This is a genomic window from Paraburkholderia sp. A3BS-1L (assembly GCF_051125215.1).
Classification (GTDB): domain Bacteria; phylum Pseudomonadota; class Gammaproteobacteria; order Burkholderiales; family Burkholderiaceae; genus Paraburkholderia.
Genome location: NZ_CP120446.1, coordinates 227,767 through 283,292, shown reverse-complemented (window position 1 = coordinate 283,292; position 55,526 = coordinate 227,767). Strand labels below are relative to the sequence as shown.

At 60.2% G+C, this 55,526-nt stretch carries 59 protein-coding genes and 2 pseudogenes (2 of these 61 only partly in view); 21 read left to right on the top strand and 40 right to left on the bottom strand.

Annotated features, from left to right (window positions below; translation table 11 throughout):
* The 7 genes from P5W99_RS36855 to P5W99_RS36825 all read right to left on the bottom strand — a co-directional run.
* On the bottom strand, window positions 1-1,000 hold the 5' portion of the coding sequence (locus tag P5W99_RS36855) for an FAD-dependent oxidoreductase (RefSeq protein ID WP_434668127.1). The gene continues 632 nt to the left of window position 1, outside the view; only the first 1,000 of its 1,632 coding nucleotides appear in the window; it begins with the start codon at window positions 998-1,000; its stop codon lies off the left edge, out of view.
* A gap of 46 nt (window positions 1,001-1,046) precedes the next feature.
* Window positions 1,047-2,105 (bottom strand): cupin domain-containing protein, encoded by a 1,059-nt coding sequence (locus P5W99_RS36850; protein WP_434668125.1) that lies wholly within the window; start codon window positions 2,103-2,105, stop codon window positions 1,047-1,049.
* The gene (locus P5W99_RS36845) at window positions 2,102-3,058 is read right to left on the bottom strand and encodes an electron transfer flavoprotein subunit alpha/FixB family protein (protein WP_434668122.1); all 957 of its coding nucleotides are present in this window, start codon (window positions 3,056-3,058) and stop codon (window positions 2,102-2,104) included. The genes P5W99_RS36850 and P5W99_RS36845 overlap by 4 nt, the downstream gene beginning before the upstream one ends.
* 14 nt (window positions 3,059-3,072) lie before the next feature.
* Complete coding sequence (locus P5W99_RS36840; RefSeq protein WP_434668119.1) at window positions 3,073-3,822, bottom strand: electron transfer flavoprotein subunit beta/FixA family protein; 750 nt, start codon at window positions 3,820-3,822, stop codon at window positions 3,073-3,075.
* Window positions 3,823-3,862: 40 nt separating this feature from the next.
* Window positions 3,863-5,005, bottom strand: a complete 1,143-nt coding sequence (locus tag P5W99_RS36835) for an acyl-CoA dehydrogenase family protein (protein ID WP_434668116.1) — start codon at window positions 5,003-5,005, stop codon at window positions 3,863-3,865.
* Between the two features lie 31 nt (window positions 5,006-5,036).
* Window positions 5,037-5,831 carry an SDR family NAD(P)-dependent oxidoreductase gene (locus P5W99_RS36830; protein WP_434668113.1) on the bottom strand — a complete coding sequence of 265 codons (795 nt, stop codon included), beginning with the start codon at window positions 5,829-5,831 and terminating at the stop codon, window positions 5,037-5,039.
* Between the two features lie 69 nt (window positions 5,832-5,900).
* On the bottom strand, window positions 5,901-6,779 hold the full coding sequence (locus P5W99_RS36825) for an enoyl-CoA hydratase/isomerase family protein (protein ID WP_434668110.1): 879 nt from the start codon (window positions 6,777-6,779) through the stop codon (window positions 5,901-5,903).
* Window positions 6,780-7,011: 232 nt separating this feature from the next.
* Between P5W99_RS36825 and P5W99_RS36820 the strand changes: the two genes are divergently transcribed.
* The gene (locus P5W99_RS36820) at window positions 7,012-7,815 is read left to right on the top strand and encodes a FadR/GntR family transcriptional regulator (RefSeq protein ID WP_434668106.1); all 804 of its coding nucleotides are present in this window, start codon (window positions 7,012-7,014) and stop codon (window positions 7,813-7,815) included.
* A 12-nt stretch (window positions 7,816-7,827) separates the two neighbouring features.
* On the opposite strand, the gene P5W99_RS36815 is transcribed toward P5W99_RS36820, so the two are convergent.
* The 6 genes from P5W99_RS36815 to P5W99_RS36790 all read right to left on the bottom strand — a co-directional run bounded on the left by P5W99_RS36815 (window position 7,828) and on the right by P5W99_RS36790 (window position 14,038).
* Window positions 7,828-9,279, bottom strand: coding sequence for an FAD-dependent oxidoreductase (locus P5W99_RS36815; RefSeq protein ID WP_434668104.1), 1,452 nt, complete (start codon window positions 9,277-9,279; stop codon window positions 7,828-7,830).
* Window positions 9,280-9,305: 26 nt separating this feature from the next.
* Complete coding sequence (locus tag P5W99_RS36810) at window positions 9,306-10,016, bottom strand: ABC transporter ATP-binding protein (RefSeq protein WP_434668101.1); 711 nt, start codon at window positions 10,014-10,016, stop codon at window positions 9,306-9,308.
* On the bottom strand, window positions 10,003-10,818 hold the full coding sequence (locus tag P5W99_RS36805) for an ABC transporter ATP-binding protein (RefSeq protein WP_434668098.1): 816 nt from the start codon (window positions 10,816-10,818) through the stop codon (window positions 10,003-10,005). Before P5W99_RS36805 ends, P5W99_RS36810 begins: the two co-directional genes overlap by 14 nt.
* Window positions 10,815-11,858 (bottom strand): branched-chain amino acid ABC transporter permease, encoded by a 1,044-nt coding sequence (locus tag P5W99_RS36800; protein WP_434668096.1) that lies wholly within the window; start codon window positions 11,856-11,858, stop codon window positions 10,815-10,817. Before P5W99_RS36800 ends, P5W99_RS36805 begins: the two co-directional genes overlap by 4 nt.
* Window positions 11,855-12,736 (bottom strand): branched-chain amino acid ABC transporter permease, encoded by an 882-nt coding sequence (locus tag P5W99_RS36795; protein WP_434668093.1) that lies wholly within the window; start codon window positions 12,734-12,736, stop codon window positions 11,855-11,857. Before P5W99_RS36795 ends, P5W99_RS36800 begins: the two co-directional genes overlap by 4 nt.
* 69 nt (window positions 12,737-12,805) lie before the next feature.
* Window positions 12,806-14,038, bottom strand: a complete 1,233-nt coding sequence (locus P5W99_RS36790; RefSeq protein WP_434668090.1) for an ABC transporter substrate-binding protein — start codon at window positions 14,036-14,038, stop codon at window positions 12,806-12,808.
* Between the two features lie 208 nt (window positions 14,039-14,246).
* Here P5W99_RS36790 and P5W99_RS36785 point away from each other — a divergent pair, with 208 nt between their 5' ends.
* Window positions 14,247-15,323 (top strand): alcohol dehydrogenase catalytic domain-containing protein, encoded by a 1,077-nt coding sequence (locus P5W99_RS36785; RefSeq protein WP_434668087.1) that lies wholly within the window; start codon window positions 14,247-14,249, stop codon window positions 15,321-15,323.
* A 45-nt stretch (window positions 15,324-15,368) separates the two neighbouring features.
* On the opposite strand, the gene P5W99_RS36780 is transcribed toward P5W99_RS36785, so the two are convergent.
* From P5W99_RS36780 to P5W99_RS36740, 9 genes are all read right to left on the bottom strand, one after another.
* Complete coding sequence (locus P5W99_RS36780) at window positions 15,369-17,096, bottom strand: GMC family oxidoreductase (protein WP_434668084.1); 1,728 nt, start codon at window positions 17,094-17,096, stop codon at window positions 15,369-15,371.
* A gap of 53 nt (window positions 17,097-17,149) precedes the next feature.
* Window positions 17,150-18,658, bottom strand: coding sequence for an aldehyde dehydrogenase family protein (locus tag P5W99_RS36775; protein WP_434668081.1), 1,509 nt, complete (start codon window positions 18,656-18,658; stop codon window positions 17,150-17,152).
* A gap of 11 nt (window positions 18,659-18,669) precedes the next feature.
* Entirely contained in the window at window positions 18,670-19,920 is a 1,251-nt protein-coding gene (locus P5W99_RS36770; protein WP_434668078.1) for an NAD(P)/FAD-dependent oxidoreductase, read from the bottom strand.
* A 19-nt stretch (window positions 19,921-19,939) separates the two neighbouring features.
* Window positions 19,940-20,137, bottom strand: coding sequence for a ferredoxin (locus P5W99_RS36765; RefSeq protein WP_322057007.1), 198 nt, complete (start codon window positions 20,135-20,137; stop codon window positions 19,940-19,942).
* Window positions 20,138-20,216: 79 nt separating this feature from the next.
* Window positions 20,217-21,431, bottom strand: coding sequence for a cytochrome P450 (locus P5W99_RS36760; protein WP_434668075.1), 1,215 nt, complete (start codon window positions 21,429-21,431; stop codon window positions 20,217-20,219).
* Window positions 21,432-21,440: 9 nt separating this feature from the next.
* Window positions 21,441-22,697 (bottom strand): CaiB/BaiF CoA transferase family protein, encoded by a 1,257-nt coding sequence (locus P5W99_RS36755; RefSeq protein WP_434668072.1) that lies wholly within the window; start codon window positions 22,695-22,697, stop codon window positions 21,441-21,443.
* Window positions 22,694-23,881: a CaiB/BaiF CoA transferase family protein gene (locus P5W99_RS36750; RefSeq protein WP_434668069.1), complete on the bottom strand. Its 1,188-nt coding sequence runs from the start codon at window positions 23,879-23,881 to the stop codon at window positions 22,694-22,696. Before P5W99_RS36750 ends, P5W99_RS36755 begins: the two co-directional genes overlap by 4 nt.
* Window positions 23,882-24,051: 170 nt before the next feature.
* Window positions 24,052-24,258: a hypothetical protein gene (locus tag P5W99_RS36745; protein ID WP_434668066.1), complete on the bottom strand. Its 207-nt coding sequence runs from the start codon at window positions 24,256-24,258 to the stop codon at window positions 24,052-24,054.
* A 28-nt stretch (window positions 24,259-24,286) separates the two neighbouring features.
* On the bottom strand, window positions 24,287-24,523 hold the full coding sequence (locus tag P5W99_RS36740; RefSeq protein WP_434668064.1) for a hypothetical protein: 237 nt from the start codon (window positions 24,521-24,523) through the stop codon (window positions 24,287-24,289).
* Window positions 24,524-24,740: 217 nt separating this feature from the next.
* On the opposite strand from P5W99_RS36740, the gene P5W99_RS36735 reads away from it, so the two are divergent.
* Together P5W99_RS36735 and P5W99_RS36730 are read left to right on the top strand one after the other, a co-directional pair.
* Window positions 24,741-25,397, top strand: a complete 657-nt coding sequence (locus P5W99_RS36735) for a TetR/AcrR family transcriptional regulator (RefSeq protein WP_434668061.1) — start codon at window positions 24,741-24,743, stop codon at window positions 25,395-25,397.
* Window positions 25,398-25,493: 96 nt separating this feature from the next.
* Window positions 25,494-25,601: pseudogene (locus P5W99_RS36730) on the top strand (IS481 family transposase); the annotation flags it as partial.
* Window positions 25,602-26,052: 451 nt separating this feature from the next.
* Here P5W99_RS36730 and P5W99_RS36725 read toward each other — a convergent pair.
* Together P5W99_RS36725 and P5W99_RS36720 are read right to left on the bottom strand one after the other, a co-directional pair.
* Complete coding sequence (locus P5W99_RS36725; RefSeq protein ID WP_434668058.1) at window positions 26,053-27,252, bottom strand: IS91 family transposase; 1,200 nt, start codon at window positions 27,250-27,252, stop codon at window positions 26,053-26,055.
* A gap of 6 nt (window positions 27,253-27,258) precedes the next feature.
* Window positions 27,259-27,420 (bottom strand): hypothetical protein, encoded by a 162-nt coding sequence (locus P5W99_RS36720; protein WP_434668056.1) that lies wholly within the window; start codon window positions 27,418-27,420, stop codon window positions 27,259-27,261.
* 64 nt (window positions 27,421-27,484) lie between these two features.
* On the opposite strand from P5W99_RS36720, the pseudogene P5W99_RS36715 reads away from it, so the two are divergent.
* Both P5W99_RS36715 and P5W99_RS36710 read left to right on the top strand, forming a co-directional pair.
* Window positions 27,485-27,646 (top strand): annotated as a pseudogene (locus tag P5W99_RS36715) (tyrosine-type recombinase/integrase); the annotation flags it as partial.
* A gap of 440 nt (window positions 27,647-28,086) precedes the next feature.
* Window positions 28,087-29,253 (top strand): PDDEXK nuclease domain-containing protein, encoded by a 1,167-nt coding sequence (locus P5W99_RS36710; RefSeq protein ID WP_434668053.1) that lies wholly within the window; start codon window positions 28,087-28,089, stop codon window positions 29,251-29,253.
* Window positions 29,254-29,521: 268 nt separating this feature from the next.
* Here the strand turns inward: P5W99_RS36710 and P5W99_RS36705 are convergent, their stop codons facing one another.
* A complete protein-coding gene (locus P5W99_RS36705; protein ID WP_434668050.1) occupies window positions 29,522-30,220 on the bottom strand; it encodes a hypothetical protein in 699 nt (232 codons plus the stop codon).
* 622 nt (window positions 30,221-30,842) lie between these two features.
* Here P5W99_RS36705 and P5W99_RS36700 point away from each other — a divergent pair.
* From P5W99_RS36700 to P5W99_RS36660, 9 genes are all read left to right on the top strand, one after another.
* A complete protein-coding gene (locus P5W99_RS36700) occupies window positions 30,843-31,352 on the top strand; it encodes an RNA polymerase sigma factor (protein WP_434668047.1) in 510 nt (169 codons plus the stop codon).
* A gap of 1 nt (window position 31,353) precedes the next feature.
* Complete coding sequence (locus P5W99_RS36695; protein WP_434668044.1) at window positions 31,354-31,890, top strand: hypothetical protein; 537 nt, start codon at window positions 31,354-31,356, stop codon at window positions 31,888-31,890.
* 82 nt (window positions 31,891-31,972) lie between these two features.
* Window positions 31,973-32,749, top strand: coding sequence for a sigma-70 family RNA polymerase sigma factor (locus tag P5W99_RS36690; protein WP_434668041.1), 777 nt, complete (start codon window positions 31,973-31,975; stop codon window positions 32,747-32,749).
* Window positions 32,746-33,372 (top strand): hypothetical protein, encoded by a 627-nt coding sequence (locus tag P5W99_RS36685; RefSeq protein WP_434668039.1) that lies wholly within the window; start codon window positions 32,746-32,748, stop codon window positions 33,370-33,372. The genes P5W99_RS36690 and P5W99_RS36685 overlap by 4 nt, the downstream gene beginning before the upstream one ends.
* A 74-nt stretch (window positions 33,373-33,446) precedes the next feature.
* A complete protein-coding gene (locus tag P5W99_RS36680) occupies window positions 33,447-36,812 on the top strand; it encodes a UvrD-helicase domain-containing protein (protein WP_434668036.1) in 3,366 nt (1,121 codons plus the stop codon).
* A gap of 103 nt (window positions 36,813-36,915) precedes the next feature.
* Window positions 36,916-37,395: a hypothetical protein gene (locus tag P5W99_RS36675; protein WP_434668033.1), complete on the top strand. Its 480-nt coding sequence runs from the start codon at window positions 36,916-36,918 to the stop codon at window positions 37,393-37,395.
* A gap of 16 nt (window positions 37,396-37,411) precedes the next feature.
* Window positions 37,412-37,885: a DUF7665 family protein gene (locus tag P5W99_RS36670; RefSeq protein WP_434668030.1), complete on the top strand. Its 474-nt coding sequence runs from the start codon at window positions 37,412-37,414 to the stop codon at window positions 37,883-37,885.
* Window positions 37,839-38,354 (top strand): hypothetical protein, encoded by a 516-nt coding sequence (locus P5W99_RS36665; protein ID WP_434668027.1) that lies wholly within the window; start codon window positions 37,839-37,841, stop codon window positions 38,352-38,354. The genes P5W99_RS36670 and P5W99_RS36665 overlap by 47 nt, the downstream gene beginning before the upstream one ends.
* 5 nt (window positions 38,355-38,359) lie before the next feature.
* Window positions 38,360-39,736 (top strand): hypothetical protein, encoded by a 1,377-nt coding sequence (locus tag P5W99_RS36660; RefSeq protein ID WP_434668025.1) that lies wholly within the window; start codon window positions 38,360-38,362, stop codon window positions 39,734-39,736.
* A gap of 331 nt (window positions 39,737-40,067) precedes the next feature.
* Here the strand turns inward: P5W99_RS36660 and P5W99_RS36655 are convergent, their stop codons facing one another.
* Window positions 40,068-40,598: a hypothetical protein gene (locus P5W99_RS36655; RefSeq protein ID WP_434668023.1), complete on the bottom strand. Its 531-nt coding sequence runs from the start codon at window positions 40,596-40,598 to the stop codon at window positions 40,068-40,070.
* A gap of 16 nt (window positions 40,599-40,614) precedes the next feature.
* A complete protein-coding gene (locus P5W99_RS36650) occupies window positions 40,615-41,403 on the bottom strand; it encodes a hypothetical protein (RefSeq protein WP_434668021.1) in 789 nt (262 codons plus the stop codon).
* Between the two features lie 166 nt (window positions 41,404-41,569).
* Between P5W99_RS36650 and P5W99_RS36645 the strand changes: the two genes are divergently transcribed.
* Window positions 41,570-41,989, top strand: a complete 420-nt coding sequence (locus tag P5W99_RS36645) for an HNH endonuclease (protein WP_434668019.1) — start codon at window positions 41,570-41,572, stop codon at window positions 41,987-41,989.
* Here the strand turns inward: P5W99_RS36645 and P5W99_RS36640 are convergent.
* Both P5W99_RS36640 and P5W99_RS36635 read right to left on the bottom strand, forming a co-directional pair.
* Entirely contained in the window at window positions 41,952-42,431 is a 480-nt protein-coding gene (locus tag P5W99_RS36640) for a hypothetical protein (RefSeq protein WP_434668016.1), read from the bottom strand. The two genes, P5W99_RS36645 and P5W99_RS36640, sit on opposite strands and share 38 nt — an antisense overlap.
* Before the next feature lie 49 nt (window positions 42,432-42,480).
* The gene (locus tag P5W99_RS36635; protein WP_434668014.1) at window positions 42,481-43,188 is read right to left on the bottom strand and encodes a hypothetical protein; all 708 of its coding nucleotides are present in this window, start codon (window positions 43,186-43,188) and stop codon (window positions 42,481-42,483) included.
* Between the two features lie 265 nt (window positions 43,189-43,453).
* Here P5W99_RS36635 and P5W99_RS36630 point away from each other — a divergent pair, with 265 nt between their 5' ends.
* Window positions 43,454-43,975: a hypothetical protein gene (locus P5W99_RS36630; RefSeq protein ID WP_434668011.1), complete on the top strand. Its 522-nt coding sequence runs from the start codon at window positions 43,454-43,456 to the stop codon at window positions 43,973-43,975.
* A 266-nt stretch (window positions 43,976-44,241) separates the two neighbouring features.
* On the opposite strand, the gene P5W99_RS36625 is transcribed toward P5W99_RS36630, so the two are convergent.
* The 7 genes from P5W99_RS36625 to P5W99_RS36595 form a co-directional block, all read right to left on the bottom strand.
* Window positions 44,242-44,757, bottom strand: coding sequence for a hypothetical protein (locus tag P5W99_RS36625; RefSeq protein ID WP_434668008.1), 516 nt, complete (start codon window positions 44,755-44,757; stop codon window positions 44,242-44,244).
* A 519-nt stretch (window positions 44,758-45,276) separates the two neighbouring features.
* Window positions 45,277-46,269 (bottom strand): DUF4238 domain-containing protein, encoded by a 993-nt coding sequence (locus P5W99_RS36620; RefSeq protein WP_434668005.1) that lies wholly within the window; start codon window positions 46,267-46,269, stop codon window positions 45,277-45,279.
* Window positions 46,270-46,932: 663 nt separating this feature from the next.
* On the bottom strand, window positions 46,933-47,115 hold the full coding sequence (locus tag P5W99_RS36615) for a helix-turn-helix domain-containing protein (RefSeq protein WP_154671437.1): 183 nt from the start codon (window positions 47,113-47,115) through the stop codon (window positions 46,933-46,935).
* 204 nt (window positions 47,116-47,319) lie between these two features.
* Window positions 47,320-47,496: a hypothetical protein gene (locus P5W99_RS36610; RefSeq protein ID WP_434668001.1), complete on the bottom strand. Its 177-nt coding sequence runs from the start codon at window positions 47,494-47,496 to the stop codon at window positions 47,320-47,322.
* A 33-nt stretch (window positions 47,497-47,529) separates the two neighbouring features.
* Complete coding sequence (locus tag P5W99_RS36605; protein ID WP_434667998.1) at window positions 47,530-48,465, bottom strand: hypothetical protein; 936 nt, start codon at window positions 48,463-48,465, stop codon at window positions 47,530-47,532.
* Between the two features lie 32 nt (window positions 48,466-48,497).
* On the bottom strand, window positions 48,498-48,665 hold the full coding sequence (locus P5W99_RS36600) for a hypothetical protein (RefSeq protein WP_434667995.1): 168 nt from the start codon (window positions 48,663-48,665) through the stop codon (window positions 48,498-48,500).
* Between the two features lie 26 nt (window positions 48,666-48,691).
* On the bottom strand, window positions 48,692-49,192 hold the full coding sequence (locus P5W99_RS36595) for a DUF4145 domain-containing protein (RefSeq protein ID WP_434667992.1): 501 nt from the start codon (window positions 49,190-49,192) through the stop codon (window positions 48,692-48,694).
* Between the two features lie 134 nt (window positions 49,193-49,326).
* Between P5W99_RS36595 and P5W99_RS36590 the strand changes: the two genes are divergently transcribed.
* Window positions 49,327-49,560 (top strand): hypothetical protein, encoded by a 234-nt coding sequence (locus P5W99_RS36590; protein ID WP_434667990.1) that lies wholly within the window; start codon window positions 49,327-49,329, stop codon window positions 49,558-49,560.
* 118 nt (window positions 49,561-49,678) lie between these two features.
* Here P5W99_RS36590 and P5W99_RS36585 read toward each other — a convergent pair whose 3' ends face one another.
* The 4 genes from P5W99_RS36585 to P5W99_RS36570 form a co-directional block, all read right to left on the bottom strand.
* Window positions 49,679-50,164 carry a hypothetical protein gene (locus tag P5W99_RS36585; protein ID WP_434667987.1) on the bottom strand — a complete coding sequence of 162 codons (486 nt, stop codon included), beginning with the start codon at window positions 50,162-50,164 and terminating at the stop codon, window positions 49,679-49,681.
* Between the two features lie 30 nt (window positions 50,165-50,194).
* A complete protein-coding gene (locus P5W99_RS36580) occupies window positions 50,195-50,635 on the bottom strand; it encodes a surface-adhesin E family protein (protein WP_434667984.1) in 441 nt (146 codons plus the stop codon).
* 138 nt (window positions 50,636-50,773) lie between these two features.
* Window positions 50,774-51,091, bottom strand: coding sequence for a hypothetical protein (locus P5W99_RS36575; protein ID WP_368619799.1), 318 nt, complete (start codon window positions 51,089-51,091; stop codon window positions 50,774-50,776).
* A gap of 658 nt (window positions 51,092-51,749) precedes the next feature.
* A complete protein-coding gene (locus P5W99_RS36570) occupies window positions 51,750-52,439 on the bottom strand; it encodes a tyrosine-type recombinase/integrase (protein ID WP_434667980.1) in 690 nt (229 codons plus the stop codon).
* Between the two features lie 883 nt (window positions 52,440-53,322).
* On the opposite strand from P5W99_RS36570, the gene P5W99_RS36565 reads away from it, so the two are divergent.
* The 3 genes in view from P5W99_RS36565 to P5W99_RS36555 are tightly spaced (at most 48 nt apart) and all read left to right on the top strand, a layout consistent with a single transcriptional unit that may run on beyond the window.
* Window positions 53,323-54,264, top strand: coding sequence for an ABC transporter substrate-binding protein (locus P5W99_RS36565; RefSeq protein WP_434667977.1), 942 nt, complete (start codon window positions 53,323-53,325; stop codon window positions 54,262-54,264).
* Between the two features lie 47 nt (window positions 54,265-54,311).
* Window positions 54,312-55,400 (top strand): porin, encoded by a 1,089-nt coding sequence (locus tag P5W99_RS36560; protein ID WP_434667974.1) that lies wholly within the window; start codon window positions 54,312-54,314, stop codon window positions 55,398-55,400.
* A gap of 48 nt (window positions 55,401-55,448) precedes the next feature.
* Window positions 55,449-55,526, top strand: partial view of an ABC transporter ATP-binding protein gene (locus P5W99_RS36555; protein ID WP_421048129.1) — the 5' end (the start) only. Its footprint extends 696 nt past the window's final position; the window shows 78 of its 774 coding nt (coding positions 1-78); it begins with the start codon at window positions 55,449-55,451; its stop codon lies off the right edge, out of view.

Below are 55,526 nucleotides of genomic sequence, written 5' to 3'. Positions count from 1 at the left end.
CGCCCCAGCCTTGCAGCACGCCCGCCAGCTTCCACGACAGATTCACCGCGTCCTGGATGCCGGTGTTCATGCCGAATCCGCCCGTGGGCGAAGTCAGATGCGCGGCATCGCCAGCAATGAACACTCGCTTCGTGCCGTAGTGATCGGCCACGAGCTGCCGGCGAACCCACGGAAGCAGCGAGAGAATTTCGAAGTCGAAGTCTCGCCCGACCGCGCGCACGATCGCCTCGCGCATATAGGCTTCGTCATGCGTATGGCGCGTGTCGTCGCCGACCAGCGAAAAACGCCACTGATCGCGCCCGTTGATGGCCACAAGCGTCGCCCAGGTCCCCTCGGGGCCGATGAAGATATAGCGGTAAGCCCGCTCTTTGTCGTGAAGCGCTTCGAGATCCTTGCAGCGGAACACGACGTTGGTCGTATACGTGAGCGTCGGCTCACCCGTCATGCCGATGCCGAGCGCCTGGCGCACCGTGCTGGCGCCGCCGTCCGTACCGACCAGGTACTGTGTCTCGACCGTTCGCTCTTCGCCGGTCAGCGTGTCGCGCAAACGCGCGGTCACGCCGCTTTCGGTTTCGGTGAAGCTCACGAGTTCCGTGTTAACCGAGATCGTGGCAAGCTGCGAGCGCTCTGCAAAGCGGCGCAACACCGGATCGAAAAAATTCTGCGGGCAGCGCTCGCGCTTTTGCGGACTCTGCGGCGGGCACCTTTCTTCATTTGGGCTCGGAAAGACTTCGCGGCCGAACTCATAGCCGTTCAGGCCGGTCACCCAGGCGCAATCCTGCGGATAGTCGCGGTTGTAGCCCGCATCATGTACCCAGGGCACGATGCCCCAGCGGCGGCAATACTCCATCGTGCGCACGCCGACCATGTCCATTTTCGGCTGGACGACGTGGCCGTCGCTGCGTTCGATCAGCAGGGTTGGCACGCCGCGAAAGCCGAGGTCTCCTGCAAGCGCGAGGCCGATGGGCCCCGCCCCTACGATCAAAACCGGTGTTTGCATCTCCATTCTCCATTTGTTGGGTCGGCGCATCGAGGCGCCGTCTGGTTCAAGTTTGCGCGTCCGCGGGTTCTTCGCGATACAGCCCGAGCTTGCGCAGCGCGGGAATGTCGTTGACCTGAAAGAGCATCGCGGATGTGTCCGGGGATCGGTTGATATGCTCGTGAACTGCCCACGGAGGAATCGCCAGAAAATCGCCGGCACCCCATTCAAACGTTGTTCCATCGATGATGGTCGCGCCCTGGCCGCGCATCACGTAATACACGACGCTGCCCGTATGCCGATGCGCCTTCGTGCGGATGCCGGGACGCAAGCTCTGTAGCACGGTGCCGATGGTCGGCAGCGCTGGGCCGCCCGTGAGCGGGTTCAGGTATTCGAGCGCGGTATCGTCGTAGGGGTCGGGTGGCAGTTCGCCCGCGAGGCGCAGCGCGTCCTGCGCACGCTTGGCCGAATAGACGAGCAACGGGTTCAGTTCCGGCACGTCGCGTGTAGACAGCGGCTTCATGATGCCGCTGCCATACGCGCGATAGGAGTGGTCTACAATAGGCGCGAGCGGTTGTCGTGGCGACTCGCTGCCTTCGAAGAAGGTCGCATGCATCGAGCGCACCAGCGAAATGTCGAGTACGTCGAGCCAGATCATGGGCTCGTCGCCCTTGTGCTCGTGATCGTGCCACGTCCATGCCGGCGTGAGCACGAGGTCGCCTTCGTTCATCTCGTAGCGCTCGCCGTTCACGATCGTGTCCGCACCCCGGCCCTTCATGATGAAGCGCAGCGCACTGGCGGTATGGCGGTGCGCCGTCGCGATCTCTCCCGGCAGAATGACCTGGATCGAAGCCCAGAACGTGGGCGTCGTGCCGAACGGCAAACCGCGATTGGCTAGACGCAGCGTGCGCCTCTGGCCGCCTGCTTCGAGCTTCAGGTTCGCGCCGATCTTGTCGAGCAGGCGCTTGAGGTCGGCTGCCTTCCAGTGGGCGACCTGCATCGACGATTGAGGCGTGCGCGTGAAAAGCGGTCCGTCGGTGGGTTGCGCGACCCGGCAGTTGTACTGATCGAGCTCCGCGGCCAACGCCTGGCGTTGTGCCATGTCGCTCATGACAGCTTCGCTCATGAGGGGACTCCCGTTCTGGTTTCGAGACTGCTGACGAATTCCGGCACGAGCTCGAAGAGGTCGCCAACGAGACCGTAGTCGGCCACGCTGAAGATGGGTGATTCGGGATCCTTATTGATTGCGACAATAACCTTCGAATCCTTCATGCCGGCCAGATGCTGGATCGCGCCCGAAATGCCGACCGCGACGTACAGCTTCGGCGCGACGATCTTGCCGGTCTGCCCGACTTGATAGTCGTTCGGCGCGAAACCCGCGTCGACCGCCGCACGCGAGGCGCCCAGTGCTGCCTGCAGTTTGTCGGCCAGCGGCTCCAGCACCTTTGTGTAGTTTTCTCCGCTGCCGAGCCCCCGGCCGCCCGAGACGACAATGTCCGCGCTCGTCAGTTCCGGGCGGTCCAGCTTCGTCACTTCGCTGCTCACGAACTGCGAGACGCCAGCGTCCGCCGCCGCCTCGATCCTCTCGATCGGTGCGCAGCCGCCATTGGCCGCGGCCGGATCGAAACCGGTCGTGCGTACCGAGATCACCTTGACCGGATCTGGCGACTGCACGGTCGCGATCGCATTGCCCGCATAGATCGGACGGTCGAACGTATCCGCGGCGTGGATGGCCGTTACATCGCTGATCTGCGCGACGTCGAGTTTCGCCGCGATACGCGGTGCGATATTTTTGCCGTACGCCGTCGCCGGCACGAGGACGTGGGAGTAGCCCTGCGCGATGCCCAGAATCGTCGCCTCGACATTTTCAGCGAGGCCATTCGCCAGTTGCGGCGCGTCGGCCAGCAGCACCTTCGACACGCCGGCAATCTTCGCGGCGGCGTCCGCGGCCGATTGCGCCTGAAAGCCGGCAACCGCGATGTGAATCTCTGTGTCCAGAACTGCCGCGGCCGACACCGTATTCAGCGTCGCAGCCTTGATCGACGTATTGTCGTGTTCCGCAATAACCAGAATCGTCATGTCCATGCGCTCCCTTACAGCACCTTTGCCTGGGTCTTCAGTCCTTCGAGCAGCGCCTTCACGTCCGGTACCATGAGACCTGCCGTGCGCTTGCGCGGCTCGACGATCTTCAGGGTCTTCAGGCGCGGCGACACGTCGACGCCCAAACTGTCCGGCTCGATCGTCTCGAGCGGCTTCTTCTTCGCTTTCATGATGTTCGGCAACGTCACATAGCGCGGCTCGTTCAGACGCAAATCCGTCGTCACCACCGCCGGCAGCGTCAGCGCCAGCGTTTGCGCGCCACCGTCGACTTCACGCTCGACCGTGACCTTGCCGTCGGCAATCGCCACCTTCGACGCGAACGTAGCTTGCGGCAGACCGGCCAGTGCCGCCAGCATCTGGCCAGTCTGGTTCGAATCGTCGTCGATCGCCTGCTTGCCGAGGAGCACGAGCGATGGCTGCTCCTTGTCGACCAGCGCCTTCAGCAGCTTCGCCACGGCAAGCGGCTGCAACTGCGCCGAGGTTTCGACCAGCAGCGCTCGATCCGCACCCATCGCGAGTGCGTTGCGAAGCGTTTCCTGCGCCTGCGCAACGCCGCACGACACGACAACCACTTCGGTCGCCACGCCCGCTTCCTTCAACCGCACCGCCTCTTCCACCGCGATTTCGTCGAACGGGTTCATCGACATCTTTGCATTCGAGATATCGATGCTGCTCCCGTCACGCCCAATGCGCGGTGCCACGTTGTAGTCAAGCACGCGCTTGATCGCAACCATGACCTTCATGCTTCCCTCCCTCCGTATTTCTCGCTTCTCGATGTGCGTATCAGCCCGCGAGCAAGCGCCGCGCGACGATCAGCCGGTGAATCTCGTTCGTGCCTTCGATGATCTGGTTGAGCTTCGCGTCGCGCATCATGCGCTCGACTGGAAACTCCTTCGAATAGCCGTAGCTGCCCAGCACCTGGACCGCTTCGATCGTGACATCCATCGCCACGTCGGTGACGAAGCACTTGGTCATCGAAGAGAGCATGTTCAGGCGCGAGTGATCGCCCGAATCGATCTCGTCGGCACAGTTGTAGAGCAGGTTGCGTGCGGCTTCCACCTTGATCGCCATGTCCGCCAGCTTGAACTGCATGCCCTGAAATTCCGCGATCGGCCGGCCGAATTGACGGCGCTCCTTCGCGTACGCCACGGCAACGTCGAGCGCCCCCTGCGCGAGCCCGAGCGAAGTGGCCGCGATGGTCGGCCGGTTCAGGTCGAGCACCTTCATGCAGGCCTTGAAACCATCGCCTTCGGCCCCGATGCGGCAATCCGCGGGAATGCGCATGTCGTCGAAGAACAACTCGTGATTGGGCGCACCGTGACGGCCCATCTTGTGCTCCTGACGCCCGAGGCGAAAACCCGGCGTGCTCGTGTCGACCATGAAAGCGCTAATCCCCTCCGAGCCCGGCGCGTCGGACGTACGTGCGAAGAGCAGCACATACTGCGCGTGGCCGCCCCATGTGATCCAGTTCTTCTGTCCGTTCACAACGTAGCTATCGCCGTCGCGCACCGCCCGCGTTCTGATCGACGAAACGTCCGAGCCAGCCTGCGGCTCGGTCACCGCAATCGCGCTCACGAGTCGGCCTTGCGCCGCGAGGGGCAGCCAGCGAGCCTTCTGTTCTTCGGTGCCGTATTGCAGAATTGGCAGTACGAATGAAATGGAGTTGTTGCCACAGAGCGTGGCCGCCGCGAGCGAGACCTTCGCGATCTCCTCCTTCACGATGCACACCATTTTCAGGTTGCCGCCCGGCCCGCCGTACTCCTCGGGGAGCCACAACTGAAGGAGCCCCATGTCGCCGAAAATCGGCACGAGCTCCGCGGGGAAACGATCGTCCTGCTCCATGCCCGGGACGAGCGGCAAGACATCCTTCTGGACCATGCGGCGAACAGATTCGCGAATGGCGACGAGATCTTCGTTAAGACGCATATGCTTTCCTTCTTCCAGGATCGTGGCGCGCTCAGTAGCTCGGGAAAGACAGGCCGCCATTGATGCTCAACGTCGACCCGGAAACCTGGTCCGACTCCCTGCTCGATAGATAGAGGATGTACTCGGCGAGATCCTCGGCGCTATTGAGCTTGAACTTCACGCGTTGCTCCGCTTTCGTGAATGCCTTCACGATGACTTCCTGCGAACCCGCTTCCTTCGCAGCGAGAAAACGATCGTGTGCCGGCGTTCCGGTGGTCAGCGTAGTGGCCACCGAATTGATGCGGATGCCCAGATGCGCGAGCTCGGCGCCGAGCGCGCGCGTAAGGAACATGATCGATGCGCCCGCTGCGCCGATCATCGATTCGCTCGGCGTGGGAATGCGTGCGGCGTCAGTGGTGATGAGAACAATCTTGCCGTACTGCTGCGCCCGCATGAACTTCACGGCTGCATGAACAGCGTTCAGGCGCGGCATCAACCGGCTCGTCAGGCAAGCGATCCCTTCGTCGGCCGTCATGTCGACAAAGAGCTTCGGCTTCGGTTCGCGCGGGCCGCCGCTCGCCACGACGATGTCGACCTTGTCGTAGCGCCTAGCCGCATGCTCGACGGCCGTCTCGATCCCGGCATAGGAAAGCAGGTCGCTTGCGACGAACACCCGCTCGCCAGGCCAGGACCGGCATGCGTCGATGAGTTCGCGCGCGGCCGTTTCGTCGCGCCCCTGGATCACGACGTTCGCGCCGCTCTGCGCGAGCTTGATGACTGACGCGCGCCCGATGCCCTTCGTCCCTCCGAGCACGACGGCCGAAGCGCCGGTTAGATCAGTTTGCATATTCCGCCTTTATTTCAGCATGCCCGTACCCCACGGGCCGATAGTGTGTCAGTGCCTTGCGCCGCGCGATCAGTCGCCCGATTTCGCGTCGTTTTCGTAACGGTTCTCGCGCGAGTGCGCCGCGCCCGTCACGCCCTTGGCGCGGCGCTCTTTCATGAAGTTGTTTTCGTCGGCTTCGTAACGAATGTTGGTCCCGAGCGCATGCATCACATAGCCCTGCACGAATTGCGAAGTCATGCCAAGCGAATCGAGCGAGAGATGCGTCGCGGCTTTGCCGATCGCAATCGCATCGCGCGGCAGGCGCACGATGCGCTCCGCCCAGTCCTCGCCCGCCGCTTCCAGCTCGGCGGCAGGCACTGCCTTGTTGACGAGGCCAATGCGCGCCGCCTCGTTTCCGCTCATCACCTCGCCGAGCAGCAGGATTTCGCGTGCCTTCTTCGGCCCAAGCCCGAGGATGTTGATGCTGGTCATGTACGACGCGCCTGCAAGACCCATCTTCTGCTCGGGATGGCCGATCTTTGCGTCTTCGGCCGCGATCGCCAGATCGCTCGCTTCGACGATGTAGAGCCCCGCGCCCACGCAGTAGCCCTGGACGAGCGAAAGCGTCGGCTTGGTGCAATAGAGCAATTGACGAAATTGCTCGACGTGACGCTTGTCGAACGAAAGACGAATTCGCTGGCTCGGCCGGCGCGCGCCGGGATCCTTCGAAAAGCCGTACTCTTTTCCGCCAACCTGCTCCAGGTCGTGCCCGGTGGAGAAGTCGCGACCATCGCTTCGGAAAATGATCACGCGTACATCGTCGTCGGCTTCAGCGCGCTCGATGTGCTCCATCATGCGATCGAACATTTCATACGTCAGCGCATTGCGCTTGTCGTCGCGGCAAAACGTGATGTACGCCCTGCCGTCCCTTGCCTCGTATGTCACGAGGTCCCTCAGATCTTCGCTCATCGTGCCTCCTTGCTGGATGGATCGGCCCCGCTGCAAGCAGGTGTCCGCCGACTAAAAGTTATTGGTTCAACCTTTGAAATATAGTTGCGCAGAAGAAGACGCATGTCAAGTGCGTTTACCGCCAGGCACGGCACCGCGGGTTTGCCTGGCCGTTCGGCTGCTTGTCGATTGCCCCCTGAGCGGTTAGCATCTGTTTATCCTTCGAATGGATTAATCATTGAAAGCCTCGACCATGACCCGCACTTCCCAGCGCGCCACCCCTAATGCCAATGCCCCTGCCTCTGCCGCACCCGCGTCGGGGTCCGCGCGGCCATCGCCCGCCTATTCGCCGGTGCAGACGCGCCGGGCGTTCGAATTCGTGGCCGACCAGATCCGCAGCCAGCTCGCCAGCGGCGCGCTGCAGCCAGGCGACCGGCTACCCTCGGAACGGGAACTCGCGGAGTCGTTTGGCCTGTCACGCAATACCGTGCGTGAGGCGTTGCGCTCGCTGGAGATCGGCGGAGTGCTCGAGTTTCGCAAGGGCGCAACCGGTGGCGCGTTCGTGCGCGAAGGCCAGGGCGACGCGGTGATCGCAGGTTTCGCCGACCTGTTCCGGCTCGGTGCGATCAAGCCGGCCGACCTTACCGAAGCGCGGCTCATCGTCAGCGTGGCTGCCGCTCGTTTCGCGTGCGTGCGGGGCAGCGAGGAAGACTTCGAGGCACTACGCGAAAACGTGAAGGAAAGCGAGGCGGCAGTCGCCAAGGGCGATTTGCGCGAGCGGGTGCGCATCAATCTGGAATTCCACAAGCTGCTCGCGCGTGCCGCGCGCAACCCGGTGCTCGTGATCCTGACCGACGCACTCGTGGAGATTCACGAACAACTGCTCGAAGTGATCTCACCGCTGCCCGATAGCGCAGTGATGCCCTCACGCAAGCGTCTGCTCAAGCACTTGATCGCGCGCGACGAAGACAAGGCTGCCGCCGAGATGGAAACCCATCTGAAGGCGCTGCAGAAGCACTATCTCGCGCAGACCTCCGAAGACCGGCGCGCCGGCTAAGGCGCGCTCGCCTCACCGCGCACGCAGGCCGCCGAGCTCGCGCGCGGCCGCTTCGGCCGCCCGCAGGCCGAACACCGCAGCTTTGATGAGTCCTCCCACGTAGCCGGAATTGGCTCCGCCTTCTATGCCCCCCGTCGTCGCGCCTGCTGCGTAGAGGCCGGGCACGGGGCGGCCTGCTTCATCGAGCGCGCGCGCATCGGCGTCGATCACGATGCCTCCCATCGTGTAGGTCAGACCCGCGCAGAGTGGAATCGCCATATAGCGCGGCCCGTGTATCGGGGCTGCGCCGCCCGCCAGCATCGCCGGCTTCACGGTACGAGGTGGCTCCAGCGAGGCGAGCCCTGCGCGCTCGAGCGCGCCGTTATAGGTGGCGATGCTTGCGGCAAGCGTCTGCGCATCCATGCCAAGCCGACTCGCAAGCGCTTCGAGGCTGTCTGCGCGATACACCACCGCGCCGAGTTCCTCGAGCGCAGGATTGGGCGGCAGCAAAAACGCTCGCCCGGCCGTCTCCCAGATCGTCTCGTCGAGTATCGCAAATGACGAAAGCGGCTCTTCGAGTGACGCGATCGCGTTGGCTAGCGCCACGCCGCCAAGGCCTTCGTCGGCGAAGCGCTGGCCGCTCGCATCGACGACGATCGCGCACGACGCCACGATATCGAGCACCGGGTACGGCCAGAGCGCTTCGTCGTGCAGTGCCGCCTTGTGCTGCACATGCCCGTAAAAGCGGTTCATCCCGGTCAGCGCGGCGCCCGCCGCGCGCGCCATGCGGATGCCGTCACCCATGCCGGTGCCCGCGCCACGCTTGCACAGATGCTCGGGACGAGGCGAGATGTACTCGCGCACCATCTCCGCGTTGCCCTGGAAGCCGCCGTCGGCAAGCAGAACGGCATTTGCGCGGACCTCCAGGCGCCCTCCATCTCGCGTCGTCGCATGCAGTCCGGCACAACGCCCGTCCGTCATGATCAGCGCCTGTGCGCGCGTGCCGCGCACGAAGCGCCCGCCGCCCGCGACGAACGCCTGCTCCAGCGCCTGCAACAGACGGTCGCCGCCCTTTCCTCGCCAGTGATTCTTGAAGCCCGTCTCGCGCAGACTGAACGGCATGAGCATGTTGCCCATGAACGGATAATCGCCACCGCGGCCGAACTGCGCGCCACGCGACGCCAGCCAACCCACCACGCGGGCGCCGTCGCGGGCGAGCGCATTGGCGAGCGAAGCGTCGCGCAGGCCCGCGCTCGTTTGCGCAATGGCCTGTGCGAGCACTTCTGGCGCCTCGTCGAGATCGCGAAAAGCGATATGAAATACGCCACCGGCATATCGCGAATTGGCCGGATACTGCGCTTCGCCGCCGGCCTCCAGTACGACTGCGCTCACGCCGAGCTCCGCGAAGCGATTGGCCGCCACGAGCCCTGCCAGCCCGCCGCCGACAATCGCCACGTCGGCGCTGAGGATGCTTTGAATTGTCATCGTGTCTCCACTGTCGAATCCCACGATCATCCGAAATACGCTTGCTGGATCGCTTCCTGATGCCGCAACGACTCGCCCGCGCCGTGGGCGGAGACGCGGCCGACTGACAGGACGTAGCCGTAGTCCGAGAGGGCGAGCGCCTCGTCGGCGTGCTGCTCGACGAGCAGCATCGTGAGGCCCGCGTCGCGCAATACGCGTAGCACATCGAACATGCGCTCGACCACGAGCGGCGCGAGCCCGAGCGACGGCTCGTCGAGCAGCAGCAGCTTTGGGTCTGCCATGAGCGCGCGGCCAATGGCGACCATCGACTGCTCGCCGCCGCTCAAGGTGATGGCGCGCTGGCTCGCGCGCTCCGCGAGCTTCGGAAAGAGGTCGTACACGTAATCGAGCCGCTTGCGGAACAACGCCGGGTCGCGGCGGCGCCTCAGACGGTGAAAACCGAGCTCGAGGTTCTCGCTCACCGTGAGCGCCGCGAAAACCTGGCGTCCCTCGGGCACCTGCACGACGCCGAGCTCGACGACGTCCGGCGCCGAAAGCCGCGTGATGTCCTCGCCGTCGAACACGATGCGGCCTTTCGTGACGTCCACAACGCGCGAAATGGCGTTGATGAGCGTCGATTTGCCCGCGCCGTTCGCGCCGACCGCCGAGACGATGGTGCCACCCGGGATTTCGAGCGAGATCCCGTGAAGTGCATCCGTGCCTTTATATCCCGCGCAGAGTCCCTCAATTTTGAGCATGTGCCCCCCTGACACCGAGATATGCCTCGATCACCTTCGGATTGGATTGCACCGCGGCCGCATTGCCCTCGGCAATCTTTGCACCGTGATCGAGCACGACGATGCGGTGGCACAGATTCATGATGAAGCCGATATCGTGCTCGACGATCAAAATCGTGAGCCCGTCCTCGTTCAGCTGACGCAACATGCGCCCAAGCGCCGCAGTCTCCTCGTCGTTCAGACCCGCCGCGGGCTCGTCGAGCAGCAGCATGGCCGGATCGCTCGCGAGCGCACGCGCGATTTCAATCAGGCGCTGCTGACCATGCGGCAGATGCGCAATCAGATCGTTTGCGCGCGACTCGAGTCCGACGAACCGCAGCAGTTCGAGCGCGCGTTTCACATAGCGCCTCTCATCCCCGGCCACCCGCCGCCTGCGCAGCAGCGACGGGAGAAAGCCGTCGACCAGCTTCGGATGGAAGCCGAGCATCACGTTTTCGAGCACGGTGAGCCCGCTGAACAGGCGCACGATCTGGAATGTGCGAGCCATGCCCATTGCGCTTCGCCGATGCAGCGGCGCGCCCGTAATGCGCGTGCCCTTGTAGAAAACTTCGCCCGCACTCAGGGCATCCACGCCGGTAATGAGATTGAAGGTGGTCGACTTGCCCGCTCCATTCGGTCCGATGAGGCCGACTGCCTCGCCCTGGTGGACGTCGAACGATACGTTGTCGACCGCGCACAGGCCACCGAAGCGCTTGACGCCCTCTTGAATCGACAGCAACACGGGCCCGTTGACAGGCGCACGCGCCTTTTGAACTGTTTTCATCGTCCGGCTCCGTTCTCTTTCGTCACGCCGTCACTCAATCCCTGCACGTCGCGGACCGCCCGGTTCCGGCCGCGCAACCATGCCGCCAGCGAGACGACGAGGCCGGACAAGCCGTTGGGGATGAAGATCAGAAACAGCAGCAGGCATACGCCGTAGGCGAGCGTTTGCAGATCGCCGAAATCCGCGAGCAACTGCGGTGCGAGCACCACGACGAGCGCGCCGAGAATCGGGCCGTACCGCGTGGCAAGGCCGCCCACCACCGCGATCGTGAGCATCGAAACCAGCGTTGGGAACTCAGCCATGCTTGGACTCACCTGCTGGTTGAGCACGGCGAAACCGATGCCCGCAACGCCTGCGAGCACCGCACTGAAGACGAACGTGCGCAGTTTCTGGACCGGGACGTTCACTCCGAGCGCCGCCGCCGCACGCTCGTCGTCGCGAATGGCTTGCAGCGACCGGCCCAGATGCCCCGAGACGATGGCGTTCTGCAAGATCAGCACGACGGTCACGGCAACGACAATCAGATAGTAGAGCTGGAGGCGGCTCAACGGCTCGTCGCCAATCGCGAGTGACGGAATCAGGATGCCGGCGGAGCCGCCCGTCACGTCGATCCAACGGTCGGCGACGCCCGAGATCACGAGGCCAAAGCACAGGGACGCCATGGCCAGATAGTGGCTACGCAGTCGCAGCAGCGGAATGCCGATCAGCAGCGCGACCAGCGCACAGATGACGAGGCTCGCGGGAACGGCGGCAAACACAGAAAAACCGGCCCTGGACTGCAGCAGCGCATACGCGTACGCTGCGATGCCAAAGAAACCTTGATGCCCCATCGACACTTGACCACAATAGCCGTACAGCACATTGAAGCCCATGCCAAGGATCGCGTAGATGCCGATGAGCGAGACGAGGCGCACCTGGAAGCCCGTGGTCATGACGAGTGGCGCGCACAGAGCGGCGACCAGAAACACCACGAAAGCAGGCGATATCAGCGGCAGACGGAATACCCGCTCTGCGGCAGGCGAGATAGAGGTAGGTTTCATCGACGAGCAGCCTCGAAGTCGCCCAGCAGCCCGAACGGGCGCACGAGCAGAACAATCAGGATTAGCAGGAAAATGATCGGCTCGGCATAGAGGCTGCTGCCGTAGCCGGCCACAAAGGCTTCGAGTACGCCGATGGCGAGACCACCGGCCGCGGACGCGAACGGGCTGCCGAGGCCGCCGAGAATGGCCGCCATGAAGCCCTTCACGGTCAGCCCGACGCCCATCGACACCTGACCGCCAAGCAGCGGCCCGACGAGCACGCCCGCAAGCGCGCTAACGAGTGCGCTGAACATGAACCCGAAGCGCACCACCCGCTCTGGGCGAATGCCCATCAGTTGCGCGATGCGCGGCTGCGCCCCGGTTGCGCGAATGCTGAGTCCGAAGCTCGTGCGGTACAACAGGAACCACGTGATGCCGAGCAGCACGACAAAGGCCACCACAATGGCGACCTGCTGCATGGTGGTCGTGATCGAACCGATAGCGACCGGATTGAGAGAAAAGACATTGGGCACGTAGAGCTGATTAGCACCCCAGATCAGCAACGCGCCGCCGCTCGCGATAGTCGCGCCGGCCAGCGTGCCGATCATCACCGTCAAAGGCGGCGCACCGCGCCGCACAAGCGGGCGATAAACACCGAACTCGAGAGCGAGCGCGGCGACAATCGCCACGATCATTACCGCGCCAATGGCGAGCGGCGTGGGCAGACTGCACGTGACCATGAAAAAGATGGCCGACATGGCGCCCAGCATTACAAACTCGCCCTGCGCGAAATTGATGATGCGATTGGTGCCGTAGATGAGCGAAAGCGACAAGCCAAGTAGCCCGTACACGCTGCCGTTCGTCAAACCCGCGCAGAGAAACACTGCGATTCTGTCCATGAGATCGGACCCTCGTACGTTTGGCGCAGACGCATTGCCGCGGCACTGCGCCGGGGTGGGGTGGGCGCGTCAGCGCGGCTTGAATGCCGAAAGATCCGGCTTCACGAGACGCGTGCCGCCGTCGGCCACCTGCACGAACACGTACCAGTTCTTGTCGGGCGAACCATGATGCTGCTGTGCGCTGAAGTGGTAAGTCGCGCCCGCCTCCCCTTGCAGGCCCTTGAACTGGCCCATTTGGTCCATGGCGTTGCGCAAGGCGAGGCGTGCACCGGGAATATCGCCCGCATCCAGCGCCTTTTGCACCGCTGGCGCCGCGATGGCCTCCAGCGCCGCCTTGGCCGCGTCGTAGCCGATCACGGGATACAGCGTCGGCTGATGCGCGCCATAGCGCCCGTTGAAGTCCGCGAAGAACTTCTTCACATCGGGGCGATCGGCGTCCACCGTATCCGGAACCAGTACACCATCGCTCGCCGGTCCGGCAAGGCGGCGCAGCGTATCGAGCAGCGCACTGCGCGACACGACGATCGGCATGTTGATACTGAGTTGATGTGCGGTGCGCAGCACGCGCGCGCCGTCCGCCGCGTAGGGGAACACCAGCAGGACATCGGGCTTCGCCTCGCGCAGGTTGATCAATTGCGGCGAAAGATCGGTCGCATTCACGTCATAGGTCTGCTGTGCGACCACAGTGATGTGTTTCGCCTCGAGTGCCGCCCGGGTCGCGCGCGCGCCGTCGGTACCGAACGGCAGCGAGTTATTGATGATGGCCGGGCGCCTGAAACCTTGTTTCGCGAGCAAATCCGCGATCGCCGCGGCGTCCTGACGGTTCGCCGGACCAAAACGATAGTGCCAGGGCGCGGGCGGATTGGTCAGCGAATCCGTACCGGCGGACAACATGAAATACGGGATCTTGTCATCGGTCGCGACGGGAATCATGGCGGCAGCCGGTGCCGACGGATTGCCGCCGATGATGACGAGAGCCTTGTCGTCTTCGGCACAGCGCGACGCGAAGGTTGCGGTGAGTTGCGGATCGGTCTTGCCGTCGTAAGAGATCAGCGAAATCTTGTGGCCCGCCACGCCACCCGCTGCATTGGCTTCGTCGACCGCCAACTGCACAGCCTGAAATCCCTGCGTGCCGGTGTCTGCCGCCGCTCCGCTGCGATCGTCCACCGAGCAGATCACGGTCGGCGCTGCGGCGTGGGCCGATACCGAGCATGCAAAGGCAACGGCGGCGAGGGTCTGCCACAGCGCCTGCGTCCAGCGGGAATGGGGCCGCGCCGCCGCGGTCGGGTTTGCAACGTTCATGACTGTCTCCTCAACCGGAAAATGAGCACCTGATGGATTAGTTTTCGCTTTTATCATTGGATCAACCTTTGCCACAATCATAAAATCGTGTGTTTTCCGCTGTCAAGAATGCTGGCCTAAGGGTTTAGCCTCGCTTGCCAGGCAAGCACGACGCACGAAACTATCTGACGAATCCGGTTACCTCCTTTCTTTCTAATAAGGAAAACTAATGAATAATCAGAATTGTTGTGGCACCATGCATAGCGTAAAGCTTGCCCGCCAGGGCGACGTGGGACTTGCAACGGTGCCGCGTCCTGAGCCGGGTCCTGACGAGGTCCTGCTTCGCGTACTGGCCGCCGGCCTGTGCCAGACCGACCTGCATATTCGCAACGCCACCGATTCGCGCACGCCGGATGGCACGACGCTTGGCCACGAGATCGCAGGCATGGTCGAGCAATGCGGCGAGGCGGTAACGCAATGGCAGCCTGGCGAGCGTGTCGTCGTGCATCCATGCTGGTCATGCGGCGTTTGCAGCGCATGCCTCGCGGGACGACAAAACGCCTGCCGCAATACCGGCTCGCGCCTCGCTCCGCCCCCCACGCCAGGTGTCACGAAGGACGGCGGCATGGCTCAGTACGTCCGCGTGCCGGCGCGTGCGCTCATGGCAATCGGCGACCTCGACCCGGCCGTCGCTGCGACACTGACCGACGCTGCGCTCACGCCATACCACGCGATCGCGACCTGCGCGGAACTGCTGCATCCCGGCTCGGCCACTGTGGTGATCGGTCTAGGCGGACTCGGCAACCTGGCCGTCCAGATCCTGCGCGCGACGAGCGCCACGCGCATCGTCGCGGTCGACCTGAGCGACGAAGCCATCGACGCCGCGCGCCCGTGGGCCGACCTCACGCTGCGCGCCGACACGCAAGGCTTCGCCGACACCATCCTCGCGATGACTGACGGCTTTGGTGCCGACGTCGTGCTCGACTTTGTAGGCACCGATGAGACACTGCGCACGGCGGCGGCCATCGTCGGCCGCTACGGCGCGATCCGGGTGATCGGTCTATCCGGCGGCACCCTGCCCTTTGTCGCCCGCTCGTCGCGTAATGCTCTGCCGCGTGGCGTCACGGTCATGTGTCCCTACGGCGGCACCTATGCCGACCTCGCCGCAGTCATCGCGCTGGCCCGGCGTGGAGCGATCCGCCCGCTTGTCACGCGCTTTGCACTTTCTGACGCACTGCAGGCCTTCGACGCCCTGGAGGCCGGCCGCATTCGCGGCCGCGCCGTGCTCATCCCCGAAACCGAGTAGCCCACGCGCGGGCTCGCCAGGCTGGCCGGCGAGCCCCAGCGGGTTCTACGCGGATCGTGCCGCTGCGAAACGCGGCGGCTCGATCATCATGTCGGCGACCTTCTCCGCAGCCATCATCACGGGGAAGTTCAGATTTCCGCTCGGAATGTGCGGAAAGATCGACGCATCCACGATGCGCAGGCCTTCCACGCCGTGCACGCGCGCTGCCTTGTCCGTGACCGCGAGCGGATCGTTTTCCGGCCCCATGCGGCAGCTGCTCGACGGATGCCAGACGCCCACACAGGCATTGCGCACAAACGTGCGCAATGCGCCGTCGTCAGCGAGCAACTCCGCGAGCGTTGCGCCTCCCGCGATCACTTTGCGCATCAGGAGGCTGCGCAACGGTGCGGGACCGTCCAGCAGCGCGGCCAGCAGATCGGTGACGAGCTTGTTACGACGGCTCAGCATGGCCACCTGGCGCACCTTTTCGCTGTAGCTGGCCGGAAACGGATCGGCCGTCACCGCGCTCACGCTGGCCAGCCCCTGCACGACGGCCATGCGCCGGAAGCCGTCCATCAGGCGTTGCAAATCCCGCTCGTCGGCGAGCATGTTGAAATCGATTTCCGGTGCCGTACGCCAGTCGGGCGACGCGAGCCGCACTTCGCCCCGGGTCGAGAACGGCTTGTTCACGTACATGAGCATCGTGCCGATGCGCTCGCCGACCGCATGCCACGACGTCTTCGTTACGATCGACACGAACATGTCCCCGGCCGGCGCGCCACCGATTTGCGACGAATAGCGCCAGCCGGTCAGGATGTGCCGCCGCGTCGCCACGTTGACACGCGCGCCCTTACGGATGAAGGAGGCAAGCGCGATCGAGGGGTGCTCCATCAAGTGCTGGCCGACGCCCTTCAGCACCGCCACGACATCTATACCTAGTTCACGCAGATGCGCCGCCGGCCCGATACCCGAGCGCATCAGAATGGCGGGCGATTGCAGCGCGCCCGCCGAGAGCACGACGTCTTTCGCGCGCACCTCGGCGGGACGTCCAGGCACCTCGAGCCGGATGCCGACGCAACGACGGCCCTCGAACAGGAGGCTGGCGACTTCCGTCCCGGTCCAGACCGTGAGATTCGGGCGTGCGCGGGTTGCGGTGTCGAGGTATGCCATCGAGGCAGACACGCGCTTTTCATCGGCGTTGGATATCGCGATTGGAAAGTAGCCGTCGCGGAAGTCCCCGTTCTGGTCAGGCAGATACTCGTAGCCCATCTGCCGAAGCCCGGCTGCAACCGCACTCGCATGACCGGGCCAGACGTCGGGCATGATCCGGCGCACCGGAATGCGTCCCGACGCGCCGTGTAGCGGACCGCTGAAGTCGAGGTCGCGCTCGACTTTCCGGAAGTACGGCAGAACGTCGTCCCAGCTCCAGCCTTGCACGCCACGCGCCTGCCAGTCATCGTAGTCGGACGGCGCCCCCCGATTGAAAAACTGCCCGTTGATGGACGAGCCGCCGCCGAGAATGCGCGCCTGCTCGTATTTACGCAGCTTGCGCGATGCGCTGGAACCGGATTCGGCGGCAACCGTCGTGACGCGCAACTCGGGCCACAGGTAACCCGGATTCAGATACGCGGTGCCCGGGTAGCTGTCGAGGATGGCGGCGGGCAGCCTGTCGTTGGGCAGATCCGCACCCGCTTCGCAAAGCAGTACGCGCCGCGACGGATCCGCCGAAAGGCGATGGGCGAGCACCGATCCCGCCGAACCGCCGCCCACAATGATGGTGTCAAAGGTTGTCATCGTGTCTCCTGCTTTTATTGTCTTTTCGCGTGACTGCGCCGCCGGAGCCCGCATCAATCAAGGCTGACTGCCACGCTCTTGAGCGACGTGTACAGATCGAGCACCTCGCGGCCGCGCTCGCGTCCCCATCCCGACTGCTTGTAGCCACCGAACGGCAATGCCGGCTCATTCACCATGTGTGCGTTGACCGACACCGAGCCCGCCTTGATGCGGCGCGCCAGCTTGTGTGCGACGCTGAGATCGCGCGTCCAGATGCCGGCGAACAGACCGAATTCGGTCTGGTTCGCTTCGGAGGCGATATGCTCGAGATCATCGTCGTCGAAAGGCATCGCACAGACGATCGGCCCAAAGATTTCCTCGCGGCGAATCGCCATGTTCGACGCAGTATCCACGAACACGGAAGGCGCAACGAAATAGCCGTCCGAATCGAATGCGCGCGGTGCGCCGAGGCGGCGGGCGCCCTCCTGCTCCCCGAGTTCGGCATAGCGTTCGACGCGCTCCTTCTGCGCGTGCGAAATGACCGGCCCCATCTGGCTCGACGGGTCGAGGCCGTGGCCCACGACAAGCTTGTCGCCGTGTGCGATCACGCCTTCGACCACGCGGTCGAAGACCTTCCGGTGGACATAGAGACGCGAGCCGGCCGAGCACACCTGGCCGCTATTGAAGAAGATGGCATTGGCGGCGGCCGGCGTCGCCCGTTCGATATCCGCATCGGGAAAGATGAATACCGGCGATTTTCCGCCCAGTTCCAGCGACACCTTCTTCAGGTTGCCGAGCGCGGCCTCGACGATGCGCTTGCCCGTGCCGGTCGACCCGGTAAAGGCGACCTTGTCGACGCCCGCGTGCGCGGCAAGTGCCGCCCCGGCCGTCGCGCCAAAACCCGTGACGATATTCACCACACCGGGCGGGAAGCCCGCGGCCTCGAACAACTGCCCGAGCCGCAGCGCGTTGAGCGGCGTCTGCTCCGCGGGCTTGAGCACGACCGTGCAGCCTGCGGTCAGCGCGGGGGCGAGCTTCCAGATCGCCATCGACAGCGGGAAGTTCCACGGAATGATTTGCCCCACCACGCCCACGGCTTCGCGCAGCGTGTAGGCGTGCCATTCCCCGGGCTGGGAGACGCTGACTGTCTCGCCATTGAGCTTGGTGGCCCAGCCTGCCATGTAACGCACCATCTCCGCCGTGCCGGCGATACCGCGCCGCGCGATGGCAAGCGGCTTGCCGTTGTCCACGGTTTCGATCTCGGCGAATTCGTCCCCATGCGCTTCGATGAGGTCGGCGAGCCTGAGCAGCAGGCGCGTGCGCTCCGCGGGCTTCATGCCCGGCCAGGGACCGGTTTCGAACGCACGGCGCGCCGCCTTGACAGCGAGGTCGATATCCTCTGCGGCGCCTTCAGGCACCCGCGCAACGACCTGCCCGGTGCCCGGATCGAAGACATCGAAGGTTTTGCCGGAGCATGCCTCGACCCAGCGCCCGTCGATCAGCATGCGATGCGCCGAAGCGATGAAGCCGGCGCTCTGCTCGCCGAGCGTGGCATACCGGGGCGATGACAATCCAGTCTGCATTTCAGGAATCCTTATGAAGAGAGGGAAGACTCGAGCAGCGAGCGCAGATCGAAATTTCCATCGGCGACATGCTCGGGCAAGACAGCCGCGCCTGCCGCGATGAGCCGCCGCGCGGCAATATGATCGCCAGGACGGTTCACGGACTCGACGGAGATCAGGCGGCCTTGCGCGAAGCCATAAATGGAGAACTTCATGGAGTCGCGATCGCCGCGCAGCACGATTTCCTCCGCGCGCCGCATGCCAAGGCCAGCGATCTGCAGTTTCGCCCCGCCCTGATCGCTCCAGAACCACGGCACCGCGTCGTACGAGCTCGAGGCAACCCGCTCCTGCCGCGCGAGGCGCGCGGCCAGATAGCGCGCCTGATCGACGGCGTTCTGCACCGATTCGATCCGGCAGCGCCCGCCGGCAAAGCGCGACGGAAACGAGGCGCAATCGCCCAGCGCGTAGACGTTCGGATCGGCGGTCGCAAGCGAAGCATCGACGACAATGCCGTTGTCGGTCTCGAGCCCGGCCGCCTGCGCCAGCTCCGCGTTCGGCACGACGCCGATACTGAGCACGACGAGGTCCGCCGGGATAGTCGCGCCATCCGTCAACTCGACGGCGCTCACGCGCCCCGCTTGCGCGTGGATCGCATGCACGTTCGCATCGAACGTGAAAGTCGTGCCCAGCGCCTCGTGATGCGCCCTGAACGCCTCGCCGACCGGCGCGCTCACGACCCGGCTCATCGGCGCGGGGCCGGCTTCGATCACGTGCGCGGGCACGCCCCGCGCGGCGGCGACCGCCGCGAACTCAAGGCCAAGAAAGCCCGCGCCGATCACCACCGGCTCGCGCGCCTCGGCGAGCGCCGCGCGCAACGCACCGGCATCGCGCAACGTGCGCAGATCTAGCAGGCCGTTCGCACGCGGGACCGCCGCGAAGGTGCGGTTGCGCGCGCCCGTGGCAAAGACAAGCTGTTCGTAGTCGACACGGCGTCCGTCGATCGTCCACACGCACCGAGCGTCTCGGTCAATGCGCGAAACGCGCTCGCCGAGCATCAGTTCGATCCCTGCCTTCGCAAAGAAGGTCTGTTGCTGAAATGTGAGATGCTCCGCTTCGCATGCGCCGCCCAAATACGCCTTCGAAAGCGGCGGACGCTGATAAGGGAGTTCCGGCTCCTCGCCGACGAGCGCCACACGCTTCGTGTATCCCGCTTCGCGCAGCGAGGCCGCGAGCTGATAGCCCGCCTGCCCCGCTCCGATAATCACGATACCTGCCTCTGCCATGTCATGACCTCGCAAATGCTCAAGCGTCCTCGTACGTGATGACGAGCGCCGGACACAGCCGCGCCGCCTCACGCACCGATTCATGCAACTCGGGCGGCGGATTCTCTTGCAACACGATCACGAGACCATCGTCCTCGTTCTGGCTGAAGACCTTGGGCGCGGCCACCACGCACAATCCCGCTCCAATGCACTTCGTTGCGTCGACCTTGATTTTCATCTCATTTCCTTGCTGATTGAACTGCTCAACACATTGATCGGTGCGCGCCACTAGCCGTGCGCCGCGCACGCAGAGCACATCACCATTCGACTGGCAGTGCGTCCACTCCATAAACAAAGGCGTCGTGGCGGAACTTGATGTCTTCGAGCGGCACCGCGAGCCGCAGTTTCGGCAGGCGCTGGAACAGCGACGTGAAAACAATCTGCAATTCCGCACGCGCGAGCGGCTGCCCCAGGCATTGGTGCACGCCATAACTGAACGCAACGTGGTGCCGGGCCTCGCGATGAATGTCGAACGCGTCCGGTTCCGAGAAGTGCTTCGGGTCGCGATTGGCCGCGCTGATAAGGGCCAGCACACCCTCGCCCTTCTTGATAAGCGTGCCGGACACCGTCACATCCTCGAGCGCGACGCGCGGCCCGTTGTAATGGACTATCGTATGAAAGCGCAGCATTTCCTCGACCGTGTTGTTCACCAGCGAGGGATCGGCCACAAGTTCATCCTTTTGCGCGGGATTCATCAAAAGCGACAGCGTGCCAAGCGCAATCATGTTCGCGGTGGTCTCGTGGCCGCCCATCAACAGCAGCTCGATGGTCGCGAGCGCCTCTTCGCGCGTCATGTGGCCGGGCACCACCTGGCTCGTCACGAGACGGCTGATCAAGTCGCTGCGATTCCCTGGCGACTCCATCTTCTGCGTGATCAGCCGGTCGAGATATTCGCGCATCTCGGCACCGGCGCGCACCGGCACCTCCGGGTCGGCGGTGAGATCCAGCTTGGCCTTGCTTCGCTCCTGGAAGAACTCGCGATCCTCATAGGGCACGCCGAGTATGCGCGAGATCACCGTCGTCGGCACCGCCAGCGCGAAGTCCTCGAACAGGTCGGCCGGCGAACCCTTCGCCTCCAGTTCGTCCAGCAGGATATCGACGGTTTGCTGCAGTTCGGGCCGCATCGCCTCGACGTGATGAACCATGAACTCCTTGGTCAACATGCGGCGGTAACGCGTGTGCTCCGGCGGGTCCATGCGGATGATGGTAGGAGGATGCTCGTTCATCAGCAACGACGCACGTGCCGGGGCGATGAACGGATAGCCCGGTGTGGACGGAATCGTCGAGAAACGGTTGTCGCCGAGAATCGCGCGCACGTCCTCGTAGCGCGTCGCGATCCATGCCTGCGTACCGTCGGGCATCGTCACCCGGGACAGGCCCTCCTGCTCGCGGATTTCGCTGTATTGCGCGGGTGGAGCGAACGGACAGCGGCGCATCGGAAATGCCTGCGTAGCGGCGGATTGATCTTGCATGGTGTCTCCTCAGTAAATGACGTGCGCAGCGCGCAACTGGGCAATCGTTTCCGCATCGAGGCCGATGCGCCCGGCGAGCACACGGTCGGTGTGCTCGCCGAGCAGCGGCGGCGCCATGGGCGGCGCAAGCGAGCCCTCCTGAAACTTCAGCGGCGACCCCACCAGGTTGATTCGCCCAGCGGTTGGATGATCGATTTCGCAGACCATTTCGCGCGCCGTTGCTTCCTCCGAGGTCAGCGCCTCGAGCACGTTCTGCACGAGCCCCGCAGGCACGCCCGCCGCACGGAACAGCGGCAGCCATTCATGACGCGAGCGGGTACAGAAACGCCCGGACATGATCTCGTCGAGCGCCTCCCGGTTCGCGCGGCGCCCGTCGTTATCGATAAAGCGCGGGTCGTGCGCGAGTTCAGGCAGACCGAGAACATCGGCGCTAAAGCGCGCGAACTGTGCATCACTGCCCACATGGAACATCAACGGACCATCCTCGGCGTGATAGAGGCCCTGCGGGATGATGTCCGCGTGACTGTTGCCGTAGCGACCGGGCGGCGTTTTCAGCAGCAACGCGTTGGCGGCAACCGAAACGTGATTGGCAAGCGTGCAATCGAACAACGCGATGTCGATCGCCTCACCGTGGCCATTGCGCAGACGCCGTACGAACGCCGCCAGAATTGCCTGAGTCGCGTACATGCCAGCGGTGATGTCGCAAATCGGCACCCCGGCTTTCGACGCTTCGCCGTCCGGCTCGCCGGTAATCGACATGAGACCGCTTTCGGCCTGAATCACCGAGTCGTAACCGGGACGCGCAGCGCTTGGACCAGTGCGGCCATAGCCGCTCACCGAACAGTAGATCAGCCGCGGATTCTCAGCCTTGAGCGCCTCGTAGCCGAGTCCGTATCGCTCAAGCGTGCCGAGCATGTAGTTCTCGACCAGAATATCGCTCTCACGCGCCAGTTCCTTGATCAGCGCGGCGCCTTCCGGCTTCGAGAAGTCGATCGCGATTGACTGCTTGCTGCGATTGATCGCCAGGTAGTAGGTACGCTCGCCGCCGTGAATCGCGGTACCCCAATGGCGTGTCTGATCGCCGCCCTTCGGATGCTCGACCTTCGTCACTTCCGCGCCGAGATCCGCAAGCATCATCGCGCAGAACGGAGCGGCAAGTACGCGTGAAAGATCGAGGACGCGCACACCCTTCAATGGCGGTTCGTGCTGACCAAGTGCCGGCAGGCCAGGTGCTGCGGCATGAGTCGCGCGGGGAATTTCGCTCATCGCTGCGCCTCGCCTTCTTGCGCAAACGCATTCGGCCCGGCTGCGAGCCCAAACTCACGCAGCACCTCTTCGGTATGCTGGCCGAGCGTCGGGGGCGGACGGCGAATCAGCGTGGGTGTCTCCGACATGCCGATCGGGTTCGAGACCACCTTGAAGCGTCCTGCGTGCGGATGATCGAGCTCCGCCACCAGATCGCGCTGCACACGAGGATCTTCGAATACCTCCTCGAAATTGAGCACCGGCGAGAACATCGCTTGTGCCTCCAGCAGCTTTTCGTTCCAGTGCACGAGTGGCATTTTGGCGAACGCGGCCGCGAGCCCGGAATCAACAATTTCACGATGCTCCAAACGCCCCTCTTTCGTGCTGAGTCGTTCGTCCGCCAGCAGCTCGTCCGCCCCAACTGCAGATGCGAGGACGCGCCAGAACTTGTCCGTGTGTGCGATCACCATGATATGGCGCCCGTCCGAGGTCGCGTACGTGTTGTACGGCACGATCTGCCAATGCGCGTTGCCGATGCGCCCTGGAGTCTCGCCAGTCGCGAAGTAATAGGCGTCGCGTGGAATCATGCTGAAGATCGTCGCGTCGATCATGGAAAGATCCACGCGCTGCCCCCGGCCGGTGTGGTGGCGCGCCTCGATGGCGGCAAGCACGCCGATAGTCGAAAGCAGTGGCGTGATGAGGTCGGAATATGGCATGCCCGTCTTGAGCGGCCCAGTCTGCTCATCGCCAGTCAGTTGCATGATGCCCGACATCGCCTGCACCACGGGATCCATGCCGGGGCGAATGCTGTCCGACCCTGTGCGCCCGAATGCGGAAGTCGAGCAATAAATCAGACGCGGGTTGTGTTCCGAGAGTTTCTCGTAGCTGATGCCGAGTTTTTCGGCGACGCCGGGCCGGAAATTCTCGACGACGATATCCACCTGCGCTGCCATTTTCTGGGCAAGGCGCTGGCCATCCTCGGTCGCAAGATCGATCACGACGCTGCGCTTGTTGCGGTTCAGCGTCAGGAAATACACGGCGTCCTTGCCAAGGAAGGTCTCGCCCGTAAGGCGCATCGTGTCGCCTTGAGGTGGTTCCACCTTGATTACATCCGCACCGAAGTCACCGAGCAGCATGGTGCCGAACGGGCCATTCATCATTTGCGTGAAATCGAGGACCTTGAGGCCCTCAAGTGCACTCTTCATTGTTGCTCCTCCTGTCTTTGCGCCGCCTTGCCGTGCGCAGGTTAGTCGCCGGATCCGAGATCGATTAGTCTATTTTTAACAACATCATTGGATCAACCTTTGAACATTGCCAAATACTGCATTGCGATCGGCGTGCTGTCAAGAACCGGCAATTCCCGCTTCAGTTCTGGCTACTCGTGGCAGCGGTCAGTCCCGAGATAGCGCTCGATAGTCGTCTCCTCAATCGGCAACCCGCCGGGGTCCGCCATCTGACTCGACGCCCAGATATAGAGCAGCCAGGAGCCAGCGCCGCGCGCCGCAGCCTGAGAGGCCGGCCAGAATTTGCGTTCAACCCAGCGCACGAATCGCATGCGGGCGTTAGTCCCTGTCTTGCGCATCGCCTTCCTCCTCCTGATGAGCGTCGAGTCAGGTCCGCCGTACTTGAATGCCCATACACGGGCCGAGACGCGCAGGGGGAATCACCTGCCATGAACCATCTGCGTGACGGAAAAAACGCATCGACAACGTCTCGATCCCTCGCGCCACATCAATGCGTACGCAGCGCTGCGCGCCGGCCCGCTCACGGACGACCGAGGCATGCACTCCCGCTTGCCCGAACCATTTGTCGACGATCCCATGCAGGGAATCCATTCGGCTTTTCATCGCGACTCTCCTCTCCTGAGATTCTCATTATTGGTCCGATGACCAAATATTAGTGGTCAGAAGACCAATAAATCAAGGGCACGACGACCAGGCTTTACACCTAGAGTGGATCCTATTTCATTGAAAAAACCCGCGTCAGGCTGGGGCCATGGAAAAGTGCGTATAATTGGTCAGCAGTGACTTTCACCCCTGAATTTATGTGGTCGCATGACCAATTATGATGAAAGCTTTGACTATTGCGCTCGATTGCGCAGACGAAAAGGACAAGAAGGGAGCACAGCGTGGGCGGCGCGAAACCCGCGTGCCTGAGATTCTTGAGGCGGCGATACGTGTGTTCGCAAACGAAGGCAACGCAGGCTTCACGCAACGACGCGTAGCCGCTGCCGCCGAGGTGCGACTCGCGACCTTGCAGCACTACTTCGGCAGTCGCGACTCTCTTTTGCTGGCAACCATCGACGAACTCGCGAAGCGTTATTTGAGCCGCTTCAGGCAAGTTGCCGAGGATTCGACACAATCGGCGGAAGCGCGGCTCGAAGCGCTTCTCGACGAGACCTTCGATGTCCTCACCGGCGCCGGAAATGTGGTAAGTCCATTCGCGCTCGAGGTATGGTGCCTCGCAGAGCATCACGAGACGGTGCGGGAGAGGAACGAACAGGTAAGCGGCGAGTTTCAGACGCTTTTCGGCAAACTTGTCGCCCAGATGAACCCAAATCTCAGCAACAGTGAATGCCAGATCCGAGGTGCACTCATCTACTCCCACTGGCAGGGCTTGATCGTGTTCTTGCGGCGTGCAGGACGCAATACGCCGAACCTCCCCGCGTTTCAGCGCGCAACCCGAGTGGTCTGGAAGGCGCTCAGCACGGCACCGGCTTAGCCTGCGATGCAATATCGGCAGCCTGCGGGGGCAGCGGGGCATGATTGACGATCTTGACAGTGCCTGCAGGCGTGCCTTGATGCGTGGCTCGACCAGTACAACAATGAACGGGAGCATCAGGGACGGTGGTGTTACGGCAAGACGCCGATGCACACCTTTCTTGATTCGCTGGAACTCCCCAAGGAGAAACTCATTCCTCATTGATCGCCTCCTCTCTATCGGCCTGACTACCTGTCAGATCGAGTCCCGGCTAATACATGTAAGTGACGCGGGTTTCCGCGGAAAACGTGGAACGCAACCGTGCGAGTAAGATAATCCAGAGGATTTTTAGCGGAGCGGAAACGGCGTAGTGAGCTGGCCAGGGGCACGGCGAACGAGCCGTTTCCGCTCCGCTAAAAATTCGTTGAGCTAAGCCGCTCCGCTGCCGGTGGCTATGGGAATTGAATCGGTGCGGCGCCGGTTGTGAGCGTCGAATGCGGGAAGTGAAGCGAGGGCAAGAAAGAATCCGGATGCACGATTGGGCAGGCACGTCCAAGCATGATGGCCTGCAGGCCGCTTGGGTGGCAAGAGCGAGGTACGTTGTGACTGCAGGGGACATGCGTACCACGCGGCCCCGTACGTTGTGCCGGGTTCGCCCCCCAGGAAGCGTGCACGATCATGCTTCATTGCGGGATGGCGGCGCCCGCGCCGGCGCGCCAGGCAGGAGGTATTCGACGCAAACCATGTGACCGTGTTTGCAAACCGGGCAGTCGCGCAGTGACCGGCCGGTCAGCTGTGCAAAGTGGTCGCGGTAGTCCGGTGCGGATGTCACCCGGGTTTCGGCGGGCGGCGCGCCGAGCAAACGGCGACATGCGGCGAGGCTGGCCTCGCGCAGCCGGTTGCTGAGCAGTCCATAGTGGCGAATTCGTTGCAATCCGTGTGGCAGCACGTGCAGGAGGAAGCGGCGCAGGAACTCATGGGCGTCCAGACGCATTACGCGCGGATGGCCTGGTTGGCGATAGTCCTTCCAGCGAAACGTGACATGCCGATCGCTCTGACTGATGAGGCGGTTGTTGGAGATCGCGACGCGGTGTGTGTAGCGGCCGAGATAATCGAGCACCTGCTGCGGACCGCCAAACGGCTCCTTGGCATAGACAACCCACTCGGTTTGACGCGGGCCAGACAGATAGCGGGCAAACTCGCACGGCTCAGACAGGTGGACCAGTGACGCGAAGAAACGCAGTGCCCCGATGTCAAAGGCATGTTGCAATCGCTCGAGGAACAGCCGGCGGAACAGACGCGAGAGCACCCGAACCGGCAGGAAGAATCCAGGCCGGCAAGCCACCCAGCGCGTGCCGTCGGCGGCAAGGCCACCGCCCGGGATCACGCAGTGCACATGCGGATGGTGGACCAGATTCTGTCCCCAGGTGTGCAGCAACGCGATGAATCCGATCGTGGCCCCAAGGTGGCGGCGGTCCGCAGCTATGGTCTGCAGCGTTTCGGCGGTTGCCTGGAACAGGATGTCGTAGACAACCCGCTTGTTCTGGAATGCAATGGCCGCGATCTCTTGCGGAACGGTGAAGACGACGTGGAAGTAAGGCACGGGCAGCAGGTCCGCCTGGCGGTGCTCGAGCCATTGTGCCCGGGCGAGCGACTGGCACTTCGGGCAGTGCCGGTTGCCGCACGAGTTGTAGGCGATGCGCTGATGTCCGCAGGCGTCGCACTGCTCAACATGACCACCCAGAGCCGCCGTTCGGCATTGCTCGATGGCGCGCATGACGCGACGCTGCTCGCGGTCGAGCGAGTCGGCGTGCAGATGCCGGTATGCCGGGCCGTGGCGTCGCAGGACGTCCGCCAACTCCAGCGGGGCCTTCATGGCGGTTCAGACGTGATCAACCCGTGGTTCAGGTAAAGCCTGCGGCGACCTTGACGGTAGGCGGTCAAACGGGCTGGTCGTCGCGCAGATCGTGCTGGTTGCGACCTTCAGATAGCGCGCCGTTGTGGCCAGGCTGCGATGGCCCATCAGCAACTGGATCAGGCGCACATCCGTGCCGGATTCGAGCAGGTGCGTTGCAAACGCATGGCGCCTATCTCTTGATAGAGATAGGCGCCACACGCACGCGACGCACGCACTCGGCCGCGGCGCGGAGCTGACCACCGTGCGCGACAACCTGCGTCACGCTTCCGTCTCAACGACTTCGATCTATCTGCACAGCGACGAGGTCAAGCGCGCGCGACAGATCGCTGAGGCCTTCACCAAAGCGAAGTGAGCTGCAGGTCGCCCATATGCGGCCGCCCATGGACCGCGGGCAAACGGGCGCCGAATTCACTACGACCGTCACATGTGTGACAGTCCCTTAAAACGCTTGAGTGCCGCGCGGTAGCCCGAGTTGCGCTGCGCCACACCGGCAGCTCAGCTTCCACAGCAGTCGGTCCCATCCCTATGCATCGGTCGGCTTGTGTTGGCGGCAAGCTCACAACTAGTGAGACAATCACCACATTGACGGCGCAAAGGACTCGTCACGATGGTCTACATGTTCGCGGAGGCAAACGGAAAGCTGACGAGAACAACCCTCTTGGCTGTCACGCCAGAAGGAACTCAGGTAGGCGGCTGCGGCACCTTGTAGAGACCTACTGCGGGCTATGACGCGAACGCATCCCCTTTATACCGAAATCGCCGCCAAGGGCCGTCCTGAGAGATAGACACCGAATGAAACAGACAAACAACATAACCCTGCCTGAAGGCGACTATCGCAACACACTCGGCGACGTGGTCGTACTGCTCGAGCAGGGTCGACAGGCTGCGGCACGCAGCGTCAATACCCTGATGACGGCTACGTATTGGCAGATCGGCCGTCGCATCGTTGAATCCGAGCAGGCTGGCGAGAATCGCGCGGCGTATGGGCACGCGCTCCTGCAGCGCTTGTCCGCCGACCTCACCAAAAGGTTCGGACGCGGCTTCGGGGTCGACAACCTCGAGCTGATGCGTCTGCTCTTCCAGAACTATCCTCCTGCCGTGATTTCCGAATCAGTGATTCGGAAATCTGCCGTGCCTGTGCCAGCGGGAAAATCCGAATCACCGATTCGGAACTTCTCGCTCCAGCAACTGGCTGAAGCCTTTCCGCTTTCCTGGACGCACTACGTCAACCTGCTGCGACGCACGCGTTCGCCTGAGGAGCGACGTTTTTACGAAGCCGAGGCGTTGCGCGGCGGTTGGAGCGTGCGCCAGCTGGGTCGGCAAATTGGCAGCCAGTTCTATACTCGCACACTGATGTCTCAAAACAAGCGCGCGATGCTCGAAAAGGGTAGCATCGCGCAGCCCGGCGACCCAGTCACGCCCGAGGAAGCGATCAAGGATCCCTACGTTCTCGAATTCCTCGACCTCAAAGACGAATATTCGGAGACGCAGCTCGAGGAGGCCCTGATCCACCGCCTTGAGGATTTCTTGCTTGAGCTCGGCAGCGACTTCGCATTTGTGGGCCGCCAGCGGCGCCTGCGAATCGGTGACAGTTGGTTTCGCGTCGACCTGCTGTTTTTTCACCGGCGCTTGCGATGCCTCGTCATCATCGACCTCAAGCTAACTGAACTGAATCACGCGGATGTGGGCCAGATGCACATGTACTGCAACTACGCGAAGGAACAGTGGACGCTTCCGGGCGAAAATCCACCCGTAGGTCTAATACTTTGTGCTCGAACCAATGCTGCGGTCGCACGATATGCGCTTGAGGGCCTACCGAATAAGGTGCTCGCTGCCGAGTATCATATGGTCCTTCCAGACGAAGAACTCCTTGCCCAAGAGTTGGCCCGAACACGCCGCGAATGGGAGGCCCGGCACGTCGCCCCCCCGAACTCTGAAGGGATTGACGACGAAAAGTGATCGCGTTGCGCAATGTATCGTCGAGCGCAGCATGACCAGCCGTTCGACCTTGAAAGCTGCCGTTGATACCGCGATAAGTTCGGCCTCTGCAACGGGGCGACGCCCCGTTCGCTTTCGCAGCGAGCCGACGTTCCTGCTTCCGGGTGTTCGTTGATCACGAACGCTGCGGGCATCACACGCCCCGACTATCTGCAATCGGCGTGATCCCGAGCGGCAGTTGCACCGCCCGGAACTACGCCGATTCGTCCGTCTGCTTGACCGCTCCGACTTAGGGCTGATCCTCGCCACTTCCATCGTCGCGCCAGCTATCGTCGGCCGTCGCGTCTCCACCGCTATCAAGCAACACCAATCCCGCCCGGCCCGCCTTCAGGTAGGACAGCCATCCACGGCATTGCAGTGTGTCGCCGTTGAACATGCGATCACCGTCCGGGTCATAATCACCGGTCATCTGGCTATCGGCCTCGATCGTCCAGGTTGCGACCGCAGTCCAGAGGTCCGCGGTCGGTGGACATGCGTCGGGCAATTCCGGCTCCTCCGAGAAGATGGCATTGCTTCCCGCCATGACGTCCGCCACCTCGTCGGCGTCATAGATGGCCTCGGCCAACGCTTGGCGGGCGTGCGCGTCGTAGAAGTCGGCAATACCGACGAAGACCGGCGTGGGAGCCGCGCTGGCAACCAGTGCTTCGATACATGCCGAGACCATCGCCGTTGCGTTCTGGCTCGGCATGCCCATCTCAATCTGTCGGGCCCGTACCTCGCCCATCGGCCGATGGAGCACGAGGATTTCGGCATCGTCCAGGTGATAGTCGAGCGCTAGATCGGCCTCCTCGACTATCAGCGACGCATGCGTGCCGTAACCGAGGAGCGCGGCAATTACTTCGGAGAGGTGGGAGCGTTTTACTGCCAGTCCCTGCTGAACAAGGTGCTGGCATGCCGCGTACGCGGCCTTACGGACAAGCTGGGTCATCGGAATACTCCGTCACTGTTCGAGCGCTGGACGTTTTGTCGCTGTCGAACAGCCGGTAATCCGGATGAAAGAAAGCGCAGTGTTCCCGGGTACCGCAAATGCCTTTTTCAAGCTGTCCAGAACTTGGGCGGGCGCCTACCGCTAATAATACTCCTAGCTGCCCTTCGCCGCTATTCTGTTGTTGCTGGGTGGAATGTTGGCTCGCGGCTTGAGCTAAGGACTCGCAGGCAATACCCGCTCGTCTTGTAATAGAGCCGATTGGAATCCACTATCCGCCGCGTGAACGCTCCGGGCGCCACTGTCTATGCATTTTGAATAACTGGAGCAAAATCGCACAGCCGCAGTACAACGACTGCTCGTGAATGCAACTCCAATTGGCGTTTCGAAAGTCATTGCGTCGTCAAGGCATCTCCTGCTGCAAGCTCGAAAAATTCTTTTTTGATTGCTGTCAAAAACCGCTCCGAGAGGAGCACTACTAGGTGAGGCGATTATGTTTCTAACAAGCTTGGGCTCCGGGGCGCCCCAGCCTTTCGGCGGTGGAGGTGCTGCAACTCGGGGGCAGGTAGACACGGCAGTTGATGGATTGACGCTACGCGAACACTTGGTCCTAGGGTACTGGGCAGTGAAAATCTGCAGAAAATATCCTGAACTGTCGCCGGACAACGGCGGAGATCTGCTGCAGGATGCTTTTCTGGCGGTAATGGAGGGTCGTCGGCTCTGGCAGCCGGCAAATGTGTCGTTTGTGCCCTTTTTGATAGGGGTGATGCGGAGTCTCGCTCACAGCCACCACAAACATTTGATGGGATCGCATTCCCCGGACATTACCTTCGAACATCAGTTGCCCGCGACCGGCGATGGAACATCTGCAATTGACAGTTTTGCAGCGGCATCACAGGCCTCACCCGAGGATACGGTCAGCGAACAGCAAGAGCATGCCTTTGTGGAGGCTGGAATCGCGATTTTGCGAGCGCAGTTGAAGGAGCAACCAGTATCCCTCGCCATCCTTGACGGTTTGCTGGATGGGAAGGAGAAGAAGGAGATCCGGGAGAGCCTCGGTATCGCCGACAAAGTTTTTTGGTCAGCGGATCGGCGCCTCACCCGCACGATCGAAAATTATCTACGGAGCATTTGATATGAATGACAGCAAGAAAGTCCAGTTCGAGCAAGTTCTTGAACACAGCGTTGCCGACTTCCTCGCAAATGCACCCGACGAGGAACTATCGGCGTTCCTGAAGGAGGAAGGTCTCGACATCGCCACGCTGGCTCAACGGAGTCGCGATGCGCTCGTCCGCGCCCGCATGGCAGCCGCGACCAAAATAGCCACAGACGCATCAACCGATGACGTGAACCCCTTCGCGAGAATCCCGCGACCGGAATATCGGAACCTGGCCGAGACACTGGGCATCAACACCTTGTTCCTCAATCGCATCAGGGACCGCGAGGTGCTGCTGGCCGAATTCCCGACTAAGTTTCTGGATCGGCTTGCCGCCGGGTTGCGTGTGACACTTGACGCGCTCCGACTTTACCTCTCTTTGCCCCCTTCCCCCGCCGTTGGGAACATGTATCGGGCGGAGTCGAAGCCGGAAATGAGCAGCGAAGCGGGTTCTTTTAGGGCGGTGGCAAGCGAGTCGGGACTTTCTGAGGAAGATATCCAGCGCCTTTTCAAATGAATCGGGCGCACGGTGCCTTGAAATCTGAAAAAATTTGCCGGTTTCGGAGCGCTCGAGCGGTTTACTGGGATGGCGCCCGTCAGTGGAGGACATCTTGCCAAAGCCCTTAACACGAAAAAACGCAGACGGCGACGTTTACAAACGCCTTTCGCACATTGATGCCGCCATTGCTCAGTGGGAGACAGTGGACGCGAAAGTGGTCGCAAGTTCGGCGACCAGCACTGACTACCGCTCGAGCGGCTACATCGCTCACGAAACTCTGCTCAATTTGCTGCGCACGGCCGGCAAGGAGCAGAGATCCGGCGATTTCTACGCGCTCTTCGAAGTTTTCATGGCGCGCGCCAGAAGGTTGATACGGCCTTGGCTCGCCCGCTACCCCGTCAACCCCGACGAACTGCTGGAAGAAACCTGCTCGCAGCTCGCCGTCATGCTGGCCGAAGACGCGGCTGACCGGGCCAACGATGAGCTCGACTTCTTCGAGGTCCGCTTCGCGGCCGCCTTACGCTTCTTCGTACTTGATCGCCTCAAAGATAACGAGCATTGGTATTCGAAGCACCAGTCCGAAGAAGATCTGGCCAGCGACTCCGAGCACGTCGAGTTCCCTCACCTGAACGGGAGCCACGATCTGACGGAACCAGAAAAGGCGGCACTCAGTGCCCAGATCAATAGTGCGATTCACAATCTGTCAGACGAGGAACGTACGATTCTTGATCTGCGCTATTTCAAAGGGATGAAGACGAGTTCCAAAGATTTGGATGAGGAAACGATCTCGACGAAGCTCCATCTCAGCGAACGGACTATCCGCAACCGTCTCACGAGTGCTGCTACCAAGCTGTCGAAATTCAAGGAGCGTCAATGAATACCATCAAAACGCCGTCTCCTGTGCTGCGAGAAGTATTAATACAATTTTCCGTTGAACAGGACACTCCGGACCAGCAGCTTCTTGACTCTTATGTCGAGAGATATCCTCAATTTGAGTCACAGTTGAGAAGTCTTGCCTCTCAACTCGTCGACGACAGGTTGGAGGTCTGCGATCAAGAGACCATTAGTTCGAGTGATATTGAGGAAGCGGCGATATCAGTAAGTGCATTTCAAACGCGGTATTTCGAGCGAACCGGTTGCGTTTTCGGAGAGTCACATGAAGATGTCCATACCATCGAAAATAAGTTAATTTCACTTGGGAAGCCAGCATATAAAGGCCTCGCAGTCCGTCTCGGGATAAATACCGTGGTACTCAATCAGCTCCGTGACCGAGAGATTGAACCCGCTACAATTTCTCAACGTTTCAGGAGGCGTCTTGCAACTGAGTTCAACGTGAGTATCGAAGCGATACTGCAATTTCTTAGCTTGCCCTCCGCTGTATCACCAACAGCTAGTTTTAAGGCTGATGACAAGCCACAGAGCACTTCAAAGGAAAGCTTTGAACATGCCTTGATGCACTCTGGACTGAGCGAAGACCAAATCAAGTCTCTTCTCGACTGAGGACAACCATGAGTTCGTTTCGCGGTGCAAGACAGAGGGCAGCGGAGCTGCATACCGAGCTGGTAGCCGAAGGCGTGAACCCTCTTGATACCAAGGCCCTCGTAGAAGCCGCTGCTAAGAAGTTCGAACTTGAAATTGTCCCTCTTCCCGCTGGTCATAAACAGTTGAAGGGAGCAAAGGGCGTACTTGATCCTCAAAGCGGCGATATTTATCTTGAGAAGTCGTCAGCTCCCATTGAGATGGCTGCGGTGGCCGCCCATGAGATTGGTCACGCCTGCCTCCACGTCGAGCACCTCTTTTGCGACGAGGCTGACACCGCCGGCGCGACCGCGCAACCAACCCAGACAGGAGCTAGCAAGGTCGGGGACTATGGTCCGCACGAACGACGGGAACTAGAGGCAAACGTCTTTGCCCGCGAATTGCTTCTACCTCAAGATCTCTGCAGACAGCTGTATCTTAGAGATGGCATGAGCATAGCAAGTATCTGCTCTTCGACCGGACTGCCTGCCAGGCTGGTCAAACAGCAATTACTGGATGCACTACTGCTTCCGCCGAAATCTGGCTCTTCTCGGGGATCTGAGCCAACTGCCGCAGTCGGACTTGACGCGTCGCAACGTGTGGCAGTCCAACACCGTTCAAAGCCTTTCCAACTAATTGCCGGTCCCGGAACCGGCAAGACGCGAACGCTCATTGCCCGCGCCGTCGACCTTGTTGGGGAAGGTGAGCCGCCTGAGTCTATCCTGGTTCTCACCTTTTCAAACAAGGCCGCCGGTGAAATAACGGAGAGACTGCAATCGGCGCTTGGCGAGCAGGCCAGAAGAGTTTGGGTTGGGACCTTTCATACGTTTGGTTTGGACCTGATTCGTCGTTACTACGACCAGTTCAAGCTCCCATCCGATCCGCCTATTTATGACCGCAGCGATTCTATCGATGCACTTGAGGAGCTTCTTCCGGTGCTACCGCTGCAGCACTACTATAGTCTCTCGGACCCTGCGAGAATCCTGAAAGATGTTCTCGTCGCCATTTCAAGAGCCAAGGACGAGCTAATCGACCCACAGGCTTACCGCAAGCTCGGCGAGCAGATGCGAAGCGCTGCTGCGGATTCGAGCGATCCCGCAGCACAGGAGGCCGCGGAGAAAAGCCTGGAAGTAGCCGTCATCTATGACGAATATCAGAAGATGCTGCAGAACCACGGTGCGGTCGACTTCGGCGACCTGGTCATGCGCCCCGCGCAACTTCTTGCGGAAAATGCCGCCGTGCAGCAGCAAGTCCAGGAACGTCATCGACACGTGCTTGTAGACGAGTATCAAGACGTGAATTCCGCGAGCGTGGAAATGCTTAAGGGCATCGTAGGTGATGGCAGCCGCCTGTGGGTCGTCGGAGATCCTCGCCAGTCAATCTACAGGTTCCGTGGCGCGGCCCCAGCCAACATGGCGCACTTCAGCTCCGATTTTGCTGGCGCTGACCAGTCGCAGCTCAAGATCAACTACCGCTCAACGACTGAGATTGTTGAAGCCTTTGTCGGCTTTGCTTCCTCCATGGGTGCATCGAAAGGCACATTGCCACTCTCGCTCAAAGCCAGTGAGGGTAAAAGCAACACACCGCTCTTCTTCACTACCGCACCGACACTCGAAGCTGAAGTTGACAAGATCGCCTCGAACGTTCTTGCGCTGCACGGAGAGGGATTGGGGTATTCACGGCAGGCTGTCCTATGCCGGACAAATGCACGGCTTGCAGCAATCGCGAACGGCCTGGAAGCGCGTGGCATTCCGGTCCTCTACCTCGGCAGCCTCTTTGAACGTAGTGAAATCCGTGACCTGCTGTCCCTGATGAGTCTAGTTGTGGAGAAGTTCGCCGGTGGCTTGATTCGTGTGGCCACCATGGCGCGCTACCGTATGCCGCTTGAGGACGCAACTGCTGTCATCCGGTACGCACAATTCAACGAAACTGCTCCTCTGGAGTGGCTGAAACCAGACGTTTCAATCGAATCGCTGTCCCCGGTGGGGCGGTGTGCGCTCTCCACGTTGCGACAAGACCTAGACGGTCTCGCGCTCGACTCGCCTTGGGAGTTCTTGAGCACCTATCTGTTAGAGAATTCAACTGTCGCGCGCGATCTTGCAGTATCTGACTCAATTCCTGATCGCATGCGAGCCGTCGCCATTTGGCAATTTCTCGACTTCCTCAACCAGCCAGCGAGGAAAAAATCAGGACACCCAATACAGCAATTGTTAGATCGTATCAGGCAACTGGTGCTGATGACCGAAGAGCGCGACCTGCGCGTTGTGCCCGACGAAGCTGCCCATCTCGATGCGGTTCGCCTTCTGACGGTACATGGGAGCAAAGGCCTTGAGTTCGACGTCGTCCACCTTCCCGGACTATCAAAGGCGAGTGTTCCTGCCAACCGACAGGCAGATAGGTGCCCACCACCAGACGGAATGATTGCCGGCTACGAAGGGCTATCGGCAAAAGAGGCACGAGAGGCCTCGCACAACGACGAAGAGGAATGTCTCTTCTTTGTAGCGCTATCCCGCGCTCGCCGACGACTACACCTGTACCGTTCGGAAACACAGAAGACACAGGCTAGAGCAGCCTCACCCTATTTGCAGCGCCTCGGACAACACGTCAAGACGGTGATGGCGGCCCCCTTCACATCTGGGATCGCACCTCCTGCGGTTGAGCAGCCCCGCGTCCGCTGGCCGACCCAGCTAATCGTCAGTCAGGCGTGGCTAAGAGCGTACAGTAATTGTCCCCGGCGATTCTTCTACAGCTACGTTATCGGGATTCAGACCGCCCAAAGAAACAGTGCGTTTGCGCGGACTCATGACTGCATTCACCGTCTGATTGATTGGGTGAGCGAGCGTCCCGAACTTGGCCCGTCCGACGAGGCAACCGTCGCAGCCGAGTTTGAACGTCTTTGGAGCGAACGCGGGCCAACCGGACATGCCTATGCCGCCCGCTACAACGCTCTTGCACATCGGATGGCAAGGCAACTCCTCGCATTTAAGGTTGGCGCCGCCGTATCGGCGGCCAAAGATATCGACGTTCCCTTCCCAAGCTCGGCAACCAGCGTTCGCGTCAAGAGCCACGATGTGATACGGACGGGGACAGGTTCTAGCGTTATCCGCTACGTCTTGACGAAGCGCATCCCGAAATCGGAAGACGACGCACTCGACGCAACCATGCATCATCTAGCAGGACGCAAGCAGTACGGGGCTGGCTACTCTGTCGAAGTCGTATCGTTGACAACTTCGGAACGAAGGATTCTTGAGACTTCGGACAAGAAGCTAAAAACCCGCTCGGAGAATTTCGGGCAAATGCTCAGTTCGATGCGTCAATGCGAATTTCCGGTTTCTCGGGATGAAATGCGTTGCCCCCGTTGCCCACACTTCTTTGTCTGCGACGCCTTTCCAGAGGGGGAGATAGACCCGAAAACACCTTGAAAAAGGGTTTGCCGGTTTTATATACGCTGAGCGGTTTACATAGTAAGGGAGCGCAGTAGCGCACTTCGCACTAGACGGCTCCCACTCTATGGAAAACCACACCATGGCGATCTTTTACCAACGCGCAGGTCAGCGCGAATATCAGGTCCTCGAAGAGGCGGTCAAATTTCAATTCAACGCGCTCAAAGCGGCAATGAGCGGTAATGTCATGGCTGTCGAGGAGACGTTGATCTTTGTCGAAGACGGTGACGAGCCGTTGACGTCCGAGTTGCTTGAGATCGTACTGCTCGAAGGCAAACACCACAAGCTGCATGCCCATCACTGCCGCCACGTCGAAGTCACCGTGAACTACGACATGCACACGGCGCATCACCAGTTTTCACCTTCGACAACAGTCGGCAAGGTTTTGCGCTGGGCGGAAGACAAGTTCAAGATCGCCGAGACCGAAAAGGGCCATCTGCAGTTGCAGTTGGTCGGCACCAGCGATCGCCCGGTGTTGACTACGCATCTCGGTGCACTCACGCACGACCGTAATTGTTCGGTCGCGTTCGATCTGCTGGCCAGCCATCGCATTCAAGGCTGAGTTGACGGAGGTCCACGTGATCACGCTCGATGAAAAGGCGTTTCGCGGCGACCTGCTGAAGGCGCCCTTCATGCTCGGAGAGCTTGAAGGGCGTTGGAAGCTCGTTTCGCTCGAATGGCCGATCGCTCTCGTTGATGTAACCGCGCGGGACGGACTGAAGTACCGCTTGCGGTTCGATCTTCGCAACTATCCCGCCTCTGCGCCTACGGCACGTCTGTGGAGCCTAAACGGGAATGTTGCGCTCGCTCATGCTCTTTTTCCACGAAGCCGCCTTGGAGGCGGACGCATCCAAGATGTTTTCCGCACCGACTGGATGCAAGGCCAAGCGCTTTACCTTCCCTGTGATCGCACTGCGTTGGCCGGACACGAGTCTTGGTTGCAGCAGATGCCGTCAAAGCAATGGCAACCCTCAGTAGGCGTTACACATTACCTGGAACTTGTTCATGAGCTTCTCAATTGCCCGGATTATTCGCCGCCTGCTAGCGCCTGACCACCGTCTTTCGTGCCCTAGCCACCTTTGGGAACGGCTTCTCGATGAACTGCGTGCGCGGGGAGGCGGCCATCGCGAGAGCGGAGCATTTTTGTTGGGATCAGAAGATCGCGGCCGCAGACATATCACTCACTACGTTCTTTACGATGACCTCGACCCGCACAGCCTCGATACGGGAATCGTGACGTTCGACGGTCAACATTATGGAAAACTCTGGGCAATCTGCCGGGAGCGCCAGGAAAGTGTCGTGGCCGACGTACATGTACATCCCGGTTCGTCGCACCAGAGCCAGTCCGACCGTAACCATCCAATGCTTTCCGTCGCTGGCCACCTGTCGTTGATCTTGCCGGATTTCGCACGCGCGCCAGTGAGGCGCGATGACATCGGCATTTACGAATACCGCCACGACGGAGACTGGAACACAGTAAGCGGTCGTGAGCGGGAGCGCTATTTCTATATCGGATGGTGAAAGCAATGATTGATATCGGACCCGAAACGCTTGACCGGACCATCAAGCAACTGGTCGACAGCGGTGAAGCTTCCATCGAAGAAGCATACGCCATTTTCGCCGGATACAAGCTCATCATCGACGTCGACCCTAGCCATCTCGAACGCGTAGACGTGCAAATTGCACTAATCACGCTCGTGAATCTCGCCTCGCGCATTTTTCATGGTGGTGTGTATGTCGACGGATTGGAAGCAAGGCCTCTACACTTACCGTTGCCCTTGGGCGCAACGATCGCGAATGCTGTAATCGCATGCGGCGGCAAGATGGATGGAGTCCCTGAGGACGCTCCGCGCATAACCGTCGGGAGCACGTGTGAGTACCGCGGTCGTTTTCATATCCGTACGTTATTTGACGGCTGGCGCGCCGGCATCGTTCCAGCGGACTATGCAGATCCACTCTCAGATGTCATACGACCGCCTGCAATGCCCTTGGCACCAGTTCTTGCGGCGTCCCTCGCGATCGCCGAAGCCTTTGAGTATGTCAGAACTGGGACTTCTACTGCGGGGCATTTCCCTAGCGGAATGTCGCTCTGGTCGCCGCACGAACTTAATTGGCTAACTGTACCAGACAACGCGCCAAACCTCGCGGTCCTGCCAGAGAAGCTATGGCTGATTGGCCTTGGGCATGTTGGTCAGGCGTATCTATGGTGTCTCGGCCTGCTTCCCTACGAGCCATCGGCAGCCCTGCAGCTTGTCCTACAAGACACTGATACGGTTGGCCCGTCGACCCCAAGCACATCAATGTTGTCGGCTGCCTCAATGGTCGGCCACCGCAAGACCCGCGAGATGAGCGCGTGGGCCGAACGCAGAGGATTTCGGACATCGATTATCGAACGGCTCTTCGATGATGGATTCTCCATTACCCACACCGACCCGTCTGTTGCATTGTGCGGTCTCGATAACCTTCCGGGCCGACGCGCGCTCGACAAAGTTGGATTCGGTCTCGTTATTGAAACTGGATTGGGGAGCCGATACGACGATTTCCGTAGCCTGCGCCTGCACACGTTACCTTGCCGGCGTACAGGGGACGACATCTGGACCGACATGTTGCCGGAAAAGACTGAAGAAGTCCCGAGTGAATACGAGCGACTCAGACACTCTGGCGTGCTCGATCAGTGCGGCATGACGACGCTAGCAGGGAAAGCTGTGGGCGCGGCGTTTGTCGGCTGCACCGCCGCGACGCTGGCCGTTTCCGAATTGCTACGGTTTCTTCATGGCGGGCAGCTGCATGAAACGATCGACCTAGATTTGCGCGGGCTAGATCATCGCCGTGTCGCGACGAACCCATCGTTTCTGTCAACGTTCAACCCAGGCTTTGTCTACGCCAAACAACCCGATCATTGATGCGAGATAGCAACGGCAAAAGCGAGCAAAGGGGAGCCGCGCATACCGCCATCCCTTCCCTTTGCGAAGATAGGTGGGCGGCACTCGCGAATCAGTGGCTAGACAAAAAAGGCCACGAAAACGACCAGAATGTCGACCGTAGTCATTCGCCTCGTCCTTTGTGAGCCTAACAGGTTGCTGAAATACTTCCCGCGACAGGCGCACAAAAATTTGCCGACCGCATAGGAAGCCGTACACGCTGCTCGCGCGACTTGGCTAAGGGGTAGGCCACCCCCGAAAACGACTTACGAGCACCTCAGAAAACGGTATTTCAGCAACCTGCTAAGCTTAGTCAATCGGCCCAAGATCCATCAGCGTCCGTCGGAACGCGCCAGTTTTGGTCCCCATCAAGATCCGACAAATCGTCAGCAATCGCCACCAAATCAGCAGGCAGCGTTTCCCGACTTCGGAATGCCTGCATGCGGTATTCCCCGGTCGAGCGCGTTACTGTAACTCCTGCCGGAACGGGAAGTTCGCGCGTCAGTTCAACAGCGCCGACCGCCAGTTGCGCCTTAATCCAGCCGATCATCTCGTTGCGTAACCGCACACGTTGCCGATAGAACGCCTCGCCGAACGGAGCGCCGATGTCGGGGAGCTTCGTAAGTGTGACGTACTCACGGGGGTTGACTTTATCGCCATCGCGCCTCGGCATCACCTCCGACAGCCGCACAAGGTAGCCCTCTTGCGAGGAGCGCAGCAAAACGTTGAAGACACGGTTTCTGCCGGAGATCTGCTGAAAGACGCGCCACGTCAAGACTCGAGAGTATGTCAGCTCCTTGGAGGCTTGCGCGGCAGAGTCCACGGTTTGGACAAACTTATTCATGTCTTTTTCCATTTTCCTATGCTGACGCACTGCAAGCTGCAAGGTCGATGCCCCGCGCGCCCAGGAAGCTCACTAATTCATCCCATGAGCCGGCAACTCGAGGAAACACACTCTCGGGTATCGCTGGGCGTTCGATGATGGTCGTCCCACCGGAGTAAATCAGCATTAGGTGCATCGCTCTGCTAATCCCCGCATTCTGAAAATCGGATGCTTCCTCCTGCAAATATTTCAGCGCGACCGGTCCAGTTGGGATGACCAGCGCAGGGAGGTCTTCGTCTGGGTCCTCAACCGAGTATCCGGGAACCGAATGACGCTCAACGATCTCGCGGTAGTCACCGACCTCTGCACCCGAGCCAATTTCAAGCATGTGAAAGGCTCTTTGCGGCGTCTCAAGCTCGAACTTCGATGAGCAGACTTTATAGACACCTACGTCACGATCCATGCTTGATTTGTTGAGAATAAAAAGCAAGAAGCTTACGCGCTCGCCCTCCTTCTTCTTGGCTTTCGAGTATCCATGCTTGATGTGCCGGACTACGCGCCTCGCGACTTCATCCGGCTCTGAGAACAGATTGGCCGTCAGCGTCGGAACACACACGCGCCTCAGCCAATCGATGACTTCAAAGGCGATCCGGATAGTGCCGGAAAATGCGATTACCAGGCCATCGCACAAGATGTGAATTTTCTTCAGCGCGTCGACGTATTGAGTGGGCCTGCTCGGGTCCTCCCATTTCAGCGTGACTTGGACATCTGCGAGGACCGGGCACAAAATGCGTGGCGTCCGCCAACCACCCAAGTCATGCTCCACTCTCCGAAATTGTTGCTATGTGCAGTGCCATATTCGCTTTCCTAGTCAGCGTGGGATGTTGTTCCTTATCCGAGCCACAGCCGCGACAAACTGATGCTCCGGTGTGGTTGGTTTGGCCATTAGCTAAGGCCCCATATGGCCGCAAGCACCGCATTGGAAATATCCGATGCTCGCAGCCTGCGCCGAATTGAGCCTTTTCGGTTCTCGGCACTTCGGGCACGGAGGACATGTTAGCATTTCGAAGGCCATCTTGTTTTTCACTTTAAAACACTTTAACCGAGACACACTGCGGCAACGGATGAATCGTCGCTCCGATCGCGGGCTCGAATCAGACAGGTTGCGTCCACTTGCCAAGCCCGTCGAACCGCAGCTTGGCGATGCGCCCTTCCTACGCCAGGGTGGCACGCCGTATCTGGAATTCCACCATATCGTTCAGCTCGCAGATGGGGGCGAAGACACGGCGGAGAATGCGGTCGCCGCCGGCCAAAACTGCCATCACCAAGCGCACTCTTGCGCCCCCGCGCAGGAATTGCCGTCCGGCCCGCAGGCTAGTTCTCAAGCTCGAATTTATGCTCCTTCAGTTTGAATCCCGGGTGATAAAGCACAACGAGTCCTTCAACGAAGGTTCTGCAATCCGCAATAACGGCGTCGGCTTCGTCGACATTGCAGAATTCGCCCGCGTGCGCCACGGCGTTGCGCTTGAAGTTGATCCGCTCCATGACGGCAACCAGTGGCGCCAGATCCTTTGCCTTGGGACTGCCCTTATACAGGGGCTTTAAAAGACGGCTCACCTTGCCTTGCAGGCCATTTGCCCACACGAGCATGGAGCCAACAAAGTCCGCATCGAACTTGCTGCGTGCTTCGAACTCGTTCCGGATAGCCAGATTGGCGGCAATTTCAGCGGCGGCGGCCGCCCGCATGACGACCGCGGACCATTCCTTCCGATGATGCAATCCCGACAGCTTCCGCCACTGCTTCCCCAGCTTTTCAAGATCATCGAGATCTTGGTACGACTTCTTCGTTGCCATCGTCAGCTCATCGTTTCCATAGATGTTTTTGCATTCCCGCCGCCTGCAGCTACTGTGCGAGCGCGTCGGCAAACTCTTCCCAAAAGGCAATCGCCGCGCGGCCGTACCCCTGAAGATCGCCGAGCGTCAGGTACAGGTCTTCGCCCGACATGGGGTGATAGACACGATGCTGACAGGCATGCCGGATTGGGTTCGCTGCGCTGGCCCCACGGTCCATTTCGAAGAGTTCCGGCCGCACTCCCCTGAGCCGGTCGGCCGACTCGCCGTCGGCATGCTTTACCGTGTTCGCCACCAGTTTCAGCTCTTCGAGGCTCGACCATGTAGACAGCCGGGTGACGTCCAGCCCTTCGTCCATCAGCCGCTTTCTCAGGATCTTCACCTGCAGGAGCCGGTTGTCGTTTTTCTCACGCGGTCTCAGCACCTCCTTACGATGGAAGCCGATGAGCTGCTCTTCCCACGTATGGAATAGCAGTGGCGCAAACGCGTTGATAAGCGACTGTCTGACCGCCTCCATCCCCGAGTAATGATCGTAACCCGCCTGGAATGCGGCGTCAGCCAGCATGGACTCGTCCGTCATGTCGGGATCAACCGGCATCGCCATCAAGTCCTCATAGGTTTTTTCCCGCACCGCGGTCGCTTCCGCCTCGATCCCGTCGAACGTCGGGATCAGCCGCTTCTCAAGTACCTGCAACGTTCGCTCCAGGTGAGGCTTGAACATGCGCTCGAAGTAGCCGCGCCAGAACAGGGCATTGTGCATCGGGGTGTCTCTCCATGTCGTAGCGACAGTCGCGTGCGCATCTAGAGCTCGGGTAACAATTGCGGCTCGTAGGGGGCACCGTCGTCCGGCGGCGGTGCCAGATTCAAGTGATGCTCCCAAAAGGCGAGCGCTCGATCGGCGGGATCCAGTGTCGTCACGAAGCGTGCGGCCATCTCCGTCACACCAGCATTCTTTCGACTTCCTGTAGGACCTGCAAGCGCACGTAGATCTCTCCCACGAGGTTAATCTGATGTGCGTGCTGTAGGTGATTGAATTCGTTAGCTACGATGCGCAAATTTTGCTGCGACGTCTGCAGGTTTATCCCGTGCCGCTGCACTGCTTTTCCTACCTAAGTTGTCTCGGCTTACCGATGCACTTTGAACAGGTTCGGAAGAAGGCTTTCAGTTCCGCACGTCACGGGGTCTTCCGCTCCGCTCACGGACAGCACGCACCATTTGCTGAGGTTAGCGGCTACGAAGGAGAGCACGACTTCTCGGATCTTGAGGCTGTGCTGGTTGAGTTGGATGCAGGCAACGTCACGCGACTCGCACCGTTCATGTTCTGGACCCAGCGTGATCCGCGCGGCGAAAATTCAGTGGCTCTTTTCGACTCATTCGATGGAAAGAACACTGGCTACCGCACTGTTGAAGGCGGAGCCCATCTTTCGGTGGACTCACAGCACGAGCTTAGCGAACTCTTCGACAAATGCAACGAATTCTGGAGCGCCGATCCAGTCGGTAGTAGCCCCGTATGCACTGAAGCGAAATTCAAGGTGACGACAAGATGACTGTGCGTGTAGGTGACCTCGCTCTTCGCCAGTCAATATCGACGACGAAGTCGTAGAGCGAGCCTCTCGGATTGGCAAGCCTAATCAGAATTGGCGGCACACGCGCGTTCTTGCAAAAAGCCACCGATTTAGCTTTGTGATAGAAATCTGGTATGTTTATCGGCCTTACACCTTAAATACACAAAAAATCATGACTACCTCGAATGACAAGCCGGCGCCACGGCCAAATCCGCAGCCGGTCTACCGTGCTCCGATACAAGATGGCTTCACCCGGACGCCCCCCAAAAATACCCCACCGCCCAAACCAGTGCAGAAATAGCAAACACCAAGGGACTGGCAACGGCCAGTTCCCTGATTCTATTCATTCTATTTGACAACTCGCCATTCCGTTTTGCCGCTTGGTCGATTCGATCTTGTAAACCTTGGATCTCCGATTCCCGCAGTTGGTTCAAGGTCAGTTCAGGAGCTTCCAGATTCCTAGGCTCGTTGTAAATCTGCGGCATCGGAGCGATCATCAAACACTCCTTGACGCATCGATAGCAAAGCCAAGTTAGCCAGGCCGTGAAGGCCACCGCACCGAAAGCAAACCAGCTCCAGCTATGCGAATCCAGCGCCTTTCCTGCGTATGCGAGACCGCCCGCCGCGCCAGCAAGCAACACCGTCAGGGTTGTCGCCGCCTCCTTGGCGATGATGTCCGCAGTCGCATGGTGTGCCTTTAAATTCTCGATCGCGAGCTTTTCAATCCAGTCGATCCGTTCCTTCAGTTCTTTATCGTCGGTCATACCGGTCGGTCTGTCGGTTAATCATAATCGGCCTCCTCTACGGGTCCTCGAAGACCATTGCGCGCCATATTGCTATGCGACTGGCGATCTACGAGGAACCAGCCGACGTAGCAACGGCCGTCCGCAACAGGTTGGCGATGCGTCTCTTCAAGTTGGGGTTGCAGTCGAGTATTCCCCAATGGAAAAAGCATTGTGCCACACGAGGTCTACGGCCCTGCGGAGACGTCCGGCGCGCCAAAAGATGGCGGAACGCGCAGCAGGTAAGCACCGCGTAGCATGGGCAAGCGGAAATCGTCCGACGCGCTTTCGGCGATTTCTTCGAGAATCGCATTCGCCGAACGGCTTATTAGGCCGACGTCCCAGTTGGCGGCGCGCACGTCGGTTCGCGCAGATGCCCGGGCACGGCAATAGCGCGTGGCTTGGCTGACAGCGATGCGCAGCCGCTCGGCACGACGTAGACCGCCCACCCGCTGTTCATCCGCAGATTTGCTCCGAGGCGCGAGTTCCGCTAGGTTTCATTCACCAGTGTGTCGAATATGTGCCATCGTCCGTTTTGCTGTAGCGCACAGCAGCGCCGACCAGGTAGTCTTTTTCATTCTTTTCTTGTGAGAGTTTCCTTCTGCGCCATGATAACTCTTCGGTAATGAATACCGAACGGGCAGAATCAGACGTGTACGCCTCAGAAGCATTGCGAAGCGTGAGCATCTTCAACATCTGCGCTGCCAATCGCATCCCGGCTGGCCGAGTCAGAGTCGCACACCAAACTTGCGTTTTTGGCACGAAAAAAACCGCTCGCGTGGGCGAGACAGCTAGGCAAGCGAAAAAATCATCACGGTCAAACCAGGCGCAACGTCCAACTGGATAGTTCGATGTGAAGAATGGCCGGGACGGCTCGGTACGCAGTTCGACCCACTGCCGGTCCAAAATGGCGCGCGCGTGCTCTTTGCTGCCCCCACCCACATAGGCCGCAGCTGCAAGTGCTCCCGTACTTTTCAATTTCTTTAGAATTCCCGCGATCGGTCCAAAGCTCCCCCGCTCTGCCTTGTGCTCCTGCTCTAGCTTCGCTGCGATCCCGTCGATCACTACGGCAGAAAGATGCATCTGCTCCATCACCATAGGATTTCGCCCCTCTAGCGCAACCAAATAATGTGCGAATGCGCTTCGTTCAGCAGCACTCAGTTGGCCTATACTATCCACCCGGATCTTTTGAAGGATTTCACTACCCGGAGTATCTAAGCGTGCCGTCATGATGGATGTTTCGAATTCGCGCGTCACGGTTGAATCCGATAGGGTGTAGAGATCGTGCGCTGATGCTGACAATTCGATCGATCTTCCAGTTTTGAATTCCACCTTGTTGGTCGCAGATATCCACTTATACCGATGAATTTTGTTCCCGCTTGAATCCACCGACCATGCCTTTAGGAAGTGCTGCGGGACATAATGATGATTGTGGGGCACATTGCTCGATGATGGGTCTGCCTTCTTGTGGGTGTGGTTGTTTTCATGTTTCATAGTCTTATGCAGATTGTTTTTGTGTCGCCGAAAATGTAGCCTCAATATACCGGATTCGAGAAGCTCGGTCCGGACGACTGCAACGGGTCCGGCGATCCACCACTGATCAAAGAATGAAGGGGGTTTCATCTGCCCGCGCTCTCATCCATGAACGACCGAAGTTGAAAAATCTGAAGGTCAGCTTCGGGTCGCACTGAGCCGTCCGTCCGCGGCAAGTCGCCGGCTCGACCATACAAAGCGCATAAGTTAGTAGTCGGCCACCGAAGAAAGATTCGACGGTGGCAGCGTGATCGTTGGCAATCTGCTTGCTATCGAACTTCAGTACCGTCGCAAGCAGACGATGACCAGGTGGAGCTAGAAGCTACGGTTACCCACCCTTTCAGTTCCGCCTGCGTACCGGTGGCAACAGATCGGCTCGATGTGTGAAACTGTTCGCCACGCGAATCTTGACACTACAGATCGCATGTCAACGAGACCACGGGAGCGCCGGGACCGCGGCAAGTGTCCGTCATCGCTACAGATGAACTGTCACAGTCGGGTTAGCGGCGCGCTGGTACGTCAAGCCGGCATGTGCGTCGCCTCAGCGTGTGAAGAAGCCGAAGTTCAGATCGCGAGGAGCCCCGCTTAACGCATCATGCCGTACGCCTGACTGAACGTGGATCTTCAGGGCAAACGGTCACGAATGGCGAGCAGCAGATCGAGGTGTCTTTCAACGAGTAGCGGGATTGCCGATTCACCACGGGTCCATCGACCGATGGTCCGGCGGTCGTAGCCCGAATATTCAGCGAACGTCACCTGCGTCCAACCGAGGCGCGCCAATGCGTATGAAAGGTCAGCGGGTTTCATTGCGAAATGGAGAAAATGTCCCACAAGATTGGCGTTAAGTGACGCATTTTGTCATGAAAGGCGGCAATCTCAAACCTCGGCCTGCTGGCGGCGATGCGCGCGGCATGGGCGCTGACCCGGCTGGCAAAGCGGACGCAGTTGCCCCTGCTGTCTCACTGCCCTCCTGACTCGTCTCCAGCACCGTCTCTTCGCTGTTTTCCGTGTTCACTGTGGCAGAGATTCTGAATACCAGTGCTCGATCCGGTCGAGCGTGAACCGGGCGACGACCTTATCGCCCTCGCGAACAATGAGGCTTACGATCTCCTCGACCGCATCGGTAGCCGGGATAGCCTTAACGTCGTCGTCGCCCTTCAGTTTCACGTACAACGTGATCGTTGACATGGTTGCTCCGTTAATTCTGTGCGAGGAATCTTCCTATTTCGCCGCAGTCTGGCCCTGCGCTGCCTGCGCGAGCCCCGCCCGAGCCTTTCCGAGCGCATCCTTAAATACCGCCAACTGTTGCGCGCGCAGATCCATGTGACGTTCCAAGAATGACTGCTCATCCAAAGGTAGTTGCAGCTCTCGACGCATGGCGAATAAAGCCGGCGGAAACAGCGGGCTGAGCAGTTCGAGCTGCTTAGCAAGCATCTCATGGACTTCGAGCTGCTTCAAATCCCGACTCTGGATTACATTTCCACGTTCTGTCAGCGCTTTATTTATTTCGCTAACATGCTGCGTGAAATGTCCTCGAGCTGCTGTCCATATCTCTGCGTTCTTCTCACCTTTTGCGACCAGGTCTTGTTGAACTTTGATCCACGAATCGCGCAGCCCCTCGTGAATTGCGATGTACCGGTCCAGTTCAGCCAAGCGATTCTGGTATTGCTGCAATGTTCCCCGTTGAAGCGAGAGATCCGTAAATGCGCCACCTAAGCCTGCGCTGAGTTGCTGGCACGCTGTAACGGTCTCTTGCGCCCCAACCACGGCCACCTTGGCAAACGTTGCGTTGCTTGCTTGAAAACGCTCCACGACAGTCGCAACGGACATCTCTAGATTGGTCACTGCGCCTATCGAGGATTGCATCACCAACCCTGCCTCGACGGCAGGCAGAAAAACGTCACGTCGCAGCGCCATCTCCCGTTCGCGGTCGCGCTGCGCTGCAGCATGCCCGAGTTCGTCTCGCTTGAGCCGCCTGTTATGCCAATTGGACAAGAGGACACCAAACAACGTAATAACGGACCCCACCACGCCGCTGACGACATTGCCGAACACGGTTGCCGGCAATCCCGCAATCGTCGGAGCGGACGGTACGCTAGGCAAGGCGTGCGTGAGCGCAGTCATCGCGAACACGTAATCTGGCGGCATAAACGTCATTGGACTTGTCCCGTTTTCCGTGTTGTGGCGGGTCACTCGCCCTTGAAATGCAGAACAGTCGCAAGCACGCCACCCGCGACGATTACCGCAAACCAAGCGGCCTTGGCGACATACGGCAGCCCGTGCGTGTCCACAAAGAAGCTCGGGAGACCGATTGCAAAACTAAGCAGCAAAATCGCTGTACTCGCCTTGAGTTCCACCGTCGTATTCTCCGAATTTTCCGTGGTTAGGCGAGATCGCGCTCAACGGGCTTGTCATCATCAGAAACACGGCCCTTCGCACGAAGCACGGATAGTACGGTCTCACGGTCATCGTAAAAGTCATGCAGCAACCGCGCCGCGTAGTCCTTGGCTGTTTGCACCTCTTCCGGGAAGACCTTGCGCCATTCATCGTGCAGAACATCATTACCAAGCGTACGAATTTCATCATGAGCACGCTTGCGTCGCGATGCAGTTATCACACCATCTTCAGCGGCCAAGTCAATTTGTTGCTCAAGGGGCGTCCCCTTTTTGAGCTTGTACCCATTAGCCCGCAGCGTCTTGTCGAGGACAGATCGAAACAATGCTGCGGCAGCCCGATAGCAGCCGGCCTCAGCACACTCTTCGCCTTCTCGAAACTCATTGACGATCCCGTCCGGAACGCCCGCAGGCAAAGTTTGGCGCTCTTCCGCTTCGGGGTAAAAATCTTCGAGCGTCGTGTGCCGTCCGTCATTCAACAGAGTGATCAATGCGCCTGCGCCACATCCAGAGCAGCATGCCAATCTGTAGGTCTCAACGCCCCCGCCTTCCAGCTGCCGGAACACCTGCCCGTAGTGCCCACGCTGAGGATCCCCAACCTGGAACGAGGTTAGCGCACCGCTGCATGTCGGGCAGTGCGCCTGCACATGTCCATTTTGATTTATCGTCGCCATTCAATTTTCCGTTGCCGCGCGTGGCGGCGAACTTTCCGAGAGAATCAACGATTCCGTTGCCGCCACCGCAGGCGGCGTTGAAAGTCTTCTTCCTCGCGGCGTCGCGAGAAAGCGCCGCCCGTGGAATCCCCTGCGCCGAAAAGCTGGAACGGCAACAGAATCAGGAAAAGGGTTCCGAAGAATAAGAACTTCACCAAATGTCCGATGCTTTTCATTATTCGTTTTTCTCTACTTTCGTTCGCTAGGCATCCGGCCCGACTGCGGGGCGCTCGCGCGCCGAATAATTTTCCGATGGTTCGGCGTCTAGCGCCATTTCGACAGATCAAGATAGGGAGCGAATCGCCCCGTAATGGCCCGAGCTTCCGTTTGCGCCCATTCCGTCGTCCCGTTAAAAATCTTCGTTGCGGCTATGCGTTCGTCCTCGGTCGAAGCCTTCCGTACGGCGATGTACGCATCGCCGCGCGTTAGAGCCTTCTTTTCGACCACCTCAACGAAGCGGGCAATCTCCGGCCCAAACGAAAACCTCGCATTCGCAACGTGTTGCCGAAAAACCATAATGTCCCGACCGTCGAACCAGTTTGGGTCAAAGAACTTCGAAATGAATGCCCAAGTCTCAAGGAAAACCGCATGCCTTTTTTCAAACAGGTCCAACTTGAACTTGGCCCGCGCAATTCGGTACTGTCGATACGCGATTCCGGCAGCAATCAACCCGATCACGAGGGTCACAAATGCCGCTGGTAATCCCTTCACCAAATCCGGTAACGCCTGAGCGAGATTCATGTTTTCCATTGCCGCGCGTTGCGGCGAAGTTTCCGTTGTTCAGCGGGCGGACGGGTTCGCCGCCTTCCGCGCCGAAAGGACCGCACAGACTGCGTTGACGACCACAGCAGCAGTAGTGTCCGGCACCGTGGGTTGCATCTGTTGCGGAACGTCCGATGAACCAACCACCTCCCCGGCGCCATCGTATGCAATGCTGCGAAGCACCGCATATTTCTGCGTATCGCAATCTACCTCGTAGTGGTCCATCAACTTCGCCACCTTTTTGTCCCCAAACTTGCTTGGCGGATTGAATTGCGTTCGCGCCCACACCTTGCCGACTCCCGCCGGTACATTAAGCTCCAGCGACTCGACATCGAGCGCAAGCTTTGTTTTGCCTTGCTGTCCAACCGTGGACCAGTCAGACGCGATTACACTTGCCGGAACGCACGCGACAAGCATGCAGACGACAACATGGCAAGCCTTGGGCAAAATGGTGTTCATCGTTTTCCTAGTCGCGTGGCGGTTCGCCATCGATTTCGAGTTTTGCCAATGTGGCCAAGCGGCTCAGATAGGCATTCATACCAGCCGCTTCGTCATGAAGTCTTCCACTTTCATCGCGGCACTCTTTCGTTTTCCGACTCAATGATGTTTGTGTACGGGCCGCCGGTGGGCAGTTGTAAGCAGGACGTTGTCGCCGGCCGCGGCGTCAAGCGATGACACCGAGGCATCAGCCACGACCACGTGGACTTGCTGTGCAAATGCTTCCTCAAACCGCTTCCGGGCGTGTGCAAGGCACTCAGCCTCCGTGCCTTCGCCGGCCGCCGCCGCAGCCTGAGCCGATGCCTTCGCCGCGAGACCGAACACGGCGACGGCTTCGTCCCATGTTAGGCCGGTCGAGATTGCCTCTTCGATGAATCGTTCGACCAGTTCGCTTGCTTTCGTTCGTAGGGTGCCCATGAATTCTTCCTTGCCTCCTTTAGCAGGTTGCTGAAATACTTCCGGCGAGGGGTGCACAAAAAAATCGCCGACCGCATAGGAGGCCCTACAAGCTGCTCGCGCGACTTGGGTAAGGCGTTGCCACCCCCGAAAACGGTTTTCGAGCACCCCGGAAAACGGTATTTCAGCAACCTGTTAGAGCAACGTCATCTGCTCGCTGCTGCGCACATCCGCGTCACGTGAACCTCGCACGGTTGCTCCAGCGACGGGCGAAGGCGCGTGCACGCTCGGAACATGTGGAGATGGCGCGGCCGTTCGCTGATACTCACGTCCCCATTCGGGGCTCAGGACGACAGCAGAGAACAGTACGCCGGGCCCGATCCGTATGCAATCGTCCATGATGTTCTTCCTTGATTCCTAGGTTGACGCGCGGCTATGTGGCGGTTTCCCCGTTGTCCCAGACGTGTCACCTGCGTACCGATTCCACTAGCCGCGCTGACATGTGCTGCGAGTTCGTCTCACGTCATCCGCAACTGCTTCATCGCGAAACGCAAGAAGTCCCGCCGGGCACGGTCCGAAGACCGCTTTGGTGCCTCTGTCTAACCCTTCTTTATCGGCAACTCTGTCCAAACCTGTATATCCGAACGAGGAGCTCGATCAAAATTTATGCGAAATGCATTTAATCGCGTAGGTTGACTGCAGCGACGGCTTCACGAAGCTCTCGCTGCGATACATCCAGATATGGCGCAATGTGATCGAGGTGCGAATGCCCAAGGAGGATTTGAACAGTCTCGAGCGAGTGCCCCTGGGCGACAAGACGGCTCGCAAATGTCCTCCTCCCCGAGTGGCTGCTGTATCCGGCACCGAGGCCTGCGGCGCGGTACAGACTCGTCACGTAGCTCTGCAGGCTGTCGGCAGCCAGATACTCGACAGCTTCGCCTTCAATATTGACACGGCGCTTCACACTCAGCTCGAACGGACCGCCCTTCTGCGTGAGGATGAGTCGTGTGTGAGGCATGAGGCCGCGATATTCGCACTTGTCCAGCAAGACGCCATCAGCACGTATGTACCGCCACTCGACATATCGATCAAAGGCCTCGAGTGCCCGCGGATGTGAGAGGAAGACGCAGCGTGGCCGGCACCCTTTGGTGATGGATCCCGGCAAGGCGATTTCTTCGCGACGCGCGCCCGAGCGTGTGAGCACGTGACTTACCTCCAGTCGGGCGATCTCGGTCACCCGCATACCACACGTGACGCCGAGTAGCAGGATCAACGTATCACGTTCGGGGAAACGGCTCGTCGCGTCAGTGACGCGCATAAGGTGACGAAATTTGGTGGGTGTGAGCACTTTGGAGTGTCTGGGATCCATGCTTTCCTTCCTCGTAATACGCTCGTGTTCGAGCTGTGTTACGAGAGAGAAAGCGTCGGTCGCTCCTTTTCAGTCTAACCCGCGTAAAACCTCGCTTCCCCGGAAAAATCCCGCTTGCCCTGCCTGCCGTCGCGGTGCGCCGGGAACCGGCGGGTGCGGGGTAAAGATAGCGCAGCCGGTTAGTTGCGCAATGGACGAACCATCGTCCTCGCGTCCAACTGGATACACGAGGCAGGGTCGCGCACGGCTGCGCCCTGGCGCCGCCCGAATCGTTGGCCATTTCGCCGCGCCAGGTGCGGGCCCGAAAGAGCGCGGTTTGGAAATTGCTGGGTCTGGGTGGTAGCCGGAAGCCGACTAACGTCCCATGGAATCCACCCTCATCACGCCTCGCCCTCTCGGCACGCTCGCGCTCCCCGACAACCCGGACGGCCGCAACCGCCACCAAACGCCGCCAGATCGGCGCCGATGACGATCTCGACGCCATCCGCGCCTGGCTTGCACGTGTGCCGTCCCATGTGCTTCCGAGTTCGCCCGCGAGGTGCACCTCGATGTGAGCGTGCGGATAGGACGCCCGGATCTCTTCCACTGCATCGCTGCAAAGCAGCCCCCATGTCTTGCAGGGCCAAGCTCGGATACCTGCCCACCCTCGCCGCACGTCTTTCCAAAGACGGCCGGCGTGCCACCGAGTTTGGGCGGACACAAACCATTCGATCCATCTTTTTCGAAATCGCTTTCTGGCCGAGTTAACCCCATGTTGACTCGTAATATTGATCCTTATAGTATTTTTACCGAAATCGTTTTCGTTCAGCGGCGCAGTTCTTTACTCAAAGCTTCCCGCACCCAAACCCGTCGATGAGGCCCATCAGTTCACCGAGGAGACACTGTGTCCTACCTGTTCCGTTTGCTGGCTTTTGCCCTGCTAGCCGCCTCCCTCGTCCTTCCTTACGCTGCGAGGGCGGATACGCCCACCCGCACGAAAGTGCGCGTTGCGTCCGTCGTCTCGGCAGCATGGCTACCGTTATGGGTCGCCAAGGACCAAGGCATGTTCGACGCGCATGGGCTGGACGTCGACATCACGACCGTGCAAAACGTTTCGTCCGTCGTTGGCGCGCTGGGCCGGCAGTTTGAAATATCGGGCTGCACGCCGATCGATATCATCAAGGCACGGCTCAGGAAGCTCGATATCGTCGGCACTTCAGGTAATACACAGGAGCGGTCCTCGAATCAGCAGATGCGGTTTGTGGTCACGGCGAACGGCCCGATACAGAGCATGGCCGATCTCAAAGGACAAGTCGTCGCCACGCCATCGCTGAACGGGGTGATTCACATTGCTACGCTGAACGCGCTCCGCGAGCGCGGCATCGACCCAAAGGGCATCCGTTTTCAGGAGATGTCCTTTGCAAATATGGGCGACCAGCTGGCTGTGGGACGCGTCGCCGCCGCGGAGATCGTCGAACCATACGCGTCCGCATCGATGAAGAAAGGCGTCAATAGCCTCGGCGATCCGATGCTTTCCGTCGGCGACCCCGTGGTTTTGACTTGCTGGATGGCCAACGGTCAGTGGGCCCGGTCGAATCATGCGACGCTCGTCGCATGGCGCGCCGCGCTCAGCGATGCGATTCAGTACATCCAGAAGAACGACAAAGCATCCCGCGCGGTACTTGCGAAATGGACGCACCTGTCGAACGAAATCGCCAATTCCACGCGCCTGCCTGCCTATCACACACACCTCGACGATAACGATATCGAAATCTGGATCCGGGCTTCACTCGCCGCCGGTGTGATTAGCGGGAACGTGGGCGCAGCGGGATCGAGCGTCAACTAGCGCAGACGCGGTAGTGGAGCCCCTCAAAAAAAACTGGAGACGCAGTAATGAAATATCGGTATCCGGCAGCGACAGTCCGTCTTACCCGGTACGCAGCAGGTTTGATAATCGTTTCAGCTGCAGCCGCCGTCCATGCGCAGTCGAGCGTGACACTCTACGGCATTGTCGACAGTGGCATTGCGTACGTCACCAACGCGGGAAAAAGCGGCGGCCAGTATCAAAGCGTGGTTCAGATGATTACCGGTGGTGATGTAAGTGACCGGTTCGGGATTCAAGGCAAGGAAGACCTGGGCGGCGGGATCAAAGCAGTATTCACGCTTGAAAGCGGCTTCAATATCGCAAACGGTACGCTTCAACAGGGCGGGCGTCTGTTTGGCCGGCAAGCGTTCGTTGGCCTTCAGACACCGTACGGGACGGTAACGCTGGGTCGTCAGAACGTTCCCCTCTTCGACTACTTCACGCAACTCGATCCGCTCGGCTATTACAACTGGTCGCTGGTCGCCCAGGACGCCCAGTACGCGAACCGGGCGGACAACTCCGTCAAATACGTCACCTCGACCGGACCCTTGCGCTTCGACGCGCTTTTCAGCACCGGTTACGACGCAACCATCCCGAACGGCGCACAGGTTCCGGGCGAGTTCCGCGTCGGCCAGGAAGTCAGCGGCGGTGTGAGCTATGCCGCCGGCCCGATTCTGGCGGCTCTCGTGTACGAGATGCGCCGTGGCACATCGACTGTCACGCAAAGCAACAAGGAGCAACGCATTGGCGCCGGACTCAGTTATCGGGTGATTTCACCGCTCACACTATTCGCCGGATACAAGTGGTTCAATAGTTCCATTCCTGCCACTGCCGCGCGCTCCAATATGTACTACGGCGGACTCCAGTATCACGCCACCCCTGCCTTGATCATTTCCGCGGCCACTTACTACACGGACATCGTATCGGCAGGCCAGCATCCGATCGACTTCGGCATCAACACCGCCTATTTTCTTTCGAAACGCACCAACCTTTACGCAGCAATCAGCTACGTGAAAAACAGTCATGGATCGAACCTCGGCGTCGCGGGCTTTGGGTCCGGTGTGGTCGCCGGCGCCAATCAGACGGGCGTCGAAGTGGGTGTAACCAATCGGTTTTAGCCGGCGCATCGGCTGCGCCCGATACAACAGCCAATTTGATGGATAAATATGAACCCACCTGCATTTTTCTGTGACCAGACCGAAGTCAGATTGACATCGGCGAGCGGAGAGAAAGTCATTCTCCAA

Bases quoted from the DNA above. Each gene is read 5' to 3' on its own strand.
- P5W99_RS36850 (WP_434668125.1), bottom strand. From the start codon at position 2,105: ATGAGCGAAGCTGTCATGAGCGACATGGCACAACGCCAGGCGTTGGCC.
- P5W99_RS36845 (WP_434668122.1), bottom strand. From the start codon at position 3,058: ATGACGATTCTGGTTATTGCGGAACACGACAATACGTCGATCAAGGCT.
- P5W99_RS36840 (WP_434668119.1), bottom strand. From the start codon at position 3,822: ATGAAGGTCATGGTTGCGATCAAGCGCGTGCTTGACTACAACGTGGCA.
- P5W99_RS36835 (WP_434668116.1), bottom strand. From the start codon at position 5,005: ATGCGTCTTAACGAAGATCTCGTCGCCATTCGCGAATCTGTTCGCCGC.
- P5W99_RS36830 (WP_434668113.1), bottom strand. From the start codon at position 5,831: ATGCAAACTGATCTAACCGGCGCTTCGGCCGTCGTGCTCGGAGGGACG.
- P5W99_RS36825 (WP_434668110.1), bottom strand. From the start codon at position 6,779: ATGAGCGAAGATCTGAGGGACCTCGTGACATACGAGGCAAGGGACGGC.
- P5W99_RS36820 (WP_434668106.1), top strand. From the start codon at position 7,012: ATGACCCGCACTTCCCAGCGCGCCACCCCTAATGCCAATGCCCCTGCC.
- P5W99_RS36815 (WP_434668104.1), bottom strand. From the start codon at position 9,279: ATGACAATTCAAAGCATCCTCAGCGCCGACGTGGCGATTGTCGGCGGC.
- P5W99_RS36810 (WP_434668101.1), bottom strand. From the start codon at position 10,016: ATGCTCAAAATTGAGGGACTCTGCGCGGGATATAAAGGCACGGATGCA.
- P5W99_RS36805 (WP_434668098.1), bottom strand. From the start codon at position 10,818: ATGAAAACAGTTCAAAAGGCGCGTGCGCCTGTCAACGGGCCCGTGTTG.
- P5W99_RS36800 (WP_434668096.1), bottom strand. From the start codon at position 11,858: ATGAAACCTACCTCTATCTCGCCTGCCGCAGAGCGGGTATTCCGTCTG.
- P5W99_RS36795 (WP_434668093.1), bottom strand. From the start codon at position 12,736: ATGGACAGAATCGCAGTGTTTCTCTGCGCGGGTTTGACGAACGGCAGC.
- P5W99_RS36790 (WP_434668090.1), bottom strand. From the start codon at position 14,038: ATGAACGTTGCAAACCCGACCGCGGCGGCGCGGCCCCATTCCCGCTGG.
- P5W99_RS36785 (WP_434668087.1), top strand. From the start codon at position 14,247: ATGAATAATCAGAATTGTTGTGGCACCATGCATAGCGTAAAGCTTGCC.
- P5W99_RS36780 (WP_434668084.1), bottom strand. From the start codon at position 17,096: ATGACAACCTTTGACACCATCATTGTGGGCGGCGGTTCGGCGGGATCG.
- P5W99_RS36775 (WP_434668081.1), bottom strand. From the start codon at position 18,658: ATGCAGACTGGATTGTCATCGCCCCGGTATGCCACGCTCGGCGAGCAG.
- P5W99_RS36770 (WP_434668078.1), bottom strand. From the start codon at position 19,920: ATGGCAGAGGCAGGTATCGTGATTATCGGAGCGGGGCAGGCGGGCTAT.
- P5W99_RS36765 (WP_322057007.1), bottom strand. From the start codon at position 20,137: ATGAAAATCAAGGTCGACGCAACGAAGTGCATTGGAGCGGGATTGTGC.
- P5W99_RS36760 (WP_434668075.1), bottom strand. From the start codon at position 21,431: ATGCAAGATCAATCCGCCGCTACGCAGGCATTTCCGATGCGCCGCTGT.
- P5W99_RS36755 (WP_434668072.1), bottom strand. From the start codon at position 22,697: ATGAGCGAAATTCCCCGCGCGACTCATGCCGCAGCACCTGGCCTGCCG.
- P5W99_RS36750 (WP_434668069.1), bottom strand. From the start codon at position 23,881: ATGAAGAGTGCACTTGAGGGCCTCAAGGTCCTCGATTTCACGCAAATG.
- P5W99_RS36745 (WP_434668066.1), bottom strand. From the start codon at position 24,258: ATGCGCAAGACAGGGACTAACGCCCGCATGCGATTCGTGCGCTGGGTT.
- P5W99_RS36740 (WP_434668064.1), bottom strand. From the start codon at position 24,523: ATGAAAAGCCGAATGGATTCCCTGCATGGGATCGTCGACAAATGGTTC.
- P5W99_RS36735 (WP_434668061.1), top strand. From the start codon at position 24,741: ATGATGAAAGCTTTGACTATTGCGCTCGATTGCGCAGACGAAAAGGAC.
- P5W99_RS36725 (WP_434668058.1), bottom strand. From the start codon at position 27,252: ATGAAGGCCCCGCTGGAGTTGGCGGACGTCCTGCGACGCCACGGCCCG.
- P5W99_RS36710 (WP_434668053.1), top strand. From the start codon at position 28,087: ATGAAACAGACAAACAACATAACCCTGCCTGAAGGCGACTATCGCAAC.
- P5W99_RS36705 (WP_434668050.1), bottom strand. From the start codon at position 30,220: ATGACCCAGCTTGTCCGTAAGGCCGCGTACGCGGCATGCCAGCACCTT.
- P5W99_RS36695 (WP_434668044.1), top strand. From the start codon at position 31,354: ATGAATGACAGCAAGAAAGTCCAGTTCGAGCAAGTTCTTGAACACAGC.
- P5W99_RS36685 (WP_434668039.1), top strand. From the start codon at position 32,746: ATGAATACCATCAAAACGCCGTCTCCTGTGCTGCGAGAAGTATTAATA.
- P5W99_RS36675 (WP_434668033.1), top strand. From the start codon at position 36,916: ATGGCGATCTTTTACCAACGCGCAGGTCAGCGCGAATATCAGGTCCTC.
- P5W99_RS36665 (WP_434668027.1), top strand. From the start codon at position 37,839: ATGAGCTTCTCAATTGCCCGGATTATTCGCCGCCTGCTAGCGCCTGAC.
- P5W99_RS36660 (WP_434668025.1), top strand. From the start codon at position 38,360: ATGATTGATATCGGACCCGAAACGCTTGACCGGACCATCAAGCAACTG.
- P5W99_RS36655 (WP_434668023.1), bottom strand. From the start codon at position 40,598: ATGAATAAGTTTGTCCAAACCGTGGACTCTGCCGCGCAAGCCTCCAAG.
- P5W99_RS36645 (WP_434668019.1), top strand. From the start codon at position 41,570: ATGCTCGCAGCCTGCGCCGAATTGAGCCTTTTCGGTTCTCGGCACTTC.
- P5W99_RS36640 (WP_434668016.1), bottom strand. From the start codon at position 42,431: ATGGCAACGAAGAAGTCGTACCAAGATCTCGATGATCTTGAAAAGCTG.
- P5W99_RS36635 (WP_434668014.1), bottom strand. From the start codon at position 43,188: ATGCACAATGCCCTGTTCTGGCGCGGCTACTTCGAGCGCATGTTCAAG.
- P5W99_RS36625 (WP_434668008.1), bottom strand. From the start codon at position 44,757: ATGACCGACGATAAAGAACTGAAGGAACGGATCGACTGGATTGAAAAG.
- P5W99_RS36620 (WP_434668005.1), bottom strand. From the start codon at position 46,269: ATGAAACATGAAAACAACCACACCCACAAGAAGGCAGACCCATCATCG.
- P5W99_RS36615 (WP_154671437.1), bottom strand. From the start codon at position 47,115: ATGAAACCCGCTGACCTTTCATACGCATTGGCGCGCCTCGGTTGGACG.
- P5W99_RS36610 (WP_434668001.1), bottom strand. From the start codon at position 47,496: ATGTCAACGATCACGTTGTACGTGAAACTGAAGGGCGACGACGACGTT.
- P5W99_RS36605 (WP_434667998.1), bottom strand. From the start codon at position 48,465: ATGACGTTTATGCCGCCAGATTACGTGTTCGCGATGACTGCGCTCACG.
- P5W99_RS36590 (WP_434667990.1), top strand. From the start codon at position 49,327: ATGTCGGGCAGTGCGCCTGCACATGTCCATTTTGATTTATCGTCGCCA.
- P5W99_RS36585 (WP_434667987.1), bottom strand. From the start codon at position 50,164: ATGGAAAACATGAATCTCGCTCAGGCGTTACCGGATTTGGTGAAGGGA.
- P5W99_RS36580 (WP_434667984.1), bottom strand. From the start codon at position 50,635: ATGAACACCATTTTGCCCAAGGCTTGCCATGTTGTCGTCTGCATGCTT.
- P5W99_RS36575 (WP_368619799.1), bottom strand. From the start codon at position 51,091: ATGGGCACCCTACGAACGAAAGCAAGCGAACTGGTCGAACGATTCATC.
- P5W99_RS36570 (WP_434667980.1), bottom strand. From the start codon at position 52,439: ATGGATCCCAGACACTCCAAAGTGCTCACACCCACCAAATTTCGTCAC.
- P5W99_RS36560 (WP_434667974.1), top strand. From the start codon at position 54,312: ATGAAATATCGGTATCCGGCAGCGACAGTCCGTCTTACCCGGTACGCA.